Genomic DNA, 57,671 nt, shown 5'->3' with positions numbered 1-57,671 from the left:
GGAAGCGTACATGGAAGGTGAAGAGCCTTCTATCGAAGACCTAAAACGTTGTATCCGTAAAGGTACTCGTGACCTAGCGTTCTTCCCAACATACTGTGGTTCTGCATTCAAAAACAAAGGTATGCAGCTTATCCTAGACGCAGTTGTAGATTACCTACCAGCGCCAGCAGAAGTTGATCCTCAGCCACTAACTGATCCAGAAACAGGTGAGCCAACAGGCGAAGTTGCTACAGTATCAGTAGATGAGCCTCTACGTGCACTTGCGTTTAAGATTATGGATGACCGCTTCGGCGCGCTAACCTTTATCCGTATTTACTCTGGCCGCATGAAGAAGGGTGATACCATCCTTAACTCTGCAACAGGTAAAACTGAACGTATCGGCCGTATGTGTGAAATGCAGGCGGATGAGCGTAACGAGCTAACTGAAGCTCAAGCTGGCGACATCATCGCGATTGTTGGTATGAAGAACGTTCAAACAGGTCACACACTATGTGATCCTAAGCATGAATGTACTCTAGAAGCGATGATCTTCCCAGAACCAGTAATCTCAATCGCAGTTGCACCTAAAGATAAAGGTTCTACTGAGAAAATGGGTATCGCGATCGGTAAAATGGTTGCAGAAGATCCATCTTTCCAAGTTGAGACTGATGAAGATTCAGGCGAGACTATCCTGAAAGGTATGGGTGAACTTCACCTAGACATCAAGGTAGATATCCTTAAACGTACTTACGGCGTTGAGCTAGAAGTAGGTGCTCCACAGGTAGCTTACCGTGAAACTATCACTCAACCTGTTGAAGATAGCTACACGCATAAGAAACAGTCTGGTGGTTCTGGTCAGTTCGCGAAAATCGACTACCGTATCAAACCTGGTGAGCCAAACTCTGGTTACACGTTTAAGTCATCAGTTGTTGGTGGTAACGTACCGAAAGAATTCTGGCCTGCAGTTGAGAAAGGCTTCGGTTCTATGATGGAAACGGGTGTTCTTGCTGGCTTCCCAACGCTAGACGTTGAAGTTGAACTATTCGACGGTGGTTTCCACGCAGTTGACTCTTCAGCTATCGCTTACGAAATTGCAGCGAAAGGTGCATTCCGTCAGTCTATGCCTAAAGCGGGCGCACAGCTTCTTGAGCCTATCATGAAAGTTGACGTGTTCACTCCAGAAGACAACGTTGGTGATGTAATCGGTGACCTTAACCGTCGTCGTGGTATGATCAAAGACCAACAAGCTGGTGCTACTGGTGTTCGTATTAAAGCTGACGTTCCTCTTTCAGAAATGTTCGGTTACATCGGTCACCTACGTACTATCACTTCAGGCCGTGGTCAGTTCTCTATGGAGTTCGCACACTACGCACCTTGTCCAGCAAACGTTGCTGAGCAAGTTATTGCTGAAGTTAAAGAGCGTAACGCTAAGAAGTAATTCTTTTTGTTAGCTTAATAGCTTAAAAAAGCCCCTGAAGTGAAAATTTCAGGGGTTTTTTATTGGTCGTTCAGTATGCTGAGGACTACGTGTGTCTACTCAATAACCTCACTTTGTAACCAGTTGGCAAATGCGGCGATACGATTCCGACGAGGGGACTTCTCATCATAAAAAAGATTGAACTGAATCCCCGGCGTCATACCGATATCAAATGGTTTGATTAGTAAGCCTCGTTCGACATAATCACTCGCCAGTGAGTCACTAGCCAAACAGGCACCATGACCTGCCATGACCGCGTTCATAGCATGATCAAAGGTGCTTACATCCATCCATTGAACCGAGTCTTTGTTCATACTGACGCCCGCTTGAGCAAACCAGGTCTGCCAAGGGTAGCCACCAGACTCATAATGGATCAGCCAGCAATTGAGTAGCTGTTCGGGTGAGGTCAATTGGATTGAATCAGCTAAATGGGGCGAGCAAAAAGGATAAATGGTTTCTTCGAACAAAAGATGTTTATTGAGTTGCTGTTCTCCAGTGAGATCAAGCTCGTCACCTTGCCAGATTGCGACATCGACATCACCTTGCTTAAGTTTAGGAGCATCACAACTGGTAATAATTCGGATCGGAATACCAGGGTGCTGAATCGAGAATTTCCACAACCTAGGCAGTAGCCAACGAGAGGCGAAAGAAGGAGTCGAGCTGACGCATAGCAGGCCTTCAACCGGTTCATTTTGGATCTGGTTTAAACCTGTGATGATGTAATCAAAACCAAGCGAGACATGACGAAAGAGAATCTTACCAGCCTCTGTTAGGCGCATCTCTCTGCCATCGCGGACAAACAGTTTGCAACCAAGGCCATCTTCAAGTTGACGAATCTTTTGACTGACCGCCGCTTGGCTAATACAGAGCTCATTTGCAGCTCGACTATAGCTCTTGAGCCTAGCGGCGACTTCAAAGTAACGCAATCCTGGTAAATGATGCAGCCTTGCATCCATATTTTATCCCTAACTATTCATCACTTATCTTGGCATCATAATCGCTTTAGTTGAAAATGCAAAAAGGAGAGCGCTGCTCTCCTAATTGTTGTGTTGATAGTTGGCTGGCAAGCTATTCTTCCCAAACGACCAGTTGGCCTTTAGGCCAGTTTTGTCCCATCTCGTGATACTTTTGTTCAAGAACGTGACGTTTAATTTTTAGCGTAGGTGTCAAAATACCATTTTCAATCGTCCATGGGTCTTTGATCATCAGCACGCCTTTGATTTGCTCGTGAGACTCAAGATCAGAGTTCATTCGAGCAATGACTTTGTTCGTGGTTCGTTCATAACGTTTGCGATCAAAATTAGGGAAGTCATGGGGTACGACTAACAAAATCGGGCCGGGTAAGCCAAGTCCGATCAGACACATCATCTCGACACGGCTGTACTCAAATAGTTTTTTCTCAATTGGTACAGGGGCGACGAACTTACCTTTTGCAGTTTTGAAGGTGTCTTTTTTACGCCCTTGAATCGTCAAATATCCTTCGCTGTCGATCGCGCCGATATCGCCAGTGTGGAGCCAACCATTAGCGTCAAATGACTCTTGAGTGGCAATATCATTTTTATAATAGCCGGAGAACATCCCCTTGCTGCGAACCATGATCTCTTGGTCATTGGCAATTTTTAATTCGATACCTGGCCCGGCGTTACCGACACTGCCAATCTTGTCGGCTCTAAATGGGTAGTTTAGGGTGCTGTAAGCGAAAGATTCGGTCATCCCCCAAGCTTCAGTAATGTGTAAGCCCACACTGTGATACCACTCAAGCAGAGCGGGAGACACTGGCGCCGAGCCACAACCTAGCACTCGTGCTTTATCCAACCCAAGTCCTTCTGCGAGCTTCTTCTTGATTAATGAGTTAACGAACGGGATCTTGAGCAGTAAGTTAAGTTTTTTAGGCGGAAGTTTATCTTGGATTCGTTGCTGGAATAATGTCCACAAGCGTGGTACTGAGATGAACAGCGTCGGACGCTGCATCTTAACATCTTCGATAAAGGTATCGAGAGACTCTGGAAAAGCGGTTTGCACACCGCCTAGGATAGAAGAGCCAAAAATGTAAACACGCTCGGTGATATGAGCGAGCGGCAAGTAAGAGAAAAGACGGTCATTGTTCTCGATACCAATATGATTGATCAACTGCTGAGCTGACCAACTAAATGCGCCGTAAGTGAGCATCGCCCCTTTCGGTAATCCTGATGTTCCCGATGTGTATACGATAGACATCAGTTTATCGTCATAGTGTTCTGGGCGATTTGTCGTCGGTATCGCTTTGGCTATCTGCTCAGAATATTGGTATTGACAGTTTGGCGCCGAGTCATAAGGCAGTGAAATCGTAATCAGCTCGCTAATTGAATCGATGGCTTGCTGTGTTGCGGCTTTGTCGTCGAGCTTACCCGCGATAAGCGCTTTGCTTTCACTATGCGTTAAGCAGTATTCAATAGTGTCCGCTCCCGCAGTAGGGAAAATCGGTACACTGACAAAGTCACCAAGCGTCATGGCCAAATCGCAAATAAACCATTCGGCACAGTTTTTTGAAACCAATGCGACTTTATCGCCTGGCTGGATACCCAGTTCATTTAACACACTTACCAATTTTAGCGCTTGGTCAGCGACTTGCGCGTAAGTGAACTCGACATGTTGGCGATTAATGGTCTGTTTCAAATAGACCTGATCTGGGCGCTCTTGTGCCCATTTTAAGATCATCTCATTCGGCGGGGGGAGAGCACAGTGTGGTTTGCTTAACTCGTTAGGCTGAATCATTCTCTAACTCCGTGTTATTGGCAAAATATTATATTTATTGTTAATAGAATGTTAACTCTAACATGCTCACTAAAAGGGATGAAAGCAATTATCGAGAGTTTGCGTTCATCTTGTGACCATGACACCGTTAATTTACTTGACGTTAGATTGCAGGGCTAATCCCCGTTTTTCTTTAAAATGCGTGAAAAGTAAGAGACATCATTGTGGCCGCACTGAAATGCAATCATACCTCCACTGGCTTTCTCAAACGGTGTGTTGTTACAAAAAGACCGTGGGGGTAACTTAAATAGAGGAGAGTCTTGCTTCCTTCACTTGCTGTAGATGAGTGGCCTGGCTAGCCTTTCAGCAGTCCCGCGAAGATGAAACATGCCACCATCCAAATAATAGGTAATTTGTGCTGTTTGAGTAGGTAGAACCCGAATAAAACCAAGGCGATATCGATCGTCTCGAATACTGCGCTAACAAAAACAGGTTGATAAAGAGCCGCAATTAGCAGACCAACCACTGCGGCATTGACACCGTTTACCGCGCCAGACACTTTAGGATTTTGAGCTAAAGATTGCCAGTTTTTTAGTACCCCAAGCAGCAGCAAAAAACCAGGAAGAAACACCGCTAAAGTAGCCGTTATGGCGCCTAAAATCGGTGCGTTTGGCAGTAATTGATAACCGATGTAAGTTGCGAAGGTAAACATTGGCCCGGGCACTGCCTGAGCGGCGGCATAGCCGGTTAGAAAAGCATCTTGGCTAAGTTGGTCACCGACAATGTTTTGCAACAGTGGCAGAACAACATGACCACCACCAAACACTAAGCTTCCCGCTTGAAAGAAGTCATTAAATAGCCCAAGTTGTGGTATTACCTGCGCCGCAATTGGCAGACCAAACAACAAACCTAAAAAGATCGCCACTGGCAAGACAGAGGGCTTGAATGGGGCGCAATCGATGTGGTCACTATTTCCTAGCCATTGAACACCGATCAACGCGGCAATGATCAGTACGGTTATTTGCGTTGCGATACTAGGAATAAGCAGCAAAGCGATTGCAGTGAACACACATAAGCTGGCAGATAAGCGCTGTTGGCAAAAGTTTTTATACATTCCCCAAGCCGCATCGGCAACCACCACCACCGCCAGCAGTTTTAAGCCATGAACGACATTGTTAAACGCATTAGTATCAGTCAATTGACTGCTCAATACTGCGAGTGCCAGCATGATCACAATGGAAGGAAGCGTAAAGCCTAAAAACGCCATACAAGCACCGCCCAAGCCGCCGCGTTTATACCCTAATGCAAAACCAACTTGGCTAGAACCAGGCCCCGGCAAAAACTGACTCAGAGCAACGATTTGTCCATACTTTTTATCATCAAGCCATTTTAGCTTCTCAACAAAAGTATGACGAAAGTAGCCAATATGAGCGGCAGGGCCACCAAAACTAATCCACCCTAGCCAGAAAAAGGTTTTAAAAATAGACAACATGGCGTTGGCTTCTTATTTAATAAACAGTGCCGATAATTTACGGAATGCGGTAGGATGATTCAAATTAATAGTCTTGATATTAACTATGAATTAAATGGGTTGGCTGATGAAAGAATTTAATTGGAAAGGGGTCGATCTAAATTTGCTGGTGGCGTTTCAAGCGCTTTATCAAACCCATAGTGTCAGCCTTGCCGCGCAGCGCTGTTTTGTCAGCCAAAGTGCCATGAGCCATACTTTGCAACGGATGCGATTGCTATTTGATGATCCTTTGTTTGAGCGAGTTGGTAGTCAAATGGAGCCGACTCAGCATGCTCAAGATATCGCCTCGGTTATTGATTCTTTGCTCATGAGTATTCAATGCGATCTATTGGTCAAGAAGCATTTTTCGCCGATTGAGTACTCTGGCGTATGGAAGATTGGTTTAACAGATTATGCCGAGCAACTGTTTGCTCCGGCTCTGTATGACTCGATAAAACAAGCTTCTCCGTTGGCACAGGTGAGCTTTTATAACGTTAATCGCAGTAACTATGTCGATATCGTCGAGCAAGAAAACCTCGATGTGGTCATTGGCAGTATTGAGAATATCAATCGGCGTTTTTTAAGTGAGCACCTCTATACTGAGCAACACTTGTGTCTGTTTGACCCGCAAGTGATCACGACCAATGACGCGATGGGTTTAGATGAATTTGTCGCTTATGAACATGCGTTGGTTAGCCCCGATGGCAGTTTACAAACCCAAGTGGATAAACGCCTGCATAAACTAGGCTATGAGCGTCAAGTTAAAGTGGCTTCACGAAACTTTCTCACCGTTCGCCGTTTGTTGTTGGGGCGAGCCTTAGTCTGTATCATGCCTAAGCGTTTTGCGCAGATGGAAATTGAGGCCCATGGGTTAAAAGCGATTTGCCCACCGCTCGAGATTCCTGATTTTGATATCAGTTTACTCTATCTTAAAGCCAATCAACATGAAGAGAAGAGTCTCTTCATGCGAGCACAAGTTAAGGCGGTGGTTCGCTAGTAACCAAGTTACTAGCGATCAATCCAATCATCACTCGACTTTTAAGCCATTATGGTCAAGATAGTCTGCCCATCAAATCGACAGCAGTGTGCGTATTGCCCCTGCTGATTTTACTTATTGCACGGTATAGCGGGTCCACACTTTCGAGCGCCAGCGACGCGATTTTGGGATCTTGGGTAAACAGGTTAATCACGCCGCTCAACAGGTTGACTTGCATCGGGCAAACCATTGCTGAACGAAATCAACAAATGCCATCATTTTAGTACTGCGGCGCAGCTGAGGCGGGAAAATCAGATAGATTTGGCTTTGCGCCAGTTGGTATTCAGGTAATAAACGCAATAAACGCCCACTTTCTAGCGCAGGGTTGACCAAATAACAGGGCATTTTGATGATACCTTGGCCTTGTTCCGCCGCTTTGAGTAGCAGTAGGTTATCGCTGATATAGAGATTACCACTGGTCTCGACATTGATAATATTTTGCTGTGCTTCAAACTGCCAATGACGTAAATGAGGGTCAGATAAGCAGTTGTGCGAGACTAACTGATTAGGGTGGCTCGGAGCCCCATATTTGGCGATGTATTGTGGTGAGGCACAGCAAAGATGCTGATAGGGCATCAACTTTTTGGCTACCATATTTTCAGGTGGTGTGTTGGTGGCGCGAATAGCTAAATCGAAAGGGCTTTTGGTCAAGTCTTGACGGTTGTAGCCAATGTCTAAGTCGAATTCTATTTGTGGATGCAGTGATTGAAACTCGGCGCAAATATCGATCAGAAAACGGTGACTAAAAATGGTTGGGGCGGTAATACTCAGCAGCCCACTGACATCACTTTTGGTGTGCTCTAGCTCTTTCTCCAGCTCCACAATTGAGGCATTAATGATGTGCATTTTCGCCAGTATTTTCTCACCAGCAGCCGTCAAACGTACGTTGCGCGTTGAGCGTATCAATAGGCTCGTGTTTAACTCTTGTTCCAATTGATTGATTTGCGAAGAGAGATAACTTCGCGAAATGCCCAAAGTATCCGCTGCTTTAGAAAAACTCAGTTGTTTCGCCACTTCACCAAAAAGCGTATAGCGCTCGAAACGTTTGTGTTTTTTATGCATGGGGGAATTTCAATAGAAGGCGGATTGCCTGAGTATATCGTTCAATATAGAAAATGAAACCTGATAAATTGTGCTCTATAACGAATTATCTTTTCGCCTTGATGTGTTTAATTACCTTATAAGGAGTGAGTATACTGAGGTTAAGTCACTGGCGCGTTATCAGACGACGGCAGAATCACTAAAGGGTTTCATTATGCAAAAATCACATCCGGTCTTTTCTCCGCTGATCCAAGGCTATTGGCGCATGGCGGAGTGGGGAATGACCACTCAGCAACAACACACGTTTCTTAAACAGCACGTTGAAATGGGGATTACCACGGTCGATCATGCCCCGGTTTATGGCCCGGACTCGGCTTGTGAGCGTATGTTTGGTGAGGTTCTCGCTCTTGATAGCCGTATGCGTGATCAGATAGAAATCGTATCAAAATGTGGTATTTATCGTGGTGAAGGTAAAACCGTTAACCACTACAATAGCAGTAAAGCGGCGATCATTGCCTCGGTTGATGAGTCGCTGTCGCGTATCAACACTGATCATCTTGATGTGCTGCTGTTGCACCGCCCTGACCTACTAATGGATGCCGATGACGCCGCTGAGGCCTTTGCTGAGCTCAGTGCGGCAGGTAAGGTGAAGCACTTTGGTGTGTCTAACTTTACCCCGACTCAGTTTGAGTTATTGCAATCTCGCCTGGATCAGCCTTTGGTGACCAATCAAGTTGAAATTAACCCGGTGAACCTACAGGTGACGGAAGACGGCACTCTTGATCAGTTGCAACGCATGCGAGTCAGTCCGATGGCTTGGTCATGTTTGGCTGGCGGACGTATCTTTACTGAAAATAGTGAGCAGATGACGCGCCTACGTGAAACATTAGCTCAGGTAATGGAAGAGATTGGTGCAAGCTCCATTGACCAAGTGATCTTTGCTTGGGTGATGCGTTTACCTGCGAAGCCAGTGCCGATCATTGGCAGTGGTAACATTGAGCGTGTACACGCAGCGGCAGGTGCTCTAGATCTTTCTCTGACTCATGAGCAGTGGTATCGCATCTGGGTTGCTTCGAAAGGCCACGGCGTGGCATAAAGCCAAATGGATAATAACAAAAGGCATGAGAAATCATGCCTTTTGTTGTTTCTGCTCTTATTTAGCGTTTTTCGACTGAATTTCGTCTTACTAAGGTCGGAGTAAACATCAATGCTATAGAATTATTGTTGAGGGCGGCTAAGTAGCCAGTATGCATTGGTCTGAGCCTTCAATTTGGTACGATGAGGCAATACACGCTATCTCATGCTATTTAACCTAGATAATATTTATATAGCAGTGACGTGTGCAATTTGCGAAGTTAAACACTTGCTGTATAAGTGTTTTCAGTAGGTGTAAACGTTACCCTATGACGTCGGCAATTAGAGCGTCAATGGTCGGATGATCAGCTGGGGTGACACCTGCAAGATTGCCGTACTTAGGTTGGTGACGGTCATTTTCTAGCGGGAAATGCCAACCTACGGTGTGTTGTACAAACTGCTCGGCGAAGTGTTGCGAAATTTCTAAGCAACCAGCGAGGACAGTATCAACGTAAGTTTGCATGATGGGACTCAGCGCGCACGGGGGCTGTGGGTTATCTTTGATATAGACCCAAACTTGATCGCTAGAGTTTAACGAGAGTGGCGCATCAAGTTGGTCTGGTGCAATCACCACACGATGATAACCTCGTTCGCGAACATCGAACTCTAGGAGACCACGGTCACTGACTTCAAGTAGAACGCCATTAACCTGTCCTTGGCCTTTGTTGACGACCAGAGGGGACAAGATATAACTGTCATCGACTTTGCCCCAATAGCGCTTGAAACCATGGGCCGTGGCAGGTGTCGCCTGTGAGGTTTGTCCAGTAAGCTGGCGAGATGCGGAGTTCATCAAGCTACCGTAACCAAAGATATAGTTCGCCATATTGTCTCCTTTATCGTGGCGTGCTGACTTAACGTTGTAACCTAAGCGAGCGTGTTTGCAAACCGTCACGATGTAAATAATCATTAATGAGTCAAAATGACTTGAATATTCGATTGTAAAGTCGTGAAACCTTTCTTTACTGCTAGCGATTTAATGTTGATAAAGCAAAACTTTTGGTCTGGCTTGATGCGGTCGCCAACTTCCCGTTGGTTGCGCTGTCTAATCCGTTTACAAATCACAACATGGTGCATTTATTTGCGATAGGGGTGTTAGGTGGAGTGATATTAGCCATGATAACTCGCGTGACAATGGGTCATACTGGCAGAGCCATTTATCAAGGATCAAATATGAGTGTCGCGTTTATGGCGATGGTGTTGGCAGCATTAGTGCGCAGTGTCGGTGTCACTTGGTTGCCAAGTTATTGGATGGAATTGATTACATTGAGTGGGGGTTTGTGGGTACGGGCGTTTGCACTCTATCTGGCTCAGTTTAGCAAAATGCTTGTACAGCCACGTGTGGATGGGCATCCGGGTTAAATAATAATTAGTTCAATCAGGCTTGGAGTCACGACCAAGCCTGATTGAATTTCCGCTTTAGCCAACTTCAGACAGTTGAACTAAAGGCTTTGCTTGTCGGCTTTCGACATATTTCGCTAGCACTTGCTGTTCTTGCTCGCAGAGGTATAAGCCGAGCTTAGTTCGACGCCACAAAATATCTTCAACACTTACCGCCATTTCATGTTCAATAAGATAATCGATCTCACACTGATAAACCCCCTGCGCCGCCTGAGAGAACTCATTGCCGAGATCGTCTGTACAGGTTGCGCCTTTAAGCAGTTGCCAAGTATAAGTGCCAAATTGGGTCACGTAACGTAGTAGCAACGGATAGGGCATCCATGGGTAGGAGGCGTAAAGTGTGTTCGCCAGTTGTTCTCGAGAGCAACTAAAATTACCACCTGGTAGTGCGTGATGGGCCGTCCAAGGGGCTCCCATATGGGGCAGATACGGCTTGAGTTTTTCAAGCGCGGCTTCACCAAGTTTACGATAGGTGGTGAGTTTACCGCCGAAGACCGATAGTAGGGGGGCTTGATCAAGCTCTGCCTCTAACTCAAGCGTGTAGTCACGTGTGATCGCTTGCGGTGAATCGGATTCATCATCACACAGTGGACGTACGCCGCTATAGCTCCATACTACATCTTTTGTGCTGAGCTGGGTGACGAAATGTTGATTGACGATATCAATAAGATAGTCAACCTCATCGGCTGAGATCGTAACGCTACGTGGATCGCCTTGGTATTCAACATCAGTAGTACCAATGATCGAAAACTTATCAAGATAAGGGATCATAAATACGATTCGGTTATCTTTATTTTGCAGAATATAAGCCTGAGGTTCGTCGTGAATGCGTGGAACAACAATATGTGATCCTTTGATCAAACGAATGTTACGCGGTGAAGCTTGCTCAAGGCCGTCATCAAAGAACTGTTTAACCCAAGGCCCTGCTGCATTGACCAATGCTTTTGCTTTACGGGTAAAGGTTTTTTCCGTGAGGGTATTTTTAATCGTCACATACCAGCAATCACCCACTCGACGGGCATTTTCAACTCGGCAGTAGTTGCGAATTTCTGCACTGTTTTCCTGGGCAGCTAAGACATTAAGCAACACCAATCGCGCATCATCAACCCAACAGTCTGAGTACTCAAAGCCTTTTTTCATTTCAGGCTTTAACAATCCTGACTGACTAAGATCAATACTTTCACTGGCTGGTAATGTGGTGCGCTTACCCAAATGATCGTACAGAAATAACCCACAACGTATCATCCATGCAGGTCTTAAGAATGGACGGTGAGGTAGGCGAAAACGCATCGGTTGAGCGACATGAGGTGCTTTTCTTAATAGGACTTCACGCTCTGCAAGTGCCTCAGAGACTAAGCGAAACTCATAGTGCTCAAGATAACGTAATCCACCATGGATAAGTTTTGAGCTGGCAGAAGATGTAGCAGAAGCAAAATCATTAGCTTCATATAAGCCGACTGAAAGACCACGGCCGGCTGCGTCTGCTGCGATACCTGCGCCATTAATGCCACCACCGATAACGATCAAGTCGAGAATTTCTGATGCATTCGATGCAGTCGCATTGTGTTGGATACTCATAAAATTTGACCTCTTGGTGAGCGAACGAGCATTTTGGAACATGATATTATCGTAACTTAGGTTTCGTTATTGATCACCATTTATTTTCGTTTGTGAGCGTTTTGTGTGATTTAGGCATAAAAAAACCTCCTACAAAGTGTAGAAGGTTTCGCATGATGAGAGAATTTGGTGTTATTCGGCCGAATAATTCTCAATTACTTGCAATGGAATAGAGTGCTCTTTAAGAATAGTTTGAATTTCTTTAGGTGGCTGTTTGTCGGTAAATAACATGTGTAGCTGAGAAATGTTCCCTAACTTGACCATCGCATTTCGGCCAAACTTAGAGTAGTCAACGGCAAGAAAAACACTGCGGCTATTCTCTATGATGGCTTGTTTTACGCGTACTTCGTGGTAGTCAAAGTCGAGTAAGGAACCGTCAAAGTCGATGCCACTAATACCCAAGATGCCAAAGTCTAATCTAAATTGCTTAATAAAATCGAGCGTGGCTTCGCCAACAATGCCTCCATCGCGATTACGAACTTCACCGCCGGCCAAGATCACTTTAAATTCAGGGTTGGCCAGTAATATGGCCGCGACATTGATGTTGTTGGTCACCACGCGCAGTTGTTTGTGGTTCTTACTTAATGCACGAGCAATTGCCTCTGGCGTTGTGCCTATATCGATAAATAGTGTTGCGCCATCTGGGATGTGCTTTACCACCTCTTCGGCAATAACATCTTTCTCATTGTAGTTCATGCTCTTACGGGTATTGTAAGAGGTGTTTTCAGAACTCAGTGGTATCGTCGCCCCGCCGTGGTAACGACGAATTTTATTGTTAGCGGAAAGTTCGTTGAGATCGCGGCGGATGGTTTGTGGGCTAACATTAAACTTCTCTACCAGTTCATCCGTGCTGACGTAGCCCTGCTTTTGAACCAGCTCAATGATCTGCTGATGTCTTGATATTTGTTTCACTCGTTACTCCCTGATCGAGGTCGAAACTTTCGAATTGATAATTTCGAAAACCCGTACTCGATAATTTTTCTGTGGTTATTGTGCTCGAATTTGCGCATAGAGAGAAGAGGGAGTGATAAGGAATAGGGGATAAAACGCAAAAAGGGCGCAAATAGCGCCCTTAAGTTATTCATGCAAAGAGAGATTAATCTTCTTCGTTATGCATCTCGGCCCAGGTCTGAGCACATTTCACCGCGCGTTTCCAACCTTTATAACGACGGCTGCGTTTTTCCTCGTCATGATGCGGAAGGAAAGATCGATCTAATACCGCTTTACCTTTAAGTTCGTCGATATTGTTCCAGTAGCCGACGGCTAAACCTGCTAGGTAAGCAGCACCGAGAGCGGTTACTTCTGTCACCTCTGGGCGGTGAACTTCAGTATCCAGCACATCCGACTGGAACTGCATTAGGAAATTATTCGCTACAGCGCCACCATCAACACGCAGATTGGCTAATTTAATTCCCGAATCAGCTTGCATGGCATCAAGGACGTCACGTGTTTGGTAAGCAATACCTTCTAACGTTGCTCGGATAATGTGGTTAGCACTAACGCCACGGGTAAGGCCAACAATGGTTCCACGGGCATAGGCGTCCCAATAAGGAGCGCCAAGACCTGTGAAAGCAGGGACAACGTAAACACCATTTGATGAGTCTACTTTGGTCGCAAAGTACTCTGAGTCTTTCGCGTCTGCAAGCAACTTCATCTCATCGCGAAGCCATTGAATCGATGCGCCGCCCATGAAGACCGCGCCCTCTAATGCATAAGCAGGCTCACCTTTTGGTCCGCAAGCCAGCGTGGTCAAAAGCCCATTATGTGAGGTGACTTTTTCTTGGCCGGTATTCATTAGCAAGAAACAACCAGTGCCGTAAGTATTTTTGGCTTGTCCCGCTTCAACACACATTTGTCCATACAGAGCCGCTTGTTGGTCTCCGGCAATACCAGCAATAGGAATACGCGTACCACCTTTACCACCAATGTTGGTTTGGCCGTAGATTTCCGATGAACACTTTACTTCAGGCATCATGGATGCAGGTATGCCTAGCTCATCAAGCATTTTTTGATCCCAGCATAGATCGTTGATGTTGAATAGCATGGTGCGAGATGCATTAGTGTAATCTGTCACATGCACACGGCCTTGTGTCATCTTCCAAACTAGCCAAGTGTCGACGGTACCAAATAGCAACTTGCCTGCTTCTGCATCTTCACGCGCCCCTTCAACATTATCGAGAATCCATTTTACTTTCGTTCCTGAGAAGTAAGGGTCGAGTACTAGGCCAGTGTTGTCACGTACGTAATTTTCAAGGCCACGTTGCTTTAGTTCTTCACAAGTGTCTGCGGTACGGCGACATTGCCAAACAATCGCGTTGTAGACAGGTTTGCCTGTTTCTTTATTCCAAACGACAGTCGTTTCACGCTGGTTGGTGATACCAATACCCGCAAGTTGGTCGCTGCGGATACCCGATTTCGCCAGTGCTTCAACCAGTGTTGAGCTTTGAGTTGCCCAGATTTCGAGAGGATCGTGCTCAACCCAACCGGCTTTAGGATAAATCTGTGTGAACTCACGCTGCGCTACGCTAACGATATTCGCATCGTGGTCTAGGATTACGGCGCGAGAGCTTGTTGTGCCTTGGTCTAGGGCAACAATGTACTTTTGCTCAGTCATGGTAAGAATCCTTCTTATTTCTCTATTTATATTTTAATTAATACGGAGTTGGAAATTTATGCGCGTGCTTCTTGAATTTCGTCTTCTTGATCACACTGATTGGGAATCGTGCATCCTTGACCTTGTTGAGGTAAGTAAGCAGCGATTGCTTTCGGATATAACCAACCCCCGAAACAAGCACCAGCAATAGGAGCAAGTACCGGAACGATGAAGTATGGGATATCTTTAGCGCCTGTTAGCGCGTATTCCCAGCCAGCAAAGTAAGCGAATAGTTTCGGGCCAAAATCACGAGCAGGGTTCATCGCGAAGCCAGTTAGTGGGCCTAAAGATCCGCCAATCACAGCAATAAGAATACCGATTAATAGTGGGTTCATTGCCCCGCGAGAAGCACCATTACTTTCATCACCCAGAGCCAAAATAACGAACATCAGAACAGCGGTAATAACAAACTCCACAGCAAAAGCGCCGAGGAAAGAGAGTGAAGCGTGTGGGTATGTTGAGAAAATACCTGCTGTTGCTAAGGCATCTTTGCTGTCACGAGCAAAGCCATGGGCGATTTCGTAGTCATTAAATAGGTTGCTGTATAGGGCGTAAACGAGTGCTGCAGAACAGAATGCACCTAATAACTGTGAAATGATGTAAGGAATGACTTTCGCTTTATCAAAACCATGGAATGCCGCTAGAGCGATGGTGACTGCTGGGTTAATGTGTGCTCCTGACACTCCGGCAGTACAATAAATAGCGATGGCGACACCGAAGCCCCACATGATGCTAATTTCCCATTGTCCAAATGTCGCCCCGGTTAATACCAAAGCAGCCACGCAGCCAACACCAAAAAAGATCAGCAGTCCGGTACCGATAAACTCGGCCAAGCATTCACCTAGTAGGGTAGGTTGTTTGTTCGTTATCATTTTTAAAGTCCTTTGTCGTATGTGCTTATCTAGCATGGTGATATTTTGCATATTTAAGCGAGGTCGAAAATAAACGAACAGTAAAAATGAGCGTTTGAGCATGAAATTGTTAATTAATACCACTTCGTTTGTTAAATAACGCAACTTTTAGAACAAAAGTGAAACGAACATGAATGTCATTGCTCGAAGAGGAAATTTGAAGTGGCTAAATTAACGCTGAATCACGCATGTCACAACTGGTAAGATGAGTCTATAAGCGGAAGTGTGAATGTGGTGCTGAATTGGTGAATAGTTGTCCAGAAAAAAGCTGGCATTTTAATGCCAGCCTTAGGTTTTACGTTTTCGCTTAGTTATTGCTGTGTAACTCGCTGTTCAGCTCAACCGCGGTCTTGTTGGCTAAACATTCAATTTGACCCGTCACAGAGTTGCGGCGGAATAGAAGATCAGACACGCCAGCAAGATCGCGAGCTTTAACCACTTCGATTTCGTTACCTGATGAGTCGAGCATTAGAACTTTAGCACCAGAGGTGACGTAAAGGCCTGACTCCACAGTACAACGATCACCTAGAGGGAAACCAAGACCTGCGTTCGCACCTAGCAGAGAGTTCTCACCGATAGAGACAACGACAGTGCCGCCACCAGATAGCGTGCCCATGATAGATGCGCCGCCACCAATATCTGAGCCGTTACCAACCACAACTCCTGCAGAAATACGACCTTCAACCATGCTTATGCCAGTTGTGCCGGCGTTGAAGTTGATGAAGCCTTCATGCATTACAGTGGTGCCTTCACCAACGTGTGCGCCAAGACGTACGCGTGAGGTATCAGCAATACGGATCCCTGCTGGGACCACGTAATCGACCATTTTCGGGAACTTATCCACACAATCGACGCTTAGAGTACAACCCGCAAGACGTGCTTCGATTTGGCGTTCAGCAAGTTCAGGCAGGTCGATTGGGCCTTCGTTGGTCCATGCGATGTTGTGCAGTAGACCGAAGATACCATCAAGTACCGTACCGTGTGGCTTCACAAGACGATTCGAGATAAGTTGCAGTTTAAGGAAGCCTTCTGCAACCGAAGCTGGTTTCTCATCTGTTGCCAGAACAACAAGTACCAGTGGCTGCGCAGATTGGGCGGCTTTTGCTGCGAAAGAGGCGTTGGCTGCATCGCCATTTGCTTCAAATGCTGCTGCAAGCTCAGCGCTTTGCGCTGTAGAGATTTCGATAGCTTGGTTGCCTTGCTCATAACCTGCCACTTTTGCTACTGCGTCAACAAGTGCATCTGCAGGGTTTAGTACTGGGTTTGGGAAAAATGCTTCAATGATTTTGCCGTCGCGGTTTTTGGTCGCGCTACCAAAGGCGAGAGAAAAGTAAGCCATGTTAAATCTCCATGTTATGTTTGCTGAGAGAGCCTGCTTGCTCTGTCTTAAATTAAGTTAGCGCCATCATAATAACAGCCCGTAAGACTTTAAAGAGCGTACGACGATAAAGTCTGTAAGCCGATACGCATTGTCTCTTTAGCGACACTTTGTCTTTTTAACTATATTGTTTGTCAAATAATCGTTGTTTGTCGGATCTGAGCCTGCAAGGAATGATGTCCTCGAACTTTGCTTATCATCTGTGCGAGAGTGCAGCAGTGCGTCATCAATGTCGAGCAATAAAAAAAAGAGCCCAAAGGATTACTTTGGGCTCTTTATCTCGACTTTACTTATCACTGATTGGCGCTGCGCTTTTTGCGCTTATAGTAGCTTTATATTGACCAACCATTCATACCCGTTGAGCTTGGGTATGAGTCAGGCAATTACTTTTTGCCTAGGTCTTGTGAGTGCTCAGATAGGAACGCTGCAACACCTTTTGGTGATGCGTCCATACCTGCTTTACCTTCTTCCCACTGTGCTGGACAAACTTCACCATGCTTCTGGTGGAAGTTTAGTGCGTCAACCATACGTAGCATTTCGTCAATGTTACGACCTAGTGGTAGATCGTTAACCACTTGGTGACGTACTAGACCGTCTTCGTCGATAAGGAAAGAACCACGGAAAGCAACACCTGCTTCTGGGTGCTCAACGTCGTATGCTTTACAAATTTCGTGCTTAACGTCAGCGATTAGTGGGTACTTAACTTGACCGATACCGCCATCTTCGATAGCAGTGTTACGCCATGCGTTGTGTGAGAACTGAGAATCGATAGAAACACCGATAACCTCAACGCCTTTCGCTTTGAAATCTTCGAAACGGTTGTCGAATGCGATTAGCTCAGATGGGCAAACGAACGTGAAATCTAGTGGGTAGAAGAAAACAACCGCTTTCTTACCTTTAGTGAACTCTGCAAAGTTGAAGCTATCAACGATTTCACCGTTACCTAGAACAGCTGCAGCAGTAAAATCTGGGGCTTGACGACCTACTAGTACCATTTTCTTGCTCCTAAAATATATGGTTTGTTCCAAACCCGCCTATTAGGCGTTGGTTCGGTCCGTGTTTGTACGCGACAAACTATAGTACACATTGTAGTATGTAAAAAAGCGAATTAAATAGATTAAGTTAATCGAGAAAAGCGATAAGTCGTGTTTTATTAACTTGGTCAATATCTCACTATAATTAATCGATACTTCTATGAATAAGTGGCCTAGCCTCAAACAGTTACATTACTTGGTTACTCTCCATGAAACCCGCCATTTTGGCGATGCCGCTGACAAATGCTTTGTTAGCCAGTCGACCTTAAGTAAAGGGATACAGAATCTTGAAGGCTTGATTGGTTGCCCTTTATATGAAAAGAAAGACAAGAAAAGTCCACTGGTTTTCACTCATGCTGGCGAACAGGTCGTTCAACAAGGCCGAGAGCTGCTGGCGAAAGGGCAAGATTTAGTCGAGCTTGGTCGTTTGTGTCAGGGCGATGAGATGGAAGGGCAGTTGCGAGTCGGTTGTATTCCAACTATTGCACCTTTCTTATTGTGTGAGTTAGTTCAGGTTGTCAATCAGCGCTTCCCCCAATTAAATCTGTTACTAAGAGAGGACACCACGACAAACTTGCTTGATGCACTGCGCCATGGAGAGTTAGACGTGCTTATTCTTGCTCTGCCAGTCGACATTCACGGTATGGATAGCCGTATTGTTGGTAGTGATCCGTTTCGCATGATCATCAGCCAGAATCAAGCGGATGCCATTCGTACTCCGATTAAGTACGCCGATCTGCCGAATGAATTCGTGTTCTTACTCGAAAAAGAGCACTGTTTGACCGAGCATGCGGTATCTGCCTGTCAGTTAACCGATAAAGAGAAGATCAATCCATTCTCTGCCACAAGTCTGCACACGCTGGTTCAGATGGTTGCGAATGGGATGGGGACCACGTTTATTCCTCAGATGGCGATTAATCATGGTTTGATTGAGAAACAAAACTTGGTGGTTATTGATGCCCCGGGGCAGCAAGCGCATCGCCATATTGGCTTAGTTTGGCGGCCAAGTTCATCGCGAGTGAATACGTTTAATCACTTAGCCGATGTGGTGTCAGAGTTACTTTAGCGATAAGTCTTAGTGCTAATCGCGGCTTTCTCTTATAAAAGCACACTGGTTTTAGTGTGCTTTTTAGCATTTTATGCTGTCGGTGAACTTTGACTTGTAAAATTTTACAAGCAAACCTTAATGAAGCTTTCATTAAATTGTAAAATTTCACAGTGTGAATTTTACAGTACTCATTTTCCTTACTGTTTGATACCCAATAGACTTCCCCCCGTCTCGACCAATCACACTAAGCCTTGACTGGTTTTATTTAAAGTTAAACGTGCGTTTGAAACGATTTTACAGCTCTAATTTTACTGTAATTAAATTACGTAACTAGTTACGGTTTGGTGACCCAGATCAAGTACTTAACCGGCACGGAATAAAACTTCAAATTTAACGTTTTGTTTACTTTGGTACTTTTACTCTAACATATGTTGGTATACTTTAAATGCAGGCTTAGTAAGACTTATGTCTAGATTGTAAAGCACGTTCAGCTCAGTCAATCTAACAGCCAACGAAACGGAAAACTAAAACGAATTGCAGTCAGTAAGGATGTTTTATTGTTGTTTTATAGTTACAAATGTAACTGGGTTAACGTCCAAAGTCGCTGTTGTACCCATTACGGATAGTTAAGGATGAAATTATGCTTGCCAACACGCCTGATAGAGAAAAAACAACACAAGATCACGAAAGTTTTCATACCGAAGGCATACTTGATGTTAAGGGCTCTCTTTCGCCACAACATCAAACGATTTTCCCTGTTGAAGCCCAAACCTTTTTATCTCTGTTGTGCAGTAAGTTTTCCGGTCGTATAGAGCAACTACTTGCGGCGCGAGAAGAAAAGCAAGCGCGCATTGATGCTGGTGAATTGCCTGACTTTCTTGAAGATACGCGAGATATCAGAGAAGGCAGTTGGAAAATTCAAGGCATCCCTAACGATCTTCAGGATCGCCGTGTCGAAATTACTGGTCCTACCGATCGTAAAATGGTGATTAACGCCTTAAACGCTAATGTAAAAGTCTTTATGGCTGATTTCGAAGATTCGATGTCACCGGCTTGGGACAAAGTATTAGATGGTCAGATAAATCTGCGTGATGCGGTAAAAGGGCAAATCAGTTACACCAATCCAGCAAACGGTAAGCAATATGAGTTGAAGGAGGATCCTGCGGTGCTTGTCTGCCGTGTTCGTGGCCTGCACTTAAAAGAAAAGCACGTCACATTTAACGGCGAGGTTATCCCGGGAGCTCTGTTTGATTTTGCGCTGTATTTTTATAACAACTACACCACGTTACTTAATAAAGGCAGTGGCCCCTATTTCTATATCCCAAAACTTCAGTCTCATACAGAAGCACAGTGGTGGAGTGATGTGTTCCATTTTACTGAAGATTACTTCGGCCTCGATACTGGTACGATTAAAGCCACGGTTCTGATTGAAACTCTGCCCGCAGTATTTGAAATGGATGAAATTCTTTTTTCACTCAAAGAGCATATTGTTGGCCTCAATTGCGGTCGTTGGGACTATATCTTCAGCTACATCAAAACATTGAAAAAACACCCTGAACGAGTACTGCCAGATCGTCAGGTAGTGACGATGGACAAACCATTTTTGAATGCTTACTCGCGTTTACTTATTCGCACTTGTCACCAGCGTGGCGCTTTCGCGATGGGAGGGATGGCCGCTTTTATCCCAGCCAAAGACCCGCAGACCAATCAGCAAGTGCTCGACAAGGTGTATAACGACAAATCACTTGAAGCGAGCAATGGCCATGATGGCACTTGGGTTGCGCACCCAGGACTTGCCGATACCGCAATGGCGGTATTTGATCAGGCACTAGGCGAGCGCACCAATCAATTAAATGTTTCACGTGAGCAAGATGCACCCATTACAGCGGCAGACCTACTTGCCCCGTGTGATGGAGCGATTAGCGAACAAGGAATGCGTCATAACATTCGCGTGGCGCTGCAATACATCGAAGCTTGGATCTCGGGTAATGGCTGTGTGCCGATTTACGGCCTGATGGAAGATGCCGCGACAGCCGAAATCTCTCGCGCTTCTATCTGGCAATGGATTCAACATGGCAAGGCGCTCGATAACGGTCAAATCGTGACCAATGCGCTTTTTGAACAGTACCTTGCCGAAGAGATCGAGGTGGTGAAACAAGAGGTCGGCGTGGCGCGTTATCAAACGGGACGCTTTGCAGAAGCGGCCGAGTTGATCGCCAAGCTGACCACCAGTGATGAACTGAGTAACTTCTTAACCATTCCAGGTTATGACTACCTCGACTAACAGAGAATAACTCAACAACCTGACAATAACGTGAATGCTCAATGGCAGAGAAGGAAGTACTGCCAAAGGCAATAAAAACAAAGCGCCGACCACAAAAGCGCTCATCAACAGAGGGATAGACCGATGACTAACTTAACTCGCCGCCAACAAATTGAAGCTCTAGAAAAAGATTGGGCAACTAATCCACGCTGGAAAAATGTAAAACGCCCTTATGCGGCGGAAGAAGTAGTAGAGCTTCGCGGCTCTATGGTACCTGCAAACACCATCGCTCAACGCGGTGCAGACAAGTTGTGGTCACTGGTCAACGGTGATGCGAAAAAAGGTTACGTAAACTGTCTGGGCGCGTTAACTGGTGGTCAAGCGGTTCAACAAGCGAAAGCAGGTATTGAAGCGATTTACCTTTCAGGCTGGCAGGTAGCGGCAGATAACAACACTGCATCAACCATGTACCCAGACCAATCACTATACCCAGTGGATTCGGTTCCTTCGGTAGTAAAACGCATCAACAACTCGTTCCGTCGTGCAGACCAAATTCAGTGGTCTGGTGGTAAATCTCCAGCGGATGAAGGTGCTATTGACTACTTCCTTCCTATCGTTGCTGATGCAGAAGCTGGCTTTGGTGGGGTACTTAACGCTTACGAGTTGATGAAGTCGATGATTGATGCCGGTGCTGCTGGTGTGCACTTCGAAGACCAACTCGCGTCAGTGAAAAAGTGTGGTCACATGGGCGGTAAGGTATTGGTTCCGACTCAAGAAGCGGTGCAAAAGCTTGTTGCAGCGCGTCTGGCGGCAGATGTCGCTGGTACTACAACCTTAGTGATTGCGCGTACAGATGCTAACGCAGCGGATCTGATCACGTCTGATTGCGACGCTTACGATGCTGACTTTATTGTGGGTGAGCGCACTCAAGAGGGTTTCTACCGCGTACGTGCTGGTATCGACCAAGCGATTTCTCGTGGTCTTGCTTACGCGCCATATGCAGACCTTATCTGGTGTGAAACGGCAACGCCTTGCCTAGAAGAAGCTCGTCAGTTCGCTGAGGCAATCCACGCTGAATACCCCGATCAACTACTGGCTTACAACTGTTCTCCTTCATTCAACTGGGAGAAGAACCTTGATGCAGACACCATTGCTAAGTTCCAACAAGAGCTATCGGACATGGGCTATAAGTACCAGTTCATTACGTTGGCGGGTATTCATAATATGTGGTTCAACATGTTCGAACTTGCGCATGATTACGCCCAAGGAGAAGGAATGCGTCACTATGTTGAGAAAGTTCAGCGTCCTGAATTCCAAGCGGCAGAGAAAGGCTACACCTTCGTTGCTCACCAACAAGAAGTGGGCACAGGTTACTTCGATAAGATGACCAACACCATTCAAGGTGGTAACTCATCAGTGACGGCATTGACAGGGTCAACCGAAGAAGACCAATTTTAATCCCTTGCCGCTTAGCCATCACTTGTCATTGTTGGCCTAAAACTGACAAGTGATTGGCTATTGGTATTCTGTTTAAGCATAAACGTTGACATGCTTATGAGCGGTGCAGGCCGCTCTTTTTTATTGATGACCTTTTGGGATAAATAGCAACAGGATAAATCAGTGAGTTGCCATTAGCAAAAGGGGCGTTTTAACTCATTGTATGCCGAGGTGTGAGTAATTAATCGATTTCTTCGGGTTCAGATTCTTCCTCTAGCTCAAGTAAGTTGATGGCAATCGCAACAAAATCACTGTCGGTAATGATACCGACCAGTACACCGCGATCCACCACAGGTAGACAGCCCACCTTGTGTTTTTGCATATAAATAGCGCTCTCTTTCAATCCCGCTTGCGGTGCCGCGGTCATCACCCCTGTTTTCATGATTTCATACAGAGGAGTGTCGAGAGTATAACATTGGTTTTCAGGGATGTTTTGCAAGCTAGACTCTTGGGCTGCTAACACATCTCGTTGAGATACTACGCCGAGTAACTGTTTGTTGGCATCGACGATAGGCACATGACGAATGTCGAGTGCTTCCATCATGCTTTTGGCATCGGCTAGGTTATGAGAGCGCAGTAGAGTGTGTGGACTACGCGTCATCATGTCTTCGACTTTAATCATGGCTGCCTCCTGATTTTTGTTTATGCCTAGTAACCTCAACGGATAACGTTGGAAAGCGGTCTGCTTGACCAGGTGGTTACTCGGTCTATGTTATTAATATAGTAACTTTTGCTGCAATATAGTGAGATCTGATTGGGTTTTATCCTAATTTATATAATTTCAGTAGCGAAATATGAACTGCTTCACTGCTCATTGAGCTCTCTCAGTCCCGGCCAGTTTTTCTGACTGGATAAAATCGTATTTGATTACAATAATTCACATCTCTTTCCTTGCTATTGCGACTATGCGGAATATACTAGTCGGCTGCGAAAAACTCGTCGTCTGTTTGTGACAGAATCAGTTCGACTTTCATCACGACCAAAGAAAACACGACATAAGATTAGTGACATGCAAGTATCTGATTTCCATTTTGACTTACCTGATGAGCTGATTGCTCGTTATCCGCAACCTGAGCGTACTGCAAGCCGTTTGCTGCAGTTAGATGGCAATAGTGGAGCGCTACAAGACGGTACATTTACCGACATACTTGACCAGGTTAAACCTGGTGATTTAGTGGTTTTCAACAATACTCGTGTTATTCCTGCACGTATGTTTGGCCGTAAAGAGTCTGGTGGCAAGCTCGAAGTACTGGTTGAACGTGTACTGGATGACAAGAGTATTTTGGCTCATGTGCGCTGTTCTAAATCACCCAAACCGGGATCGACAATTCTTATCGGTGAAAATGATGAGTACTCAGCCTTGATGGTTGCACGTCATGATGCACTGTTTGAACTGGCGTTTAACAGCGACAAGAACGTCTTGACGGTTCTCGAAGAAATTGGTCATATGCCGTTGCCACCCTATATTGATCGCCCAGATGAAGATTCAGACAAAGAACGCTACCAAACCGTGTATAACCAAAAGCCAGGGGCAGTAGCTGCACCAACGGCAGGCTTACATTTTGATGAGCAACTACTGGAAAAAATTAAAGCCAAAGGGGTCGAGTTTGCTTTCGTGACTTTGCACGTAGGGGCGGGCACTTTTCAGCCTGTCAAAGTGGACAAGATCACTGAACATCATATGCATGCAGAGTATGTTGAAGTCCCACAACAAGTGGTTGATGCGATCAATGCAACCAAAGCTCGTGGTGGTAGAATCATTGCTGTGGGGACAACCTCGGTGCGCTCAATAGAGAGTGCTGCGCAAGATGCATTGAACAAGGGCACACAATTAGCCCCTTTCTTTGGTGACACAGAGATCTTCATTTTCCCTGGTTACGAATACCAGCTAGTGGATTGTTTAATTACTAATTTCCACCTGCCAGAGTCAACACTGATCATGTTAGTCAGTGCATTTGCAGGTTATGAAAATACCATGAATGCTTACAAGCATGCCGTCGAGAATAAGTACCGCTTCTTCTCGTATGGCGACTCAATGTTTATCAAGAAAAGAACATAGTTCCTAGTTCCTGTAGGTGGGTTCGAGTGCAATAGAAACCAGATTCCAGATAGTTCGTCTCTTACTTCTGGCATGATGAGGTCAAAGTTGTCATTCTGAACAGCGAGGCACGAGCGTGATTCAGAATCTTATTAGAGCCTAAATATAGGCCGCTAGGCCTTAAAAACACAAACAATTTACGAGTGCTAGCAGAACGCTAGGATACTAACCATAAGGCTGGTTGGTATCTCGCATGGAAGGCGACCGCTCCTCAATAGAGCTTAATGCTCTGAACTTAATGTCAGACTGTTTCTCTGACAACCGGAGGCTTCGTGAAGTTAAAATTCGATCTCAAGAAAAAAGATGGTGTGGCGCGTCGTGGTCAATTGACCTTCGAACGTGGCACCGTGCAAACTCCCGCATTTATGCCCGTTGGTACTTATGGTACCGTTAAAGGTATGACGCCGGAAGAAGTGAAAGGTACGGGTGCTGAGATTCTGCTCGGTAACACTTTCCACTTATGGTTACGCCCAGGTCAAGACGTGATGAAAATGCACGGCGATCTGCACGATTTTATGAACTGGCACGGTCCTATTCTGACCGATTCAGGTGGTTTCCAAGTATTTAGTCTCGGTAAAATGCGTAAGATCACCGAAGAAGGTGTTCACTTCCGTAATCCGGTTAACGGCGATAAGATTTTTATGGACGCTGAGAAGTCGATGGAAATCCAGAAAGATCTCGGTTCTGATATCGTAATGATTTTTGATGAGTGTACGCCATATCCTGCGACACACGATGAAGCAAAAAAATCGATGGAGATGTCGCTACGCTGGGCACAACGTTCACGCGATCATTTCGATAAACTCGACAACTCGAACAACCTGTTTGGTATCGTTCAAGGTGGCGTTTACGAAGATTTACGTGATGTTTCGGTGAAAGGTCTAACGGACATCGGTTTTGACGGTTACGCTGTGGGCGGCCTAGCTGTAGGTGAGCCAAAAGAAGATATGCACCGTATCCTAGAGCACACTTGCCCTCAGCTTCCTGAAGACAAGCCTCGCTATTTAATGGGCGTTGGTAAACCAGAAGATCTCGTTGAAGGCGTGCGTCGTGGTATTGATATGTTCGACTGTGTCATGCCAACGCGTAATGCGCGTAATGGTCATCTGTTTGTGACTGGCGGTGTGATTAAGATCCGTAATGCGAAACACAAAACAGATACCACTACGCTAGATCCACATTGCGACTGTTACACTTGTCAAAATTACTCTAAGTCGTACTTACACCACCTAGAGCGTTGTAATGAGATCTTGGGTGCACGCTTGAATACTATCCATAACTTACGCTACTACCAGCGTTTAATGGAAAGTATCCGTCAGGCGATTGATGAAGACCGTTTTGACCAGTTCGTCCAAGAATTCTACCAACGTCGTGGTCGTGAAGTTCCACCATTGGCAAAACAACAGTAACGATTTTCAATTCAAGCCTTTGGTATTGTGCCAAAGGCTTTTGCTAATAAAATAGGCAGACGCGCGTAATTTTTGAGAGAGCGATCTCTATTGCTTGCTTTACTACTTGAATCTAAACCGTGAATGCCCAATTTGAGTATCAATAAATAATATATAGAGGATTTTTTCATGTTTATTTCTCCAGCTCACGCAGCAGCAGAAGGTTCACCAGCCGGTGGTGGTTTTGAAATGCTAATCATGCTTGGCATGTTTGCGGTGATTTTCTACTTTATGATCTACCGTCCACAAGCTAAGCGTGTAAAAGAGCACAAAGGCTTAATGGCGTCGATGGGTAAGGGGGATGAAGTTCTGACCAGTGGTGGTTTAGTGGGTAAAATTACTAAAATCGCAGAAGATAACGACTACATCACTATTGAGTTGAATACAAACAACGAAGTTGTGATCAAAAAAGATTTCGTTACTGCAGTGCTACCAAAAGGTACGCTTAAATCTCTGTAAAACAGCTAGAGGATCCTCGCTGTGCTAAACCGATACCCGTTATGGAAGTATTTGATGGTGATGTTTACCATTGCCATCGCTGCGCTGTATGCACTTCCAAATCTCTACGGTGAAGATCCGGCAATTCAAGTTACAGGGGCGCGTGGCGCCTCTGTAGAAATGTCAACGCTGGATTCTATCACTCAAGCTCTCGAAAAACAGGGCTTATCTCATAAATCCATTGCTCTTGAAAATGGGTCTATTCTTGTACGTTTTGGCGATACTGATACTCAGATCAGTGCTCGTGACGTGATCAATGAAGCGTTAGGTAGCGACAATATTGTTGCCCTCAACCTTGCGCCAGCAACGCCTGATTGGCTTGAATCTATTGGTGCTGCACCAATGAAACTCGGCCTTGATCTCCGTGGTGGTGTTCACTTCTTAATGGAAGTGGATATGGACGCGGCGATGGAAAAGCTGGTGGGTCAGCAAGAAGAAGCTTTCCGTAGTGAGTTGCGTGAAGAAAAAATTCGTTACCGAGCCATTCGTCCATCGGGCAAAGAGGCAGTGGAAGTGTTATTGCGTGATCAGCAGCAACTCGACGATGCTCTACAACTTCTCGGAAAAAATCACCCAGATATGATCTTTACTGAATCAGGCTCTGACGGTCGATTTGCTCTTGTTGCGACTTTTTCTCAGCAACGCCTAGTTGAAATTCGCAATTACGCCGTTGAGCAAAATATTACTATTTTGCGTAACCGTGTTAACGAGTTAGGTGTCGCAGAGCCGCTGGTTCAACGCCAGGGGGCGAGTCGTATTGTTGTCGAGCTGCCGGGTGTTCAAGACACCGCGCGCGCTAAAGAAATTCTTGGTGCGACTGCAACTCTTGAATTCCGCGAAGTTGATTCAAAAGCGGATCTTGCCGCTGCTGCTAGTGGTCGAGCGCCAGCTGGAAGTGAAATTAAGCAAGATCGTGATGGGCGTCCTGTCGTGTTAAAGAAACGCGTCATCCTTGGTGGTTCAAGCATTACCGATGCAAGCTCCAGTGTTGACGAGTATGGCCGTCCACAAGTTAACATCTCACTGGATAGTGAAGGTGGTAACAAAATGTCTGCGTTCTCGAAGAAGAACATCGGTAAGCTTATGGCGACGGTGTTTGCAGAGTACAAAGATAGCGGTCGCCGCACGCCGGATGGTCGCGTCATCTTATCAAAGCATGAAGAAGTCATTAACCAAGCAACGATTCAATCTGCGTTAGGTCGTAACTTCCGTATTACAGGTATTGACTCTGCCGCTGAAGCTCACAATTTAGCACTATTGCTGCGTGCTGGTGCTTTGATTGCGCCAATTTCAATTGTTGAAGAACGTACCATAGGTCCATCTATGGGTCAGCAGAATATCGATATGGGTGTTCAGGCGTGTATTTGGGGTATGGTCGCGGTAATGCTGTTTACCCTGTTCTACTACCGCAAGTTTGGCCTGATTGCCAATATGGCACTGATGGCCAACCTAGTACTGATTATTGGTGTGATGTCGATGATTCCCGGGGCGACGATGACGCTACCTGGTATCGCCGGTATTGTTCTGACGGTCGGTATGGCAGTCGATGCTAACGTTCTGATCTTCGAGCGAATACGTGAAGAACTTCGTGATGGACGCAGTCCACAACAAGCGATTCACCAAGGTTACGCCAATGCCTTTAGTACCATCGCTGATGCCAACATCACCACTCTTATCACCGCAATTATTCTGTTTGCTGTTGGTACGGGTGCGATTAAAGGTTTCGCGGTGACACTGTCTATTGGTATTTTAACTTCTATGTTTACTGCTATTGTCGGAACGCGCTGTGTCGTGAACCTAATGTACGGTGGTAAACGCATCAACAAACTGTCGATCTAAGGCTGGCAATTAGTATGTTTCAGATTCTAAAAGCAGAAAAAATGATCGACTTTATGCGTTGGTCGAAGTTGGCATTTATGTTCTCCATTTTGATGATCGGTGCGTCGATCTTTACTCTTTCGACCAAATGGTTGAACTGGGGTCTAGATTTTACGGGCGGCACGCTTATTGAAGTGGGATTTGAACAACCAGCTAACCTAGAAGATATTCGTGGCGCATTAGAAGCGAAAGGTTTTGGCGATGCTACGGTACAAAACTTCGGTAGCGCGCGTGAAGTCATGGTTCGTCTGCGTCCGCGTGACAATATTGCTGGTGAAACTTTGGGTAACCAAATTCTTACAGCGATCAAAGACGGTACTGGAGAAAGCGTTGAGATGCGCCGTATCGAGTTCGTTGGTCCGAACGTCGGAGATGAGTTAACCGAAGCTGGTGGTTTAGCGATTATTGTGTCGCTGCTGTGTATCTTGCTTTACGTATCGGTGCGTTTCGAATTGCGTCTGGCAGCCGGTGCTGTATTGGCGCTTGCGCACGATGTGATCATCACACTGGGTGTGTTCTCTCTGATGGAGATCGAAGTCGATTTGACTATCGTGGCAGCGTTGTTAACCGTTGTCGGTTACTCGCTCAACGATACCATTGTTGTCTTTGACCGTATCCGTGAGAACTTCCGTAAGATGCGTAAAGGCGAGCCACCGGAAATTATGAACAATTCAATTACGCAGACGTTGAGCCGTACCTTGATTACGTCAGGGACGACTTTGTTTGTGGTTATTGCACTGTTCACTCAAGGTGGCGCACTGATTCATGGTTTTGCAACCGCGTTACTGCTTGGTATTACCGTTGGTACTTACTCATCAATCTATGTTGCTTCGGCACTGGCATTGAAGTTGGGCATCAACAAAGAACACTTAATGCCACCTCAAGTTGAAAAAGAGGGTGCAGAGTTCGACGAGATGCCATAAGGTTTATTCGTTTATTAAAGCCGCTGATTATCAGCGGCTTTTTTCTTTTTATAAGTATGGTTTCTTTTTGTAGGCAGCTTATGTGGCGTGCATTTTGTGTTATCACTCTAGTTGTTACTCAATCAGTGTCGGCTGCGAGTATTGTTTTCTCTGATGACGATAAAACGCTAAAACAATCGATTGTTTCTGGCTGGCAAGCATGTGGTGAGGTAACTTGGTGTGAAGACGAGCTTATTTATTACCGTGACAGTTTTATCGCGGAGGCGCGGGTCGACGAAACTCAAGTACACATCGAACTTCTTGCTCAATACAGCGCCCACCGCTTATCTCAAGTACAACTTGGTTTACGTAAAGATGGCTTTGAGATCATCAAAGCTACCATTGGCCAGCAGTCACTTGATGTCAATACACTGCTCACGGGTTTTAGTCGTCTAGAGGCAGATAAAATACTGATTCTATTTATTAACCGATTCTCTCAATCAACGCCTCGAGTACTGATTTGGCAGGCAGGACAAAGACAACTTGAGCTTATTAGTGATGGCGAAATTATCATTTTGCATTACCATCATGATGCGCAGGACTAAGACAAGTTGGGAGTCTCGCCATACTGTAGCGGATTAATGGCTATGAATGTTAACTTTATGTAATTTTCTTTCATAATTTCCGATACTTACCTAAGGGTAGGCCGAATTAACGTCAAGTTTGCCATTTTATCCGCAAGATAACGTGACTTAGTAAACTTTGGATACATATCATTGTATTTTGAGACGATTCTTTTACACCTTTTCTCCTCAAAAATTGATATAAATCAATTTTTTAATACGCTGGATTCATCGGGTTAAGCTCAGATGGATCCAATTCGTCCTTTTCTACGTAATTAAATTACATCAGCAACGAGCTCATTAGAGCGAGACGAGTGTTTTGAGGACATAAGATGTTAGACACCCTCATGTTGTCGCGAATTCAATTTGCGGCCAATATTAGCTTTCACATACTCTTTCCGACTATCACCATTGCTTTGGCGTGGATGCTAGTTTTCTTTAAATGGCGTTATAACCGCAGTCAAGCGCCAGTTTGGCTGGATGTCTATTACTTTTGGGTCAAAATTTTTGCACTGACGTTTGCGCTCGGTGTGGTCTCAGGGATCACAATGAGTTTTCAATTTGGCACTAATTGGCCTGGGTTTATGGAGCGCGTCGGTAATGTTGCAGGCCCACTCTTAGGGTATGAAGTCATGACGGCCTTCTTTATGGAAGCGACCTTCCTTGGTGTGATGTTGTTTGGTCGCGGTCGCGTGCCTGATTGGTTCCATACTTTGGCGACCGTTCTGGTTGCGGTTGGTACTACAATGTCGGCATTTTGGATTTTAGTGCTTAATAGCTGGATGCATACGCCAAGTGGTTATGAGCTCATTGATGGCATTGTTCATGTTACCAGTTGGAAAGAAGTGATCTTAAATCCATCGCTGCCTTACCGATTTACTCACACCTTGTTGGCGTCAGCGTTAACCGCAAGCTTTTTGGTTGCTGGCATCTCGGCCTATCAAGTGACGAAACAACCAGGCCATCGTGCGGCGAAGTTAGGTCTGAAGGTTGCGCTATTTGCAGCCGCGGGTTTTATCCCACTGCAAATTTTCATTGGCGATCTACATGGCTTAAATACCTTAGAACATCAACCCGCGAAGATCGCAGCGATGGAAGGGGTATGGGAAACCGAGCAAGGTGCGCCACTGCTCTTGTTTGCTTGGCCAAATGAAGAGACTCGCACCAATGATTTTGCCGTTGGCATTCCTAATTTAGCTAGTTTAATCCTAACCCATGACCTCAATGGTGAAATTGTCGGACTTAACCAGTTTGCTCCTGATCACCCTCCAGTTAAACCGCTGTTCTTCGGTTTTCGAATTATGGTCGGAGTGGGCGTGTTGATGCTACTGGTCAGTTGGTACGGGGCGCTGCGTTTGATGCGCAATAAGCCTTTGCCTAAGTTTTATCTCTATACCGTGGTCGCTATGACATTCTCTGGTTGGGCAGCTACATTGGCTGGTTGGTATGTCACTGAAATTGGTCGTCAACCTTGGTTAGTCAGTGGCGTATTGAGAACCTCTGACGCGGTAACAGGCGTCGCTAGTAGTAGTGTGATGATCTCACTGCTTATGTACCTTACTATTTATGCGGTTCTGCTGGTGGCTTACATTCACACCTTATTCTATTTGGCGCGCAAAGATATTGCCGCACATCAGGTGCCATCCCAAGAGCAAGGGGCTTCTTCATGAGCAATTATTTACCAGAAATCTACTTATTGCTACTCGGCTTTTCGGTGTTTATGTACGCTGTGTTAGATGGCTATGATTTAGGCGTGGGTATGCTACTGCCAAGTAACAATGAACAGCAGCGTGATCGTATGATCGCCTCCATTGGCCCATTTTGGGATGCCAACGAAACCTGGTTAGTATTGGCCGTCGGCATCTTATTGATCGCGTTCCCAAGTGCGCACAGTTTGATATTGACCGAACTTTACCTTCCGACGGCGTTAATGTTGATCGCACTGATTATGCGCGGTGTGGCCTTTGACTTTCGTGCCAAAGCGCAGTCGGATCATAAAGAGCACTGGGATTGGTGCTTCAGGCTAGGATCCTTGATGGCATCTTTAACACAAGGTTATATGGTTGGTCGCTACATTATGGGGTTTGAAGATTCAAATCAAGCTTATGGTTTCGCTGTGTTAAGTAGCCTATGTGTTGCTGCGGCTTACGTTTATATTGGTGGTGCGTGGTTAGTACTTAAAACGGAAGGTGAGTTACAAATACGTGCTGCGCGTTGGTCGCGAAGAGCTGGATGGGTTGCTGGATTAGGTATTTTTGCGGTTAGCGTGGTTAACCCGATGGTTAATGAGCAGGTCGCACTACGCTGGTTTAGTTTTCCTGAATTCTTGCTATTAGCGCCTATTCCTATCATCGTCTTAGCTACTATTTTTGTCGTTGACCGCTACCTTCGCCAAGTACCTATGATCAATGATTTAGGTGTCCGTTGGCCATTTTTTGGTGTTACGGTAATTTTCGCCCTGAGCTTTTTAGGGCTAGCGTACAGTTTTTTCCCTCAAGTTGTACCTGGATTGATGACGGCGCAGCAATCTGCCTCATCACCTGCAACGCTGATTATTGTCGGCTATGGGGTGATGATAGTGATGCCAATGATCTTGCTCTATACCTTTGCGGTGTATCGAATATTTAAAGGTAAAGCGACCGATTTAAGTTATAAGTAGGTCTGTAAAAACGAAATCTAGGACCATAAAAAACGCCGCTTGAACGCGGCGTTTGTCTTTAGGCTAATCCTTGAATGATGACGAACTTCTCTAACAATTGTTCTTCAGTCTCAATATGACTTGGGTCAGTGATAATACATTTAGTAATAGGGCAAACTGACTGGCAAGTCGGCTTGTCGTAATGGCCTTTACACTCGGTACAAAGGTCTGGGTCAATCTCAAAGATAGACTCCCCCATAGAGATTGCCCCATTAGGGCACTCAGGGTCGCACATATCACAGTTAATGCATTTATCAGTGATCAGCAGTGCCATGCTTATTTACCTGTTGGGTTACGGGTATCCTGACCGACATTAAGGTTACGCATCAACAAGCCGAATTCTAGGTCCATGTCTTGTGGAACAGGAATAAACACGAAGTGGCCGTTACCTTTTGCGTCTTCAATTGACTGTGACTTACGGTTTTCCATTGCTTCAAGAGTGAACACAACATTACCTTTAGGGGTCATCAGCTCAAGGCTGTCACCGACTAGAAATTTGTTCTTCACTTCGATCTCTGCAAGATCACCACGGCGTTTACCGGTAAATTCACCGACAAATTGCTGAGCGTCTGAGACAGAATAGCCGTAGTCGTAGTTTTGGTAGCTATCGTGTGTGTGACGACGAAGGAAGCCCTCGGTATAACCGCGGTGAGCTAAGCTTTCTAGTGTGCTCATTAGGCTCTCATCGAAAGGCTTGCCTGCAACCGCATCATCAATCGCTTTACGGTAAACTTGTGCAGTACGAGCACAATAGTAGAACGACTTAGTACGACCTTCAATCTTAAGAGAATGAACGCCCATCTTCGTTAAGCGCTCAACGTGTTGGATCGCACGCAGGTCTTTTGAGTTCATGATGTAAGTACCGTGCTCATCTTCGTAAGCGGCCATTTTTTCGTCAGGGCGGTGCGCTTCAGAAAGTAGCACCACTTCGTCGCTAGGTTTGCCACGCCCAATGGTGGTTTCAGGACGCTCATCAGCAACAGCTGCCGCTTGAACTTCAATCGCTTGTGTTTTTGCTGGGTCAAATTTTTCGACGATATCGCCAGTGTCGTTCTCTTTACCTTGTTCAACCTTGTATTCCCAACGGCATGCGTTGGTGCAGGTGCCTTGGTTAGGATCGCGCTTATTGATGTAACCAGACAATAGACAACGACCAGAGTAAGCCATGCATAACGCGCCATGAACGAAGACTTCGAGTTCAGTTTCTGGGCAGTGTTGGCGGATCTCTTCAATTTCTTCCAAAGAAAGCTCACGCGAGACAATTACACGTTCAACACCGTTGGCCGCCCAGAACTTCACCGTCGCCCAGTTGACAGCGTTAGCTTGAACAGACAAGTGGATTGGCATTTCAGGGAAGGCTTCACGAACCATCATGATAAGACCAGGGTCAGACATGATCAGTGCGTCAGGCCCCATCTCAACCACCGGTTTAAGGTCACGGATGAAGGTCTTTAGCTTTGAGTTGTGTGGTTGAATATTACAGACCACGTAAAGCTTTTTGCCCAGGGCATGCGCTTCGTTGATACCAATGTTTAGGTTTTCGTGGTTAAACTCGTTGTTACGTACACGAAGGCTGTAACGCGGTTGACCAGCGTAGACGGCATCTGCCCCGTAGGCAAAGGCGTAACGCATGTTTTTTAGGCTACCCGCAGGTGATAGTAGCTCAGGTACGAATGCTTTCTCAGTAGTCATTGTTTTTCTCTAGTCTGATCTCAAGTCAGGTTACTTCCACCTTGTGGAAGTAAAGGGGCGCAAATTTTACGTCAAAATGTGACTTGTGACTAGGGGAAATATCCAAACAAACTGTGTGCCTATTCGGTGCTTTGTTGGCAGAGTCGAAATTTGAAACTAAAGAAATGTTTAAAACAAGATGGGCCGAGGTGATAGCAGGCTAAGTTGTCCCAACCGATACTGTCGTCATCATCGTGGTGACGACAGTATCGGTTGCTTAAGTCTTACACCATGCCGTTTTGATTAGGCATTTGGGTGAGGCAATCCACCAAGGCAGTCATAAAGATTAGGTAGCAAAGCGCTCAGCTCACCACACATCAACGAGAAGTCAGCGTCAAAACGCGCGGCTTGATCTTCACGCGGAATGTCTTCATTTTGATCTTTAAGTTCATCAGAGAACTTGAGGCGCTTGATGCTACCATCTTCAGCCAAAATGAACTCGATACGTTCTTGCCACCATAGGGCGAGTTTAGTGACTACTTTATCTGCGTCGATATGGCTGCGAATCTCATCAGCCGTCAACTCTTGTTTTTTACAGCGAATTACGCCGCCTTCTTCGAGTACCGATTTAAGCTCAGCTTCATCAAGCATTTCAATACCGGCAGGCGTTGCGCCCGTTTTGACCCATTCGGTCAACGTAGTTTCAACGGCTGTTTCTGGAATGGCTGGCACAACTGGTAGGCTACCCATGGTTTTACGCAGCAGGGCTAGCACATCTTCGGCTTTTTTGTAGCTGCTGGCATCGATGAGAATGAAGCCTTCTTTTGGTAAAATCAGCACATAAGTATGGTTGCTGCGGCTAAAAGCGCGCGGTAACAGATCGATCAAGATGTCTTCTTTGAGATTATCTTTCTCTTTCTTCTTCAGCGCACGGCCTTCTTGTCGCTCCATCGCCTCGACTTTTTCATTCAAAGAGTCCTTGATGACCGAGGCCGGAATCATTTTCTCTTCTCTTTTGGCGCAGATCAGAATACGGTCTTCTGATACGTGAGTCATCATGTCGCCATGTTTTCCCATCGCCGTTACCCAGCCAAATTTTTGCTTGTCTTGGCTGCCACAGGGGGTAAAACGAAACTCAGCCAATTGCTTCTCTAGTTGGTCCGCATTGAACTCAATATCACGGTTAAAACGATAAACCAAACAGTTTTTAAACCACATACTCTTTCTCTATGCCTTTTGTTGAGCTGCCAATCATAAAGACTTTTGCGACGCTTGTCTTACTGCAAACACACAATAGTGGGATGAAAGTTATATGAAAATTTGTTTTCAAAGGTCACAAAAGTGTCATAATTGCTAGTGATAATGCTTAACGTTGCACAAGGGCTACTAGCCCGAAATTACTCAACTTATACAAGGTTACGGGATTATGTCTAGAAGGATTCTGGTTGTTGAAGATGAAGCACCAATTCGTGAAATGCTCTGCTTTGTTCTCGAACAAAAAGGTTACCAAGCCGTTGAAGCAGAAGATTACGATAGCGCGGTTACGAAACTGGCTGAACCCTTCCCAGATCTAGTGTTGCTAGACTGGATGTTACCAGGTGGCAGTGGCATCAACTTTATCAAACATATGAAACGCGAAGAGCTGACACGGAATATTCCTGTGGTTATGTTGACGGCACGCGGTGAAGAAGAAGATAAAGTTCGTGGGCTTGAAGTTGGCGCTGATGACTATATTACCAAGCCATTTTCACCTAAAGAGTTAGTGGCGCGTTTAAAAGCAGTCATTCGCCGCGTGACTCCTACGGCTCTTGAAGATGTGATTGATGTACAAGGTCTCAAGCTTGACCCTGTTTCACACCGAGTGACGGCCAACGAACTACCATTAGATATGGGCCCAACAGAATTTAAGATGCTGCACTTTTTCATGACTCATCAAGAACGTGTCTATAGTCGTGAGCAACTGTTGAACAATATATGGGGCACAAACGTGTATGTTGAAGATCGTACTGTCGATGTTCATATTCGTCGTTTACGTAAAGCGCTTGAAGCCGCTGATCATGACAAATTGATCCAGACCGTACGTGGCGCTGGCTATCGTTTTTCGACCAAAGCATAGTAGTATTGCGAGTGCGCAAACGGAGAGGTAAGTGGTAGAACGTTTAACTTGGAAAAAGCTAGCTTGGGAGCTGGTTTTTTTTTACACCCCATGGATCGTCGTAGGGTGGATATTTGGTCATATGCCGTGGTTGCTTTTGGCGGCGACGGCTTTGCAGCTTGTCTGGCACTTACATAACCAAATGCGTCTATCAGCCTGGCTATGGGATGAAAAGCGCTTGACGCCACCATCAGGGAGTGGCAATTGGGAATCGTTGTTTAATGGTATCTATCGTCTTCAGCAGCGTCAGCGTAAAAAACGTAAAGAATTGACCAACCTGATTCGCCGTTTCCGTAATGGTGCTGAATCTTTGCCAGATGCTGTGGTGGTGTTTCGCAGTGAAGGCAACATTGTCTGGTGCAACAAACTTGCTCAACATCTACTCGGTTTTAAATGGCCCGACGACTCCGGCCAGCCAATTTCGAATTTGATTCGTACCCCCGATTTTATCAAATACCTCAATAAACAAGACTTCTCTGAGCCGTTAGAGATGCGTTCGCCGCTTAACGTTGAACGTATGCTTGAGCTACGTATCGTACCTTACACCGAAGGTGAACACTTGATGGTGGTGCGGGATGTTAGTCAGTTGAAGCAGCTCGAGGGCATGCGTCGTAACTTTTTTGCTAATGTCTCTCATGAGTTGCGCACGCCAATGACGGTATTGCAAGGTTATCTGGAAATGACCGAAGACCCAGATATGGTGGTGGGCCCAATGTGGACCAAAGCTCATGGGGTGATGACCGAGCAGCTCAATCGAATGAATAGCTTGGTCAATCAGCTGCTGACGTTATCAAAAATTGAAGCGGCGCCGATGCATGAACTGGATGAAGTGGTGAATGTGCCCGCGATGCTTGAGGTATTAGAAAAAGAAGCCGTTAGTTTAAGTGGTGAGGCCGAACATAAACTCAGTTTTGATGTCGATAGTAAGTTGCGCGTATTAGGTGATGATGATCAACTGCGCAGTGCGATTTCTAACTTGGTCTACAATGCGGTAAAGTACACCCCACCAGGTGCAGATATTCATGTTCGTTGGTACCAGAGCTCTCAAGGGGCGCATCTTGAAGTGGAAGACAGTGGTGATGGTATTGAGCCGCAGCACCTACATCGTTTAACTGAGCGTTTTTATCGAGTCGACAAAGCACGCTCGCGTGATACGGGTGGCAGTGGCTTAGGGCTGGCGATTGTTAAGCACGCTCTTTCACATCATGATTCGCGTTTAGAAATACACAGCGAAGTCGGTGTTGGCAGTAAGTTCTCGTTTATTCTACCGTCTAGGTTGGTGGTTAAGTGATTAAGCCACTGTTGACGTCATTGTTACTCGTCTCTAACGCATGCTTGGCAAGTCAGACGCTGTTACCTGATTATCAAAAAGTGCCGGGTATTTCGGGCACGTTAACCAGTGTTGGCTCAGATACATTGGCCGGTATGACGACGCTATGGGTTGAAGAATTCAAGCAGTTATACCCAAGTGTTAATGGCCAGGTGCAAGCGTCGGGTTCCTCGACGGCGCCGCCAGCATTAACCGAACGTACGGCGCAATTTGGGCCGATGAGTCGACCAATGCGAAACCGCGAAATTGAAGCGTTTGAACGCGAGCATGGTTACAAGCCTACTGTATTGAGAGTGGCGATCGACGCGATTGGTATTTTTGTTCATCGAGACAACCCAATCGAAGGGCTCAATTTTGTTCAACTTGATAGTATTTTCTCTGCCACTTTGCGTTGTGGGTCGACAAAACAAATTAATCGTTGGGCTGACCTTGGCTTAGATTACCAATGGGCCAAGCGTGGTATTCAATTGTTTGGGCGTAATTCGGTGTCTGGAACTTATGGCTACTTCAAAAAACACGCCCTGTGTGGCGGTGATTTTAAAAATAGCGTTAATGAACAGCCGGGATCGGCGTCTGTTGTTCAATCGGTAGGCTCTGCCGTTAATACTATTGGTTATTCGGGGGTTGGTTATCAAGTGTCTGATGTCAAGTTGCTGCCGATTGCACAGCGGGGCAGTGAGTACATTGAAGCGAGTCAGGAAAATATTTTATCTGGTGAGTACCCATTAGCACGCTATCTTTATGTTTATGTTAATAAACATCCGTCGAAACCGTTAAGACCGATCGAACGTGAGTTTATTCGTTTTATCTATTCTCTTCAGGGGCAAGCCTTGGTGGCCAAAGATGGTTATGTGGCGATCTCGGCGTCAATAGCCCGACAAGAATTGGCGAAAGTCGGTATTACTCCCTCTACCGATTAAGGTTTAGATGATTAACTGCCAGTTGACGTTGTGCCAGTAGGCTTGTTCATTTTGCAAGTCGGCGCGAAGTAATTTATTGTTTTCCAACCAACTTTTTTTGTGCGAGCTCAGAGTCCATTTATCGCCATCAATGGTTAAATTGGGCGTCTCAATCAACTCGTCGCTGCGCTGTCCATTGAGGATGATCGCAAGGCGCAAAATACGAATCAAACTGATAACACCGGCTTGATCATAAAGGGTAAAAGGCTCCAGTTCATTCAGTTTTAACGCTTTACGTTGAAAGCGCACTAGCACCGCAAGCAGGCGTTGTTGTTCGCGGTTGAACCCCGGCATATAGGTATGGCGCAAAATATACGCTGAATGGCGATGAAAAGCTTGCAAGCTAATACTTAGTCCGACTTCGTGTAACAGCGCACTCCACTCGAGTAACTCAAATAGTTGAGAGCTTTTTTTGATTCCGACATCTTTATGAATCTGTTGAAATAATTCACGTGCGTGGCCTTTGATTTTGGCGGCATGATCTAAATCGACAAGGTGTTTGCTGGCGAGATTTTCGGTGGTACGCATGCGAATATCAGAACGCTTGAAGCTATCTTCCATTTCGAAAAGCAGGCCTTCACGCAATGCACCTTCAGAAAAATGCAGTTGGTTAATATTAATACTGGTCATGATCGCATGTAAAATGGCAACACCAGCGGCAAAAACAGGTTTTCTCTCAGTCGTTAACCCCGTCAGTTCAATGTCATCGATGGTGGCCCATTCACACAGCTTGTTGATCAGTTTTTCTAACCGTTTGGCAGTGATCAGTCCATCATCATAGCCCAGGCCAACCAGAACTTCACAAATGGCTTTGATTGTGCCGGATGAACCAAAGGCAATTTCCCAACCCATTTTTTTATAGCGATGAGCAATCGATTCGAGCTTTTGTTCGGCAGCGAGCGTCGCGCGATTAAAATTCTTTTTCGACAATTTACCATTGGCAAAAAACTCGCGGTTGTAACTAACGCACCCCATTTGCTTGCTGTTAATGAGCTCAGGTTCAAAGCCACGACCAATAATGATTTCGCAGCTGCCGCCGCCAATGTCGATGACCAATTTTGAATCAGACTCAGGCTGAGTGTGAGCAACGCCCAGATAGATCAGGCGCGCTTCTTCAACACCGGGAATAATTTCGATTGGGAACGGCAAAACTTCACGGGCACGCTGTAGAAATATATGAGCGTTATTGGCTTGACGCAAAGTATGAGTGGCGGCAATACGAACGTTTTGTTCTTCAAAACCTTGCAGGCGTTCGGCAAACATAGCTAGGCATTCTAGCCCGCGTTCAATCGAGGCATTATCGAGATTTTTTTGTCCATCAAGCCCTGCAGCTAAGCGAACCCGCTGTTTATGGCGACTGATGAGCTGTAAATCTTGTTCGACAACTCGCGCAACAACCATATGGAAGCTGTTTGAGCCTAAGTCGATGGCGGCGACATCACGAATGTCAGACGTTTGGTTCATCTTCTCTCAATTGCTCTTTACGTTTCTGATACTTAGTTTGTTTTTCTATATTTTTAAGATAGTCGTAAATCGCAATTTGTGAGCGAACTTTCTTCCGATTACCACGAGGCACGTAGCTATTGCTCATCTCCTTATCGATCCATCTCGCTTTTACGGTATCGATAAAATGAAGATTGACGATATCAATAATGCGCTGTTTAAGGCGAGGATCACGTACTGGAGCCGCTACTTCAATTCGGTGATCAAGATTGCGTGTCATCCAGTCAGCCGAAGAGATGTAGACCGCTGGATCGCCGTCGTTGTGCGCAATGATGACCCGCGGGTGTTCAAGAAAACGGTCAACAATGCTGATGATTTTGATATTGTCACTAACGCCATCAATACCAGGAACCAGCGAACACATGCCGCGGATAATCATTTTGATCGTCACTCCGGCATTACTGGCGCTGTAGAGTTTATTGACCAGACCTTTATCGACTAAGTTATTGACCTTGATGGTTAAGGCGGCCTTTTTTCCCGCTTGTGCATTAGCAATCTCATTGTCTATCAAGCGATAGAGTTCCTTACGCGAGTTTCTTGGGGAGACAACTAAGTGATTGAAGCGCACCGGACGATATGGGTTTTCGATGTAACCAAACACATTTCGCACTTCCCGAGTTAAATCAGCATCGGCGGTAAGTAAGGAAAAATCGGTATAGATACGAGCTGTTTTTTCATGGAAGTTACCTGTGCCTATATGTGCGTAGTCGATGATTTCATCGTTTTCACGTCGACTAATCAGCAGCAGTTTGGCGTGTATTTTTAACCCTGGCGCGCCAAATACAACTTCCACTCCAGCTTCGGTCAGAGTGCGTGACCACTCTATGTTAACCTCTTCATCAAAACGAGCTTGCAATTCGACCACGACGGTCACGCTTTTACCGTTGTGCACGGCATCAATCAGCGAATTCATTAAGCGCGAGTCTTTTGCCACGCGGTAGATATTGATTTTTATACTGATGACTTTAGGATCAAACGATGCCTGACGAACCAATTCGCTAATGTGTTCAAACGTGTGATACGGATAGTAGAGTAAAATATCTTGCTTTCGAATAGCATCAAACTTGTTAGCGAAGCCGTCAAAGTCGGCACATTTCATTGGCGGTAAAGGTTTGTTTTCTAAGTAATCACGGCCAAGATTAGGAAAGGTAATAAAGTCTTTAAAATTATGATAGCGCGTCCCAGGAATCAGACTGTCGTAGTTGGATATCTGCAGTTTTCCGCACAGGAAATTGAGCATCTCTTGCGGCATATCACGCTGATAAACAAACCGAACTGGCATTGCGGTTAAGCGCTGGCTAACGCCCTCTGACATTTGCTCTAACAAGCTATGATCAACTTCATGACCTAAATCGTACTCCGCATCTCGCGTCATTTTCATTGCGTAACCATTGAGCTGTTGGTAATCAAAAAAGCCACTAAACAAATCATCTAAGCAATAACGAATAATATTATCGAGTAAGATAATGGTTTTACGGCGCTTGCCTTTCTGCTCAGGCATTATGATGAAACGCGGTAGGTGGTCTGTTGGGATCTCGATCAGTGCGTATTGACTATGTTGTGGTTGTTTAAGTTCAACGGCAATGTAGGCGTATTCGTCTTTAAGAAATTCCAGTACATCAATATCGTCACGCATCAACAAGGGAGTCAAATGTGGTAAGACTTCGCGGTGAAAATACTTTTTCGCCCACTTTTTCTGCGCGTCGCTTAGCTGAGTTTCATTGACTAAAAAGATCCGTCGTCGCGCCATTTCACGGATGAGTTCGTTGTACAATTCATCAAAACGTTCATTGAGTTTGAGCGCTTTGGTTTGCATTTTTGTTAATAAGTGCTTGGAGTTATCGTTACCACCGCGCTCTTGGTTGATCAGAATGCGTCGTTTAACATCGGCAAAGCGAACTTTATAAAATTCGTCTAAGTTATTAGAAAATATACCGAGGAAGCGGATACGCTCAATCAAAGGAACACTCTTATCTGCCACCTCTTGCAGAACACGTTCATTAAATGACAGCCAACTGAGCTCTTTTTCGATATACAGTTTTTCGGTACTCATCCCTTACTCCAATCCCTGGTTTGAAAATATGAAGTCTGCCGAAGCCTCTCCATGGATTAGCAACTTAAGGCATTTGCATGACACTTTTATTGCATTTTTTTATTGCATTGTTTTCAGTTGTTTATTGCGATCTGTAATATAATTGTCACCTAATAGAAATATTATACTCTAGGACGAAAATAGGTAAATAAATCCGATGACCAGAGCACAATTCTCCTTACGAGAGCGAGATCGAAAACGGCTAATCAAAGATAGATTGGTGCGTCTTGCTGTATCTGCTGGTGGGGTTGGCGTTTTAGCGGCGTTGGTACTGATTTTTGTTTATTTGGCGATGATGGTTTTACCGTTGTTTAGTGATGCCAAAATTACACCGAATGCGCTGAGCAAAACGGTGTCTACCCAGCAAGTGATTGCGGCGGGAATCGATGACTATGGCCAACATGCGTATTTAATTTCAAAACAAGGCCAGATTGATTTTTGGTCACTCAATGATGATCGCGATACGCCAGTGCTGTCACAAACGCTCACTGAGCCAAATCGTCTGTTCGCTCAATCGGTGGCCGCGCAAGGTTGGTATGGTTTTGCTTCACCTGAAGGAGTAATCCATTTATTTAAACCACAACTAGCCACGGCACTGAATAAAGATCAGCGTGATTTTGCACCGAAAGTGTTGGAGTTTTCGCCCTCATTTGGCTTAGATAAACCCAATAGCCAGCTCAAGCAGTTTGCGTTTGCCCAGCAAAAGAATTTAACCCTAGTGGGCTGGTATCAAGATGGTTCGATAACCGTGCGTTGGCAGCAAGCCGACAGCGTCAAAAGTTATACCTTTGCCCAGCGTTTTCCCCAGCTTGACCAGTTGCTTCTTACTCCCGATGGACAAACACTGTATTTGCGTTCGGGTTCAGAACTGATTATTGCCACTAAAAGTGCGCAGCGATTCGATGTGCGAGAGGTGGTCGATTTAAGCCAAGGGCGCACAGAGCACAGCGTTTGGCATATCGATCTGCTGTCAGGTGCCTATTCACTGCTGGTGACTCATCAAGATGGCTTGGTGTCGCAATGGTTTGATGTGCTCAATCAAGATCAGCGCCAATTAACCCCAATTCGTCAGTTTAAGCTTGCATCACAACTGCAATTTTTATTACCAGACACCTACCGTAAAGGCTTTTACAGTTTCTACATCAATGGCACGGTGCAAAGTCACTACACCACCAGTGAGAAACTGGCACTATTCGAGCGTGCTTACGACAAAGCGCCTTCATTGGCAGCCATGTCGAGCAATGAGTCCTATTTACTGGCGTTTGATGACGGCCTACTGAATGTTGCGGTTGTCGATAACCCTTATCCGGAAGTGTCATTGTCTTCGCTGTGGCAAAAAGTCTGGTACGAAAGCTACCCAGAGCCGCGTTATGTGTGGCAAACCACCTCAGCTAGTGATGAGTTTGAAGCCAAGTTTAGTCTTATTCCCATTGCTTTTGGTACCCTAAAAGCCGCGGCTTTCGCGATGTTATTTGCCGTTCCTATAGCGGTGCTCGGTGCCATATACACCGCTTATTTTATGACGGCTCGTATGCGCCGGGTGGTTAAGCCATCGATTGAGCTGATGGAAGCCTTACCCACGGTTATTATTGGTTTTTTAGCTGGGTTATGGTTTGCGCCGATCGTTGAAAGTTATTTAGTGGCGATTGTTGCTTTGATGCTATTTATGCCGTTCTCTATTGTGCTGATTGGTTTGATGTGGTATTTGCTGCCTAGTCGATGGACGGAGCGTTTTGCCAATGGTTGGCATGCCGTGATCTTGATTCCCGGAATCGCTTTGGTGAGCGTGGCAATCTTGTCGCAAAGCGGTAATATCGAAGCGTTATTCTTTGCTGGAGATGTGCGGGTCTATTTGGCCGAGCGCGGCATTAATTTTGACCAGCGTAATGCTCTTGTGGTTGGTTTTGCGATGGGGTTTGCCGTGATCCCAACCATTTTTACCATTGCGGAAGACGCGATTTTCTCGGTGCCCAAACACCTTTCTGATGGGTCACTTGCATTGGGTGCGACGCAGTGGCAAACCTTATGGTATGTGGTACTGCTTACCGCAAGCCCGGGCATTTTCTCTGCGATCATGATGGGACTTGGTCGTGCGGTTGGAGAAACCATGATCGTATTAATGGCGACCGGTAATACCCCAATTCTGGATTGGAATATTCTCGAAGGGATGCGCACCCTTTCGGCGACCATTGCGGTGGAGATGTCCGAATCAGAAGTCGGCAGCTCACACTATCGAATTTTATTCTTAGCGGCATTGTTGCTGCTGATGTTTACTTTTGCGGTTAACTCGTTAGCCGAGTGGGTACGTCAGCGTCTACGCGAAAAATATCGCTCACTCTAATACTCTCTACAGTAGGAAATAGGCAACGTGTTTAAGTGGTTTAAATCAGGGTCCCCATGGATATGGTTAACAGGCGGTGCGGTCAGTATCAGCTTGCTTTCTGTGCTTGGCCTGTTGCTGCTTATCGGTTGGAAAGGCCTTTCTTACTTTTGGCCTGCACCGCTGTATCAATGGCAAACCGATCAAGGTGAGCTGTTAATTGGTCAAATTTATGAGCAGCAATCTATCCCTATCAGCCACTTGCGTGAAATGGATGTCGAGCTGCCTGAAGAGATCGTTGACAGAGGGTTAGTTGAGCGAGTGAGTATCAAAGTGGCCAATCGTGAGCTCTACTCTGCCGATTTTGTTTCGTTGTTGGAAGTGAACCTTAATCCACCGACTCGCCCACAAGGTTGGGCTGTGATTGAGCGTACCCGAGATGGCGACTTTTTTGGTCGACCGGTTGGTTACGTAAAGGAAAATGGCCAAGTTAGTCGTGAGGTGGAGCAAAACTTAGCGCAAGGTTTCGCCTTTGCCAAACAGATCCGCCAACAAATTGAAGACTTGATTGAAGGCGATATTCGTACCATTAATGCCCAAGCGCAGCGGTTGCGACTAGCGCACCGAAAGCACAGTTTAAATGGCACCCTAGATCACGCCTTTAGCGATTTATATCAAAAGCAAAGTAAGCAATATCGCCAAGCTTTGATTTACGCAGAAGCCAAACTGGATAGCCTTCGTGACCAACTGACGCGGCAAGGGTTGCAGGTCGAAGAGATGACAGGGCAACGGGTTACGATTCCACTCAGTCAAATTTTGGATTTATGGTATCCCAATCAAATGAGCAGCGCAGAGAAACTACTGCGCTGGGGGCAACAGGCGTGGAAATTTTTGTCGGAAAATCCCCGTGAGTCTAATTCTGAAGGTGGTGTGTTTCCGGCGATGTTTGGTACGGTATTACTGGTACTGATTATGTCGGTGATTGTGATGCCACTTGGTGTTATTGCTGCGATCTATTTGCATGAGTATGCGGGGAATAACGCCTTTACTAGGCTGATTCGTGTCGCGGTGATAAACCTAGCCGGGGTGCCTTCGATTGTTTATGGTGTGTTTGGGTTAGGTTTTTTTGTTTATACCTTGGGCGGCTCGATTGATACGCTGTTTTATCAAGAGCAATTGCCCGCGCCAACCTTTGGTACACCAGGGCTTTTATGGTCAGCCTTGACCCTCGCCGTACTGACATTGCCCGTGGTGATTGTTGCCACAGAAGAGGGGTTAACACGCATCCCTAACTCGGTTCGTCATGGCTCATTGGCACTTGGAGCCACGCAATTTGAAACCATGTGGCGGATTGTTTTGCCGATGGCAAGCCCTGCAATGATCACCGGATTGATCTTAGCGATTGCTCGTGCGGCGGGAGAGGTCGCGCCTTTGATGTTAGTGGGAGCAGTAAAACTGACTTCAAGCTTACCGATTGACAGTCAATTTCCGTTCTTACATCTTGAGCGTAAATTTATGCATTTAGGCTTTCACATTTATGATGTTGGTTTTCAAAACACCAATATTGAAAGTGCCAGACCTTTGGTTTATGCCACCTCGTTTTTACTGGTTACTGTCATTGTTGGGCTTAACTTAACAGCGATCAGTATCCGTAACAATTTGCGCGAAAAATATCGAACACTAGGACAAGATTAAGTATGTTTTCTGTCAATCAAACCTTGGGCTATCAAGCGCCATTAGATGTCAACAACCTCAGTGATGAGCAAACCGCGATTGCTATCGAAGGGCTCAATTTGTTCTATCAAAATACCCAAGCGCTGCACGACATTTCAATGCGTATCCCCAAAGGACAAGTGACGGCGTTTATCGGACCATCCGGGTGTGGCAAATCAACCTTACTGCGCTGCATCAACCGAATGAATGATTTAGTCGAAGGATGTCGGGTTGCAGGAAAGGTAAAATTGCACGCTAAAAACGTTTACCACCCAAAGGTTGATGTAGCGACACTGCGCCGCCGAGTGGGAATGGTGTTTCAGCGTCCGAACCCATTTCCTAAGTCGATTTATGAAAACGTGGTTTATGGTTTGCGCTTACAAGGCATTAACAACAGCCGCGCATTAGACGATGCGGTTGAGCGTTCATTGCGCGCCGCAGCACTGTGGGATGAGGTCAAAGATCGTCTGCATGAAAATGCATTTGGTTTATCGGGAGGCCAGCAGCAACGATTAGTGATTGCGCGTGCAATAGCCATCGAACCTGAGGTATTACTTCTTGATGAACCCACTTCAGCACTTGATCCGATTTCGACTCTTACGATTGAAGAGTTGATCAATGAACTGAAAACCAAGTATACCGTGGTGATCGTAACGCATAATATGCAACAAGCCGCAAGGGTGAGTGACCATACCGCCTTTATCCATATGGGGAAGTTGGTTGAATACTCAGATACCGATTCTATTTTTACTTCGCCATTGAAAAAGCAGACCGAAGACTATATTACAGGTAGATACGGTTAAAATTCTTCGTCATATTTAAAACTGTAGCCTTGTTAACGGTGAAAGTTGCCTCTAATCATATAGACGAACTATGCTCATAGGGCTGCAATTTCTTGTTGCTTTGTTACAATTCTAGCTAGTTAGAACAAATAATTACGCTAATCTTTTGCTACTTGTTCAGAAAAAAGAGAGTCACTTTATCTATGAATTTTGGACGCCATATTTCAGGCCAGTTTAATGTTGAGCTAGAGTCGATCCGTACCCACGTACTTACCATGGGTGGGTTGGTCGAGCAGCAATTGTCGTTTGCAATGCAAGCGCTGCACCATGATGACATTGAGCTAGCAAGAAAGGTGGTGCGTGATGATCATAAAGTCAACGCAATGGAAGTGTCGATTGATGAAGCCTGTACGCGTATTATCGCCAAAAGGCAGCCGACGGCGAAAGATTTACGCCTGATTATGGCGATAATCAAAACCATTACCGACTTAGAGCGGATTGGCGACGTTGCGACCAAGATTGCTTATGTGGCGATCGAAAGTCCATCACAAAAAGAGCGCCAGTTCCAAGTATCGTTACAACCTCTGTATCGACAAGCGATTGATATGTTGCATAAAGTGTTGGATGCGTTTGCTCGCATGGATGTTGATGCCGCTGCAGAAGTGCATAAGCTGGATGACAAAATTGATGCTGAATACGAGGCCGTCATTCGCCAGTTAATGACCTATATGATGGAAGATCCGAAAAATATCCCTAATATTTTACAAGTGATGTGGTCTGCGCGCGCGATAGAGCGTGTCGGCGATCGCTGTCAAAATATTTGTGAATACATCATCTACTTTGTGAAGGGTAAAGATGTTCGCCACTTGGGCGAACAAAGCATTGATGATGCGCTGCGTTAACTCGCTGAATCCCAGCACTGGTTAATCTGTTTTACCACCTGTTCAATCGCTTCTGAATTAGTGACGGGAATCACTAAGTCATCAATCGCGTCACTGCCCATTTTTGCTTGTTGGATTACGCCATGCATTAGACTGATACGGCTGGTTTTGCCTGAGAGATGAACCTCACGTACGCCTGTCTGGGTGATAATGTCGACGACGTTTGCGTCATTTAAGCCTGCTCCCGCCATAATCGAAATACGCCCATCGGCTTGTGTGACCATTTGGGCTAATGTGCCACTTCCTTGAGTGACATTGGCCGCTTGTCCTGAGCTCAATACACGTTCACAACCTAGCGAAATCACCTGTTCTAATCCATTGATCCAATCGCGGCACTGGTCAATAGCGCGGTGAAATGTTACGCCTAATCCGTACAGTTTGGCCCGCTCGGTTAACTGCTGCATCGCGACGAGATCGATGTCACCGGCAGCGGTTAAAGCGCCCAAAACGACGCCTTGTAACTCGGCTTCGGCGGCGGCTTCAATATCGAGCAACATCGAATCAATATCATCTTGGCAATAGAGGAAGTCACCTTGACGGGGGCGAATCATGGCATAAATGGGAAGAACTGAAATCTGGCGCGCCTTTTTCATTAAACCAAAACTAGGCGTTAAGCCGCCAAGTGCCAGTGAAGAGCAAAGTTCAATCCGGGTCGCACCGCCAGCAATGGCATTGTGCAGAGATTCTAAGTTATCGATACAAACTTCAACGTGATATTTCATGCGCTAAGCCCAATTAGGGGGAATGATGAACTATTCTAGCAGTCAGGTGATGAGATATAAGGGTAAATATAATAATATTTATTTCCGTAAAAAAACCTCAGCATGTTGCTGAGGTTTCGTGTTGAACTGGTGCGAGATTAAGCTGCGTCATCTTGCTCTTGTTCAGCGTCTTCGACCGCTGCAACTTTTTTCGACTTCTTCGGTGCAGGCTTGCGCTTAGCACCCAGTGCGTATAGCACCTCTTCTTTGTTTTGTGCTAGGAACATCGCCAAGTCTTCTTGCTTGCCTTCTTCTTCTAGCAATTCACTTTTACCTAGTAGCACAAAAAGCTCATCTGCCATATCGAGCATTTTGTCATATGCGTCAGCTTCCGCTTTAGAGGTAAAAGTCATTTTCTCTTCTCCGTTGCGTTCTACCACGTACTTGACGATTACAGCCATGGTTGGTCCTCTAACTCAAATTATTGAATGGATTTACTGTCTTTTTATACAGTTTTTAACTAGTAAAGTCTAGGCGAGGAGATAAATATGCGACTTAAGTGGCTAGGGTCTGTTTATCTTTCGCGGTTAAATTTTGTTTGAGATAGAATCGTTTTAGGCGCGGCAAGAAGTATTTAGCCTAGTTATTCTAAGTCAATACTGCTCTAGTCTTTGCGCCATTGCTGACAGTAGTCGATAAAGCGCTTTAGTAGTGGGCTTTGGTACTTTTCTTTGTGAACTAAAAGCCAGTAGCGGCGCTTCATATCGAGCGGCAACCTAAGCTCAACGATGCGGCCATCATTGAGCGCGGGTTGCGCGGCGAGTTTAGATAGGCAACCTAACCCAAGCCCCGCAGAGACACTGTTGATTAATGCTTCGGTGGTGTTGAGCTGAAAGGCTTCGTGCCACTGCTCAATGCGTGGCGCGATCATACGTAAAAAGAATTCCCGTGAGCCAGACCCTGGTTCACGCAAGATCCATTCGCTACGTTCTAAATTCTCCATCGAAAAAGCTTGCTGTAATAGCGTAGAGTTAGGCGAGCATACGACACACATTTCATCTTGGTTAAACGGAGTTGAAATAAGCTGTGGATGAAGGGTTTTGCCTTCGATAAGCGCCAGATCGAGCTGATAGTCGACCAGTTTTTCGCAAATCAGCGCCGAGTTAGAGATCAACAAACTTTGCGCGGTGTGTTGTGTCTCACGGCGAAAATCACTCAATAGATAGGGCGCGACTTGATTGCCAATGGTATCACTGGCACCAATGCGCAGCAGTCCGGAAAGCGTTTGGTCATTATCGAACAACTGTTCAATATCTTGCGCCCGCTCGATGAGTTCATCGGCCAAAGGCAGTAACTTCTGCCCCTCTTGATTGAGAATAAGCCGATTGTTGACTCGATCAAACAGTGAATGACCGATCTGCTTTTCGAGCTCAGATAACGCCATACTCACCGCTGCCTTAGAAAGAAACAGCGCTTCTGACGCTGCGGTTAAGGTGTCATGCTGAGTGATGGCAATAAAGACTTTCAGCTGTTTCAACGAGATATTAGACGCCATGATTCATTGTTTAAATTTACTGAACGAATGTTTTAAATAATTGGATATTATTGAACAAATAGCAAGCGTAAACTGCAGTTGACATTGAGAAATTGAGACATTGTGAGGCAGTTATGATTAGAACAGCAAAAGCAAAAGTGATGGGAGCGCCGACTCCGATGGCCGGCTTAGCGCTAGGGATTGCCAGTCTAGGATGGTGTTGGGAAAATGCCGCACAGTTTAATGGCTACGCGCAGTGGAGCGCAGCCGCGATGGCGAGTGTATTGCTCTCAATACTGGCGGTGAAATTTCTGTTCCATCGCCATCTACTACGTGAAGATTTAGCTCATCCGGTGGTGGGCAGTGTTGTGCCGACCTTTGCCATGGCGACCATGGTGGTGTCGAACTCGCTTGGGCAGTTTTGGCCGATGATTGGCGATAGTCTGTGGCTGTTCGCGGTGGTTTTGCATCTGCTGTTCTTAGTCAGCTTTGCATACCACAGAGCTAAAGACTTTCAACTACACCATATGGTGCCAAGTTGGTTTGTACCACCGGTGGGGATTATTGTGGCGGATGTGTCGTTTTCGGGCAATCCGTGGCTCAGTCTGGTCGCTGATGCTGCCTTAATGTTCGGCATGACCGCTTACGCGCTCATGTTACCGATGATGATCTACCGCTTTATGTTTACTGAGCAAATTCCTGATGCGGCAAAACCGACCATGGCGATCATGGCCGCGCCAGCAAGCTTATCCTTAGCTGGGTATTTGACGGTGGTGGCTGAGCCATCACCAGTGATCATTGGCTTATTGTTCGGCATTGCCGTGTTGATGACAGCGATTATCTATTTGGCGTTTTTTAAACTGTTAAGATTGCCATTTAGTCCCGGCTATGCGGCGTTCACCTTTCCAATGGTGATCGGTGCAACGGCATTGTATAAGTTAGTGGCCTGGATGGAGAGCATTGGCATAGCAAGCAAGTACATCAGACAAGTTGAGTGGTTGGCAGGTTTTGAGCTTATCATAGCTAGCCTAGTGGTTAGCTATGTTGCGTTGCGCTACCTTGCTTACTACCGACCATTCAGCCGTAGCTGCGGTTAGCATAGACGGTATGCTTATACCCGTTCAACCCTTGAGCGGGTATTTTGATTCGAGCCAAATCATGCGCTTATATTGCTCTGCTAACCGCTCAGGTTGTGCTAGTCTCAGGCTAATTGTGGCAACGATAGCGTGAGTATATTTTGTTTACTGTCTACCATTCCAATCAAGTCGATGTATTAAAATCATTGCTTGTTGAGCTGGTTCGGCTCAACCCACTAGAAAACCCGTTTGAAGCGGAGCAGATCTTAGTGCAAAGCCCGGGTATGTCTCAGTGGCTGAAGATGGAGTTGGCCCAAGCGTTTGGCGTGGCAGCAAACATCGAATTTCCTCTGCCGGCGACTTTTATTTGGAACATGTTTACCGAGGTGCTGCCTGATGTGCCTCAGCGCAGTGCGTTTAATAAAGAGTCGATGACTTGGAAGCTAATGCTCATTTTGCCAAGCTTACTCGATGATGACGAATTTGCTGCTCTGAAGCGTTATCTTGAGCATGACGACGACAGTTCAAAACTGTATCAACTCGCAGAAAAAATCGCTGATATATTTGACGGTTACTTAGTCTATCGCCCTGAATGGATCGCCAGTTGGGAAGCGGGGCAAAGTGTCGCTGAGCTCGAAGGTGAACACCCATGGCAACCTATCCTATGGCAGGCACTGTATGATCATACACTGGCACTTGGTCAGTCACCTTATCACAGGGCCAACCTCTACCAACATTTTATCGATGCACTAGAGAATGTCGCGTCGACAGGTGATCAAAGCGACTTTAGACATCTACCTAAGCGATTGTTTGTGTTCGGTATTACCTCATTGCCACCACGTTATATGGATGCGCTAAAAGCCATTGGTGAGCACATTGATGTTCACCTGATGTTTACTAACCCATGTCGCTACTACTGGGGGGATGTGCGCGATCGTAAGTTTCTTGCCCGTTTGGCCACCAAACATCGTCAGCATGTGGTATGGCATCAAGATCATTCACAAGCGCACGGCGAGAGCGAGCAGCTCAAAGGCACACTGGAAGATAATTTGCTCGATGAGCTTCATACTGATGCTGTGGGAAACAGTTTACTGGCCTCGATGGGTAAGTTGGGGCGCGATAATATGTATCTGCTGTCGCAACTTGAGTCTCATGAAATTGAAGCCTTTGTCGATGTTGAGCGCGACTCGCTGCTGCATCAATTGCAGGCTGATATTCTAAATCTCGAAGAACATCAAGACGATCAACAGCTTGAAAGCAGTCAGCATAAAAAGACTGTTCAGCGAGATGATCACTCATTGACACTGCATGCCTGCCACAGCCCGATGCGTGAAGTCGAAGTGTTGCACGATCAATTGCTGGCGATGTTTGATGCTGATGCGAGCCTAAAACCGCGCGATATTATTGTCATGGTTGCAGATATCAATGCCTACAGCCCAGCCATTCAGGCGGTGTTTGGCAATGCTCCTGGGGAACGTTTCATCCCTTACTCAATTTCAGACCGTACCGCTGACCAAGAAAGCCCGATCCTCAATGCCTTTATCCAGTTGGTGAATTTGCCTAACACGCGTTGCTTGGCCACCGAATTGCTTGAATTGCTCGAAACGCCCGCCATTTTGGCGCGCTTTGAGTTGAGCGAAGAGGAGTTTATTGTGGCCAAACAGTGGGTGGAAGAGTCGGGCATTCGCTGGGGGCTCAACGCAGAAACCAGTCGTGAGTTTGATCTACCAGAAAATGGTCAAAATACCTGGCAATTCGGAATTGAACGCATGCTGCTTGGTTATGCGATGTCGGAATCGGCGGGGCTGTTTAGCGCCAATAGTGGCAAGTTAGCGCCATACAATCAGGTGCAAGGCTTTAGCGCTGAACTGGCGGGTAAACTGGCGCACTTTATTCAGACGGTGAGCGACTATCGCCAGCGTTTAGCGCAAACTCAATGGATCGAGAGTTGGCGTGAAGTATTAACCACACTACTGGATGATTTTTTTACCGTCGAGCTTGAAGGTGAAGCGGTACTCAAATCGATTCGAGATACGTTAGCCAACCTCAAAGAACAACTGACCGATGCCACGTTTGAACAGCCGCTGGCTGCTCCGATCATGACGCAATATTTACAAGATAAGCTGTCCGGTACTCGCGTTAGTCAGCGCTTTTTAGCCGGACAAGTGAACTTCTGTACCTTGATGCCGATGCGTTCGATTCCGTTTCGCACTGTCTGTCTGCTTGGGATGAACGATGGTGTTTATCCTCCTAATAACCCTGTCGAAAGTTTTGATTTAATGATTGGACGGACTAAGCCAGGAGATCGCTCTAGAAGAGAAGATAGTCGTTATCTATTTTTAGAAGCGTTACTCTCTGCGCAACAGACACTGTACATCAGTTATGTTGGTCGTTCGATTCAAGACAATACCGAACGCGTGCCGTCAGTTCTGGTTTCTGAGTTGATGGAGTATTGCCATCAAAACTATTGTCTCGAAGAGGACAAAGACCACTCGGTGGATGAGTCTGGCCAGAGATTAACCGAGCTGTTGCTTAGCACTCATCCTATGGTGCCCTTTAGTGAGCAGGCGTTTAGCGGCAATCGGCCGAGCTACGCCAAAGAGTGGTTACCGGCGGCCAATCGACAAGGTGAGAGGAGTGGCGACTTTAACCGTCAGTTAGCTGACTACTTACTTGATGCCAGTTATCCGCTCGAATTGGATCTGGTCGAACTGCAACGTTTTTGGCGCTTGCCAGTGCAGTATTTTTTCAACCGTCGCCTTAAAGTGGTCTTTGAGCCACCACTGCCTGTGATGCAAGATGATGAGCCGTTCGTTCTTGATGGGCTAGAAAGCTATCAGATGCGTGATGCGTTATTGAATGAGTTACTCAAGCATCAACTGAGCGGTGAAAAAGATGCGCAAGCGGTTATTGAACGCTTCGTCGAGTATCAACGTGCTCAAGGCAAACTGCCGGTTGGTGCGTTTGGTGATATTGAGTTTGCAACTAACCGTACTCAGGCTCAAGAGTTGGTCGAGAGATTAACGTTTGTCTGCTCGGCGAGCGAAGAGGATCTGGAAATCAAACTGAGCTTTGATCTGCTCGGTGAACAAAAGCCGATCCATCTTAGTGGATGGCTAACCCAATATTACCGCTCGGGATTGGTGCGTTTTCGCCCGGGCAAGCTGCGCGCTCAAGATTATCTGGCAGCGTGGATTGATCATCTAGCCATGTCGGCGATGGGCGTAAGTAAACGTACTCATATGATTGGTTATGACCGTAAAGAAGGCATTGTCCATATGATTTATCCTGCTATGGATGACAGTGCCACGGCGAAATCTTTACTCAGTGAGCTCGTTGGCCTGTTTTATCAGGGCATGACACAACCACTGCCTTATTTCCCCAAAACGGCATTAGCGAATATTGAGGCTGGGTTTAATCGTGGCCGTTGGGTCGATGATGAAGAGAAATCATCGAAGAAAATGGCCGATACCTTTAACGATAGCTTCATGGCTGCGGGCGAGGGAACTAATGCGTATATCGCGCGGGTCTGGCCAAATTGGAATCAACAACTGGCCGCTGAAGTCCGCACGCTGAGCAACTTAGTTATCCAAGCGCCACGTTTAGCGATGGTCGCAAGTGACGATGAAAAACAGTAAGGGTTGGGTTGCTTGATAGACACAGAGAATAAGCAAAGGTAGTTGGCCGCCAGTAAATCATTATTGTGTAGGGCGTTCGCTGTACGGCCAGAGGTCAGAGGGACCATAATTGGGTCGGTCTATTGCAAGTGCGATTAGCGATAGTTCGCCACAGTTGCTCAACGCATGGCGCGCATACTATCGGCTTGACGAGCGGATCGCCGTGAGAAAGATCGCAGAAAGTTCTAACTTTTTTATCGATGTATCTGAGTAACAAGCGTTTTAAACTCTGGATCACATTTGGATTTAAGTTTTTCAGTAAAAGGGCAAATTTTTTATGACATCAACGTCTACGGTTACCGCACTCAACGCGATGACTTTTCCTTTGCACGGTGCGCGATTAATTGAAGCATCGGCCGGGACAGGCAAAACGTTCACCATTGCCGGATTGTACCTGAGACTGTTATTGGGTCATGGCAGCCAACAAACTAAGCATCAGGTGCCATTAACGGTCGACCAGATTTTGGTGGTTACTTTTACTGAGGCGGCTACCGCAGAACTGCGCGATCGAATTCGAGCTAGGATTCACGATGCGCGCTTGGCATTTGCCCGTGGTCAAAGCCATGATCCTGTCATTAAGCCGCTGTTGGCAGAGGTGGTCGATCACAAACAAGCGGCCGAGATCTTACTCCAAGCGGAACGGCAGATGGATGAAGCAGCGGTCTACACCATTCATGGTTTTTGCCAACGTATGCTGACGCAAAATGCATTCGAATCAGGTAGTCGTTTTAACAACGAATTTGTCACTGACGAGAGTCACTTAAAAGCTCAAGTAGTGGCCGATTACTGGCGACGTAATTTCTACCCGTTGCCGGTTCATTTAGCGGCAGAAGTGCGTCGATTGTGGAGTGCTCCCGCCACGCTACTCGGTGATATATCACGCTATTTGACGGGATCGCCGGTCAGTTTATCAGTCCCAGCCATGAGTGGGTCGTTAAGTGAGTTGCACCAACAAAACCTTCAACAGATTGACCAGCTTAAAGCGTTATGGCGTGAGCACCAAGATGATTTACCTGCACTTATCAGTGACTCTGATGTGAATAAACGCAGTTACAGTAAAAAGTCTTTACCTGTTTGGCTTGAAACGGTCAACGCTTGGGCGGCGAGTGAAACCCTCGATTATGCTTATCCAGATCAGTTAGAAAAATTTGCTCAGACAGCGTTAATTGAAAAAACGCCACAAGGAACGCCGCCAACCCATGCGGTGTTTAGCGTGATTGATGAGTTTATTGCTGATCCGATTAGCCTTAAAGCGCCCTTGTTGGCGCACGCGATTGAACACTGTCGAACCATGCTAGCCAAAGCGAAACAGCAAAAGCAGTGGTTGTCATTTGATGATTTGTTGACTCAGCTCTCTGCCGCTATAGACAATGATGATAGCGAACAACTGGCAGAGCGGATTCGGACGTTATATCCGGTCGCGATGATCGACGAATTCCAAGATACCGATCCTCTGCAGTACAGTATTTTTAGTCGTATTTACTTAAACCATCCTCAATGCGGCTTGTTTATGATTGGCGATCCAAAGCAAGCTATCTATGGTTTTCGCGGTGCCGATATTTTTACTTACATTAAGGCGCGAACCCAGGTTAATTCGCATTTCACCTTAGGCACCAATTGGCGCTCCAGCGCGGCGATGGTAGCGGCAGTCAATCAGGTGTTCGAATTGCCGCAAAGCCCCTTTATTTATGACCAAGATATTCCATTTCTACCCGTAGCACATAGCCCGAAAGCTGAACAACGTATTTGGACTATGGCAGGCCAAACGCAACCCGCGCTGACCTATTGGCTGCAGGAAACGCAAGAGAAACCGCTAGCGAAAGGGGAGTACCTTAACGCGATGGCGCAGGCCACTGCGGATCAAATTCAAACCATATTGACGGCCGCGCAGCACCAGCAAGCACACTTCGTCAATGACAAGGGCCAGCAAATTATCCAAGCAGGTGATATCGCAGTTTTGGTCCGTACTGGTAGCGAAGGTCGACTGGTCAAAGACGCATTAGCTAAGCAAGGTATTGCCAGCGTCTATCTCTCTAATCGTGATAGTGTTTTTACCTCATCGGTCGCGCAAGACGTGCAACGATTGCTGCAAGCGGTGCTGACACCTGAAAATGATCGCGCCCTGCGTGCCAGTTTGGCCTCAGAGATCTTTGCGTTAGATGCGGGCACACTCGATAAGCTCAACAACGATGAAAATGAGTGGGAAGCGGCCATCAATGAGTTTAAAGAGTATCGTAAGCTGTGGTCTGAGCGTGGCGTGCTGCCAATGCTACGCAGCGTGATAAGTAAACGTCACATTGCCGAGCGCTTGTTGGCCGATCTGGGTGGTGAGCGCCAATTGACCGACTTAATGCATATTGGTG

General features: G+C 46.0%; 45 protein-coding genes and 1 pseudogene (2 of these 46 cut by a window edge). 25 read left to right on the top strand and 21 right to left on the bottom strand.

Annotation, left to right across the window (positions count from 1 at the left end; translation table 11 throughout):
* Window positions 1-1,417: the 3' portion of an elongation factor G gene (gene fusA / locus CDZ87_RS07350; RefSeq protein ID WP_100752919.1), read on the top strand. It extends 671 nt beyond the left edge of the window; 1,417 of the gene's 2,088 nt are visible here — the last part of the coding sequence; the start codon falls outside the window, past its left edge; the stop codon is at window positions 1,415-1,417.
* Between the two features lie 95 nt (window positions 1,418-1,512).
* Here the strand turns inward: fusA and CDZ87_RS07345 are convergent, their stop codons facing one another.
* The 3 genes from CDZ87_RS07345 to chrA all read right to left on the bottom strand — a co-directional run bounded on the left by CDZ87_RS07345 (window position 1,513) and on the right by chrA (window position 5,681).
* Window positions 1,513-2,412 (bottom strand): LysR substrate-binding domain-containing protein, encoded by a 900-nt coding sequence (locus CDZ87_RS07345; RefSeq protein WP_100752918.1) that lies wholly within the window; start codon window positions 2,410-2,412, stop codon window positions 1,513-1,515.
* 112 nt (window positions 2,413-2,524) lie between these two features.
* The gene (locus tag CDZ87_RS07340) at window positions 2,525-4,210 is read right to left on the bottom strand and encodes an AMP-binding protein (RefSeq protein WP_100752916.1); all 1,686 of its coding nucleotides are present in this window, start codon (window positions 4,208-4,210) and stop codon (window positions 2,525-2,527) included.
* A gap of 334 nt (window positions 4,211-4,544) precedes the next feature.
* Window positions 4,545-5,681 (bottom strand): chromate efflux transporter, encoded by a 1,137-nt coding sequence (gene chrA / locus CDZ87_RS07330; RefSeq protein WP_100752915.1) that lies wholly within the window; start codon window positions 5,679-5,681, stop codon window positions 4,545-4,547.
* Window positions 5,682-5,787: 106 nt separating this feature from the next.
* Here chrA and CDZ87_RS07325 point away from each other — a divergent pair, with 106 nt between their 5' ends.
* Window positions 5,788-6,696 (top strand): LysR family transcriptional regulator, encoded by a 909-nt coding sequence (locus CDZ87_RS07325; protein WP_100752942.1) that lies wholly within the window; start codon window positions 5,788-5,790, stop codon window positions 6,694-6,696.
* Window positions 6,697-6,894: 198 nt separating this feature from the next.
* Here CDZ87_RS07325 and CDZ87_RS07320 read toward each other — a convergent pair whose 3' ends face one another.
* Complete coding sequence (locus tag CDZ87_RS07320; RefSeq protein ID WP_100752913.1) at window positions 6,895-7,797, bottom strand: LysR family transcriptional regulator; 903 nt, start codon at window positions 7,795-7,797, stop codon at window positions 6,895-6,897.
* A 193-nt stretch (window positions 7,798-7,990) separates the two neighbouring features.
* Here CDZ87_RS07320 and CDZ87_RS07315 point away from each other — a divergent pair, with 193 nt between their 5' ends.
* On the top strand, window positions 7,991-8,872 hold the full coding sequence (locus tag CDZ87_RS07315; protein ID WP_100752911.1) for an aldo/keto reductase: 882 nt from the start codon (window positions 7,991-7,993) through the stop codon (window positions 8,870-8,872).
* A gap of 300 nt (window positions 8,873-9,172) precedes the next feature.
* On the opposite strand, the gene CDZ87_RS07310 is transcribed toward CDZ87_RS07315, so the two are convergent.
* Window positions 9,173-9,733, bottom strand: a complete 561-nt coding sequence (locus CDZ87_RS07310; RefSeq protein ID WP_100752910.1) for a gamma-glutamylcyclotransferase family protein — start codon at window positions 9,731-9,733, stop codon at window positions 9,173-9,175.
* 123 nt (window positions 9,734-9,856) lie between these two features.
* On the opposite strand from CDZ87_RS07310, the pseudogene CDZ87_RS07305 reads away from it, so the two are divergent.
* A pseudogene (locus CDZ87_RS07305) lies at window positions 9,857-10,269 on the top strand (NnrS family protein); the annotation flags it as partial.
* A 57-nt stretch (window positions 10,270-10,326) separates the two neighbouring features.
* On the opposite strand, the gene glpD reads toward CDZ87_RS07305, so the two are convergent.
* The 6 genes from glpD to CDZ87_RS07275 all read right to left on the bottom strand — a co-directional run bounded on the left by glpD (window position 10,327) and on the right by CDZ87_RS07275 (window position 17,862).
* Window positions 10,327-11,886, bottom strand: coding sequence for a glycerol-3-phosphate dehydrogenase (gene glpD, locus CDZ87_RS07300; RefSeq protein WP_100752908.1), 1,560 nt, complete (start codon window positions 11,884-11,886; stop codon window positions 10,327-10,329).
* A 171-nt stretch (window positions 11,887-12,057) separates the two neighbouring features.
* The gene (locus CDZ87_RS07295; protein ID WP_100752907.1) at window positions 12,058-12,837 is read right to left on the bottom strand and encodes a DeoR/GlpR family transcriptional regulator; all 780 of its coding nucleotides are present in this window, start codon (window positions 12,835-12,837) and stop codon (window positions 12,058-12,060) included.
* Window positions 12,838-13,021: 184 nt separating this feature from the next.
* Entirely contained in the window at window positions 13,022-14,539 is a 1,518-nt protein-coding gene (gene glpK / locus CDZ87_RS07290; RefSeq protein WP_100752905.1) for a glycerol kinase GlpK, read from the bottom strand.
* Window positions 14,540-14,595: 56 nt separating this feature from the next.
* Complete coding sequence (locus CDZ87_RS07285) at window positions 14,596-15,450, bottom strand: MIP/aquaporin family protein (protein ID WP_100752904.1); 855 nt, start codon at window positions 15,448-15,450, stop codon at window positions 14,596-14,598.
* Window positions 15,451-15,796: 346 nt separating this feature from the next.
* Window positions 15,797-16,828: a 2,3,4,5-tetrahydropyridine-2,6-dicarboxylate N-succinyltransferase gene (dapD, locus tag CDZ87_RS07280; RefSeq protein ID WP_100752903.1), complete on the bottom strand. Its 1,032-nt coding sequence runs from the start codon at window positions 16,826-16,828 to the stop codon at window positions 15,797-15,799.
* A 422-nt stretch (window positions 16,829-17,250) separates the two neighbouring features.
* Window positions 17,251-17,862: a peroxiredoxin C gene (locus CDZ87_RS07275; protein ID WP_038174971.1), complete on the bottom strand. Its 612-nt coding sequence runs from the start codon at window positions 17,860-17,862 to the stop codon at window positions 17,251-17,253.
* Between the two features lie 199 nt (window positions 17,863-18,061).
* Between CDZ87_RS07275 and CDZ87_RS07270 the strand changes: the two genes are divergently transcribed.
* The 3 genes from CDZ87_RS07270 (at window position 18,062) to aceA (ending at window position 22,670) form a co-directional block, all read left to right on the top strand.
* Complete coding sequence (locus tag CDZ87_RS07270) at window positions 18,062-18,967, top strand: hydrogen peroxide-inducible genes activator (RefSeq protein ID WP_100752901.1); 906 nt, start codon at window positions 18,062-18,064, stop codon at window positions 18,965-18,967.
* A gap of 622 nt (window positions 18,968-19,589) precedes the next feature.
* Window positions 19,590-21,233, top strand: a complete 1,644-nt coding sequence (aceB, locus tag CDZ87_RS07265; protein WP_100752900.1) for a malate synthase A — start codon at window positions 19,590-19,592, stop codon at window positions 21,231-21,233.
* A gap of 123 nt (window positions 21,234-21,356) precedes the next feature.
* Window positions 21,357-22,670 carry an isocitrate lyase gene (aceA, locus tag CDZ87_RS07260; protein ID WP_100752898.1) on the top strand — a complete coding sequence of 438 codons (1,314 nt, stop codon included), beginning with the start codon at window positions 21,357-21,359 and terminating at the stop codon, window positions 22,668-22,670.
* 220 nt (window positions 22,671-22,890) lie between these two features.
* Here the strand turns inward: aceA and CDZ87_RS07255 are convergent, their stop codons facing one another.
* On the bottom strand, window positions 22,891-23,331 hold the full coding sequence (locus CDZ87_RS07255; RefSeq protein ID WP_100752897.1) for a CBS domain-containing protein: 441 nt from the start codon (window positions 23,329-23,331) through the stop codon (window positions 22,891-22,893).
* A 387-nt stretch (window positions 23,332-23,718) separates the two neighbouring features.
* Here CDZ87_RS07255 and queA point away from each other — a divergent pair, with 387 nt between their 5' ends.
* Both queA and tgt read left to right on the top strand, forming a co-directional pair.
* Window positions 23,719-24,768 (top strand): tRNA preQ1(34) S-adenosylmethionine ribosyltransferase-isomerase QueA, encoded by a 1,050-nt coding sequence (gene queA / locus CDZ87_RS07250; RefSeq protein WP_100752896.1) that lies wholly within the window; start codon window positions 23,719-23,721, stop codon window positions 24,766-24,768.
* 311 nt (window positions 24,769-25,079) lie between these two features.
* Window positions 25,080-26,216, top strand: a complete 1,137-nt coding sequence (gene tgt / locus CDZ87_RS07245; RefSeq protein ID WP_100752894.1) for a tRNA guanosine(34) transglycosylase Tgt — start codon at window positions 25,080-25,082, stop codon at window positions 26,214-26,216.
* An 11-nt stretch (window positions 26,217-26,227) separates the two neighbouring features.
* On the opposite strand, the gene CDZ87_RS17010 is transcribed toward tgt, so the two are convergent.
* On the bottom strand, window positions 26,228-26,386 hold the full coding sequence (locus CDZ87_RS17010; RefSeq protein ID WP_157806456.1) for a hypothetical protein: 159 nt from the start codon (window positions 26,384-26,386) through the stop codon (window positions 26,228-26,230).
* Here CDZ87_RS17010 and yajC point away from each other — a divergent pair.
* The 6 genes from yajC to CDZ87_RS07215 all read left to right on the top strand — a co-directional run bounded on the left by yajC (window position 26,385) and on the right by CDZ87_RS07215 (window position 32,815).
* On the top strand, window positions 26,385-26,714 hold the full coding sequence (yajC, locus tag CDZ87_RS07240) for a preprotein translocase subunit YajC (RefSeq protein ID WP_038174964.1): 330 nt from the start codon (window positions 26,385-26,387) through the stop codon (window positions 26,712-26,714). The genes CDZ87_RS17010 and yajC overlap by 2 nt on opposite strands.
* Window positions 26,715-26,735: 21 nt before the next feature.
* Window positions 26,736-28,592, top strand: coding sequence for a protein translocase subunit SecD (secD, locus tag CDZ87_RS07235; RefSeq protein WP_100752893.1), 1,857 nt, complete (start codon window positions 26,736-26,738; stop codon window positions 28,590-28,592).
* Window positions 28,593-28,606: 14 nt separating this feature from the next.
* A complete protein-coding gene (gene secF / locus CDZ87_RS07230) occupies window positions 28,607-29,554 on the top strand; it encodes a protein translocase subunit SecF (protein ID WP_100752892.1) in 948 nt (315 codons plus the stop codon).
* Between the two features lie 80 nt (window positions 29,555-29,634).
* Window positions 29,635-30,138, top strand: a complete 504-nt coding sequence (locus CDZ87_RS07225; protein ID WP_100752891.1) for a hypothetical protein — start codon at window positions 29,635-29,637, stop codon at window positions 30,136-30,138.
* Window positions 30,139-30,488: 350 nt separating this feature from the next.
* Entirely contained in the window at window positions 30,489-31,826 is a 1,338-nt protein-coding gene (locus CDZ87_RS07220; protein ID WP_100752889.1) for a cytochrome ubiquinol oxidase subunit I, read from the top strand.
* Window positions 31,823-32,815: a cytochrome d ubiquinol oxidase subunit II gene (locus CDZ87_RS07215; RefSeq protein WP_100752887.1), complete on the top strand. Its 993-nt coding sequence runs from the start codon at window positions 31,823-31,825 to the stop codon at window positions 32,813-32,815. The genes CDZ87_RS07220 and CDZ87_RS07215 overlap by 4 nt, the downstream gene beginning before the upstream one ends.
* A 58-nt stretch (window positions 32,816-32,873) precedes the next feature.
* On the opposite strand, the gene CDZ87_RS07210 is transcribed toward CDZ87_RS07215, so the two are convergent.
* The 3 genes from CDZ87_RS07210 to rdgC form a co-directional block, all read right to left on the bottom strand.
* Window positions 32,874-33,128 carry a YfhL family 4Fe-4S dicluster ferredoxin gene (locus CDZ87_RS07210; protein ID WP_100752885.1) on the bottom strand — a complete coding sequence of 85 codons (255 nt, stop codon included), beginning with the start codon at window positions 33,126-33,128 and terminating at the stop codon, window positions 32,874-32,876.
* Window positions 33,129-33,130: 2 nt separating this feature from the next.
* Window positions 33,131-34,546, bottom strand: a complete 1,416-nt coding sequence (gene trhP / locus CDZ87_RS07205) for a prephenate-dependent tRNA uridine(34) hydroxylase TrhP (protein ID WP_100752883.1) — start codon at window positions 34,544-34,546, stop codon at window positions 33,131-33,133.
* Between the two features lie 282 nt (window positions 34,547-34,828).
* The gene (gene rdgC, locus CDZ87_RS07200; protein WP_100752881.1) at window positions 34,829-35,743 is read right to left on the bottom strand and encodes a recombination-associated protein RdgC; all 915 of its coding nucleotides are present in this window, start codon (window positions 35,741-35,743) and stop codon (window positions 34,829-34,831) included.
* Window positions 35,744-35,951: 208 nt separating this feature from the next.
* Between rdgC and phoB the strand changes: the two genes are divergently transcribed.
* The 3 genes from phoB to CDZ87_RS07185 are packed head-to-tail and all read left to right on the top strand — an operon-like array spanning window position 35,952 to window position 38,930.
* A complete protein-coding gene (gene phoB / locus CDZ87_RS07195; RefSeq protein WP_100752880.1) occupies window positions 35,952-36,641 on the top strand; it encodes a phosphate regulon transcriptional regulator PhoB in 690 nt (229 codons plus the stop codon).
* A gap of 31 nt (window positions 36,642-36,672) precedes the next feature.
* Entirely contained in the window at window positions 36,673-37,971 is a 1,299-nt protein-coding gene (gene phoR, locus CDZ87_RS07190) for a phosphate regulon sensor histidine kinase PhoR (RefSeq protein ID WP_100752879.1), read from the top strand.
* Window positions 37,972-37,979: 8 nt separating this feature from the next.
* Window positions 37,980-38,930, top strand: a complete 951-nt coding sequence (locus CDZ87_RS07185) for a PstS family phosphate ABC transporter substrate-binding protein (RefSeq protein ID WP_245834666.1) — start codon at window positions 37,980-37,982, stop codon at window positions 38,928-38,930.
* Between the two features lie 3 nt (window positions 38,931-38,933).
* Here CDZ87_RS07185 and ppx read toward each other — a convergent pair whose 3' ends face one another.
* On the bottom strand, window positions 38,934-40,433 hold the full coding sequence (gene ppx, locus CDZ87_RS07180) for an exopolyphosphatase (protein WP_100752876.1): 1,500 nt from the start codon (window positions 40,431-40,433) through the stop codon (window positions 38,934-38,936).
* Window positions 40,417-42,525, bottom strand: a complete 2,109-nt coding sequence (ppk1, locus tag CDZ87_RS07175) for a polyphosphate kinase 1 (RefSeq protein ID WP_100752875.1) — start codon at window positions 42,523-42,525, stop codon at window positions 40,417-40,419. The genes ppx and ppk1 overlap by 17 nt, the downstream gene beginning before the upstream one ends.
* Window positions 42,526-42,721: 196 nt before the next feature.
* On the opposite strand from ppk1, the gene CDZ87_RS07170 reads away from it, so the two are divergent.
* The 4 genes from CDZ87_RS07170 to phoU all read left to right on the top strand — a co-directional run bounded on the left by CDZ87_RS07170 (window position 42,722) and on the right by phoU (window position 48,281).
* Window positions 42,722-44,905, top strand: a complete 2,184-nt coding sequence (locus CDZ87_RS07170; protein ID WP_100752873.1) for an ABC transporter permease subunit — start codon at window positions 42,722-42,724, stop codon at window positions 44,903-44,905.
* Window positions 44,906-44,932: 27 nt separating this feature from the next.
* Entirely contained in the window at window positions 44,933-46,579 is a 1,647-nt protein-coding gene (gene pstA, locus CDZ87_RS07165) for a phosphate ABC transporter permease PstA (protein WP_100752872.1), read from the top strand.
* A 2-nt stretch (window positions 46,580-46,581) separates the two neighbouring features.
* Window positions 46,582-47,400, top strand: a complete 819-nt coding sequence (gene pstB, locus CDZ87_RS07160) for a phosphate ABC transporter ATP-binding protein PstB (RefSeq protein WP_100752871.1) — start codon at window positions 46,582-46,584, stop codon at window positions 47,398-47,400.
* 182 nt (window positions 47,401-47,582) lie between these two features.
* A complete protein-coding gene (phoU, locus tag CDZ87_RS07155; RefSeq protein WP_100752870.1) occupies window positions 47,583-48,281 on the top strand; it encodes a phosphate signaling complex protein PhoU in 699 nt (232 codons plus the stop codon).
* Here phoU and CDZ87_RS07150 read toward each other — a convergent pair.
* The 3 genes from CDZ87_RS07150 to CDZ87_RS07140 all read right to left on the bottom strand — a co-directional run bounded on the left by CDZ87_RS07150 (window position 48,278) and on the right by CDZ87_RS07140 (window position 50,576).
* A complete protein-coding gene (locus tag CDZ87_RS07150; protein ID WP_100752868.1) occupies window positions 48,278-49,042 on the bottom strand; it encodes a copper homeostasis protein CutC in 765 nt (254 codons plus the stop codon). The genes phoU and CDZ87_RS07150 overlap by 4 nt on opposite strands.
* Before the next feature lie 137 nt (window positions 49,043-49,179).
* Window positions 49,180-49,482: a YebG family protein gene (locus tag CDZ87_RS07145; protein ID WP_100752867.1), complete on the bottom strand. Its 303-nt coding sequence runs from the start codon at window positions 49,480-49,482 to the stop codon at window positions 49,180-49,182.
* Between the two features lie 203 nt (window positions 49,483-49,685).
* The gene (locus CDZ87_RS07140; protein WP_100752865.1) at window positions 49,686-50,576 is read right to left on the bottom strand and encodes a LysR substrate-binding domain-containing protein; all 891 of its coding nucleotides are present in this window, start codon (window positions 50,574-50,576) and stop codon (window positions 49,686-49,688) included.
* Between the two features lie 113 nt (window positions 50,577-50,689).
* On the opposite strand from CDZ87_RS07140, the gene CDZ87_RS07135 reads away from it, so the two are divergent.
* The 3 genes from CDZ87_RS07135 to recB form a co-directional block, all read left to right on the top strand.
* Window positions 50,690-51,652, top strand: coding sequence for a TDT family transporter (locus CDZ87_RS07135; RefSeq protein WP_100752864.1), 963 nt, complete (start codon window positions 50,690-50,692; stop codon window positions 51,650-51,652).
* A gap of 140 nt (window positions 51,653-51,792) precedes the next feature.
* Window positions 51,793-55,269 carry an exodeoxyribonuclease V subunit gamma gene (gene recC / locus CDZ87_RS07130; protein WP_100752863.1) on the top strand — a complete coding sequence of 1,159 codons (3,477 nt, stop codon included), beginning with the start codon at window positions 51,793-51,795 and terminating at the stop codon, window positions 55,267-55,269.
* Window positions 55,270-55,585: 316 nt separating this feature from the next.
* On the top strand, window positions 55,586-57,671 hold the 5' portion of the coding sequence (recB, locus tag CDZ87_RS07125) for an exodeoxyribonuclease V subunit beta (RefSeq protein ID WP_100752862.1). It continues 1,529 nt past the right edge of the window; 2,086 of the gene's 3,615 nt are visible here — the first part of the coding sequence; the start codon lies at window positions 55,586-55,588; its stop codon lies beyond the right edge, outside the window.

Source organism: Vibrio salilacus, from assembly GCF_002811245.1.
Lineage (GTDB): Bacteria > Pseudomonadota > Gammaproteobacteria > Enterobacterales > Vibrionaceae > Vibrio > Vibrio salilacus.
Note: the sequence above shows the minus strand (reverse complement) of the source record. Positions and strands in the feature narration are given on the sequence as shown.

Coding starts and splice junctions, on each gene's coding strand:
- CDZ87_RS07345 (WP_100752918.1), bottom strand. CDS start 2,412: ATGGATGCAAGGCTGCATCATTTACCAGGATTGCGTTACTTTGAAGTC.
- CDZ87_RS07340 (WP_100752916.1), bottom strand. CDS start 4,210: ATGATTCAGCCTAACGAGTTAAGCAAACCACACTGTGCTCTCCCCCCG.
- chrA (WP_100752915.1), bottom strand. CDS start 5,681: ATGTTGTCTATTTTTAAAACCTTTTTCTGGCTAGGGTGGATTAGTTTT.
- CDZ87_RS07325 (WP_100752942.1), top strand. CDS start 5,788: ATGAAAGAATTTAATTGGAAAGGGGTCGATCTAAATTTGCTGGTGGCG.
- CDZ87_RS07320 (WP_100752913.1), bottom strand. CDS start 7,797: ATGCATAAAAAACACAAACGTTTCGAGCGCTATACGCTTTTTGGTGAA.
- CDZ87_RS07315 (WP_100752911.1), top strand. CDS start 7,991: ATGCAAAAATCACATCCGGTCTTTTCTCCGCTGATCCAAGGCTATTGG.
- CDZ87_RS07310 (WP_100752910.1), bottom strand. CDS start 9,733: ATGGCGAACTATATCTTTGGTTACGGTAGCTTGATGAACTCCGCATCT.
- glpD (WP_100752908.1), bottom strand. CDS start 11,886: ATGAGTATCCAACACAATGCGACTGCATCGAATGCATCAGAAATTCTC.
- glpK (WP_100752905.1), bottom strand. CDS start 14,539: ATGACTGAGCAAAAGTACATTGTTGCCCTAGACCAAGGCACAACAAGC.
- CDZ87_RS07285 (WP_100752904.1), bottom strand. CDS start 15,450: ATGATAACGAACAAACAACCTACCCTACTAGGTGAATGCTTGGCCGAG.
- dapD (WP_100752903.1), bottom strand. CDS start 16,828: ATGGCTTACTTTTCTCTCGCCTTTGGTAGCGCGACCAAAAACCGCGAC.
- CDZ87_RS07275 (WP_038174971.1), bottom strand. CDS start 17,862: ATGGTACTAGTAGGTCGTCAAGCCCCAGATTTTACTGCTGCAGCTGTT.
- CDZ87_RS07270 (WP_100752901.1), top strand. CDS start 18,062: ATGAATAAGTGGCCTAGCCTCAAACAGTTACATTACTTGGTTACTCTC.
- aceB (WP_100752900.1), top strand. CDS start 19,590: ATGCTTGCCAACACGCCTGATAGAGAAAAAACAACACAAGATCACGAA.
- aceA (WP_100752898.1), top strand. CDS start 21,357: ATGACTAACTTAACTCGCCGCCAACAAATTGAAGCTCTAGAAAAAGAT.
- CDZ87_RS07255 (WP_100752897.1), bottom strand. CDS start 23,331: ATGATTAAAGTCGAAGACATGATGACGCGTAGTCCACACACTCTACTG.
- queA (WP_100752896.1), top strand. CDS start 23,719: ATGCAAGTATCTGATTTCCATTTTGACTTACCTGATGAGCTGATTGCT.
- yajC (WP_038174964.1), top strand. CDS start 26,385: ATGTTTATTTCTCCAGCTCACGCAGCAGCAGAAGGTTCACCAGCCGGT.
- CDZ87_RS17010 (WP_157806456.1), bottom strand. CDS start 26,386: ATGAAAAAATCCTCTATATATTATTTATTGATACTCAAATTGGGCATT.
- secF (WP_100752892.1), top strand. CDS start 28,607: ATGTTTCAGATTCTAAAAGCAGAAAAAATGATCGACTTTATGCGTTGG.
- CDZ87_RS07225 (WP_100752891.1), top strand. CDS start 29,635: ATGTGGCGTGCATTTTGTGTTATCACTCTAGTTGTTACTCAATCAGTG.
- CDZ87_RS07220 (WP_100752889.1), top strand. CDS start 30,489: ATGTTAGACACCCTCATGTTGTCGCGAATTCAATTTGCGGCCAATATT.
- CDZ87_RS07215 (WP_100752887.1), top strand. CDS start 31,823: ATGAGCAATTATTTACCAGAAATCTACTTATTGCTACTCGGCTTTTCG.
- CDZ87_RS07210 (WP_100752885.1), bottom strand. CDS start 33,128: ATGGCACTGCTGATCACTGATAAATGCATTAACTGTGATATGTGCGAC.
- trhP (WP_100752883.1), bottom strand. CDS start 34,546: ATGACTACTGAGAAAGCATTCGTACCTGAGCTACTATCACCTGCGGGT.
- rdgC (WP_100752881.1), bottom strand. CDS start 35,743: ATGTGGTTTAAAAACTGTTTGGTTTATCGTTTTAACCGTGATATTGAG.
- phoB (WP_100752880.1), top strand. CDS start 35,952: ATGTCTAGAAGGATTCTGGTTGTTGAAGATGAAGCACCAATTCGTGAA.
- ppx (WP_100752876.1), bottom strand. CDS start 40,433: ATGAACCAAACGTCTGACATTCGTGATGTCGCCGCCATCGACTTAGGC.
- ppk1 (WP_100752875.1), bottom strand. CDS start 42,525: ATGAGTACCGAAAAACTGTATATCGAAAAAGAGCTCAGTTGGCTGTCA.
- CDZ87_RS07170 (WP_100752873.1), top strand. CDS start 42,722: ATGACCAGAGCACAATTCTCCTTACGAGAGCGAGATCGAAAACGGCTA.
- pstB (WP_100752871.1), top strand. CDS start 46,582: ATGTTTTCTGTCAATCAAACCTTGGGCTATCAAGCGCCATTAGATGTC.
- phoU (WP_100752870.1), top strand. CDS start 47,583: ATGAATTTTGGACGCCATATTTCAGGCCAGTTTAATGTTGAGCTAGAG.
- CDZ87_RS07150 (WP_100752868.1), bottom strand. CDS start 49,042: ATGAAATATCACGTTGAAGTTTGTATCGATAACTTAGAATCTCTGCAC.
- CDZ87_RS07145 (WP_100752867.1), bottom strand. CDS start 49,482: ATGGCTGTAATCGTCAAGTACGTGGTAGAACGCAACGGAGAAGAGAAA.
- CDZ87_RS07140 (WP_100752865.1), bottom strand. CDS start 50,576: ATGGCGTCTAATATCTCGTTGAAACAGCTGAAAGTCTTTATTGCCATC.
- CDZ87_RS07135 (WP_100752864.1), top strand. CDS start 50,690: ATGATTAGAACAGCAAAAGCAAAAGTGATGGGAGCGCCGACTCCGATG.